This window comes from Methylobacterium sp. BE186 (genome assembly GCF_031457035.1).
GTDB classification, from domain to species: Bacteria; Pseudomonadota; Alphaproteobacteria; order Rhizobiales; family Beijerinckiaceae; genus Methylobacterium; species Methylobacterium segetis.
This window is the reverse complement of the sequence record NZ_JAVDVV010000024.1, coordinates 1-54257: the sequence shown is the minus strand read 5'-3', so window position 1 is coordinate 54257 and position 54257 is coordinate 1. Positions and strand designations below refer to the sequence as shown.

57 protein-coding genes and 2 pseudogenes (1 of these 59 running past the window's edge) are annotated in these 54257 nt (G+C 72.7%); 18 read left to right on the top strand and 41 right to left on the bottom strand.

Going from position 1 to position 54257, the window contains the following annotated elements; all coding sequences use genetic code 11:
* Nucleotides 1-909 carry the 5' end (the start) of a PAS domain S-box protein gene (locus J2X36_RS20700; RefSeq protein ID WP_310353290.1) on the bottom strand. The gene continues 1044 nt to the left of window position 1, outside the view, so only the first 909 of its 1953 coding nucleotides appear in the window; its start codon is at nt 907-909; its stop codon lies off the left edge, out of view.
* Between the two features lie 404 nt (nt 910-1313).
* Here J2X36_RS20700 and J2X36_RS20695 point away from each other — a divergent pair, with 404 nt between their 5' ends.
* The 3 genes from J2X36_RS20695 to J2X36_RS20685 are packed head-to-tail and all read left to right on the top strand — an operon-like array spanning nt 1314 to nt 3425.
* Nucleotides 1314-2372 (top strand): pilus assembly protein TadG-related protein, encoded by a 1059-nt coding sequence (locus tag J2X36_RS20695; RefSeq protein ID WP_310353287.1) that lies wholly within the window; start codon nt 1314-1316, stop codon nt 2370-2372.
* Nucleotides 2356-2874 carry a TadE/TadG family type IV pilus assembly protein gene (locus tag J2X36_RS20690; RefSeq protein WP_310353284.1) on the top strand — a complete coding sequence of 173 codons (519 nt, stop codon included), beginning with the start codon at nt 2356-2358 and terminating at the stop codon, nt 2872-2874. Before J2X36_RS20695 ends, J2X36_RS20690 begins: the two co-directional genes overlap by 17 nt.
* The gene (locus tag J2X36_RS20685; protein WP_132257144.1) at nt 2874-3425 is read left to right on the top strand and encodes a hypothetical protein; all 552 of its coding nucleotides are present in this window, start codon (nt 2874-2876) and stop codon (nt 3423-3425) included. The genes J2X36_RS20690 and J2X36_RS20685 overlap by 1 nt, the downstream gene beginning before the upstream one ends.
* A 13-nt stretch (nt 3426-3438) precedes the next feature.
* On the opposite strand, the gene J2X36_RS20680 is transcribed toward J2X36_RS20685, so the two are convergent.
* The 19 genes and pseudogenes from J2X36_RS20680 to J2X36_RS20590 all read right to left on the bottom strand — a co-directional run bounded on the left by J2X36_RS20680 (nt 3439) and on the right by J2X36_RS20590 (nt 18851).
* Nucleotides 3439-4116 carry a response regulator transcription factor gene (locus J2X36_RS20680; RefSeq protein WP_132257147.1) on the bottom strand — a complete coding sequence of 226 codons (678 nt, stop codon included), beginning with the start codon at nt 4114-4116 and terminating at the stop codon, nt 3439-3441.
* Nucleotides 4117-4134: 18 nt separating this feature from the next.
* A complete protein-coding gene (locus tag J2X36_RS20675; protein ID WP_132257149.1) occupies nt 4135-4512 on the bottom strand; it encodes a PepSY domain-containing protein in 378 nt (125 codons plus the stop codon).
* A gap of 199 nt (nt 4513-4711) precedes the next feature.
* The gene (locus J2X36_RS20670) at nt 4712-4936 is read right to left on the bottom strand and encodes a hypothetical protein (RefSeq protein WP_310353278.1); all 225 of its coding nucleotides are present in this window, start codon (nt 4934-4936) and stop codon (nt 4712-4714) included.
* A 25-nt stretch (nt 4937-4961) separates the two neighbouring features.
* Nucleotides 4962-5312 carry a hypothetical protein gene (locus J2X36_RS20665; RefSeq protein ID WP_310353275.1) on the bottom strand — a complete coding sequence of 117 codons (351 nt, stop codon included), beginning with the start codon at nt 5310-5312 and terminating at the stop codon, nt 4962-4964.
* Between the two features lie 34 nt (nt 5313-5346).
* Nucleotides 5347-5865, bottom strand: a complete 519-nt coding sequence (locus tag J2X36_RS20660) for a hypothetical protein (protein ID WP_310353270.1) — start codon at nt 5863-5865, stop codon at nt 5347-5349.
* 29 nt (nt 5866-5894) lie between these two features.
* The gene (locus J2X36_RS20655; protein ID WP_310353268.1) at nt 5895-6521 is read right to left on the bottom strand and encodes a lysozyme; all 627 of its coding nucleotides are present in this window, start codon (nt 6519-6521) and stop codon (nt 5895-5897) included.
* Between the two features lie 135 nt (nt 6522-6656).
* Entirely contained in the window at nt 6657-7877 is a 1221-nt protein-coding gene (locus J2X36_RS20650; protein WP_310353266.1) for a hypothetical protein, read from the bottom strand.
* Nucleotides 7878-7946: 69 nt separating this feature from the next.
* Nucleotides 7947-9530 carry a DUF2793 domain-containing protein gene (locus J2X36_RS20645; protein ID WP_310353262.1) on the bottom strand — a complete coding sequence of 528 codons (1584 nt, stop codon included), beginning with the start codon at nt 9528-9530 and terminating at the stop codon, nt 7947-7949.
* A 177-nt stretch (nt 9531-9707) separates the two neighbouring features.
* Nucleotides 9708-13651: pseudogene (locus tag J2X36_RS20640) on the bottom strand (glycoside hydrolase/phage tail family protein).
* Between the two features lie 33 nt (nt 13652-13684).
* On the bottom strand, nt 13685-14146 hold the full coding sequence (locus J2X36_RS20635) for an NlpC/P60 family protein (protein WP_132254818.1): 462 nt from the start codon (nt 14144-14146) through the stop codon (nt 13685-13687).
* A gap of 15 nt (nt 14147-14161) precedes the next feature.
* Nucleotides 14162-15073: a DUF2163 domain-containing protein gene (locus J2X36_RS20630; RefSeq protein WP_310353259.1), complete on the bottom strand. Its 912-nt coding sequence runs from the start codon at nt 15071-15073 to the stop codon at nt 14162-14164.
* 13 nt (nt 15074-15086) lie between these two features.
* Entirely contained in the window at nt 15087-15728 is a 642-nt protein-coding gene (locus tag J2X36_RS20625) for a DUF2460 domain-containing protein (protein WP_132254820.1), read from the bottom strand.
* 43 nt (nt 15729-15771) lie between these two features.
* On the bottom strand, nt 15772-16350 hold the full coding sequence (locus J2X36_RS20620) for a phage tail tape measure protein (RefSeq protein ID WP_132254821.1): 579 nt from the start codon (nt 16348-16350) through the stop codon (nt 15772-15774).
* Between the two features lie 124 nt (nt 16351-16474).
* Entirely contained in the window at nt 16475-16693 is a 219-nt protein-coding gene (locus J2X36_RS20615; RefSeq protein ID WP_310353255.1) for a phage tail assembly chaperone, read from the bottom strand.
* On the bottom strand, nt 16630-17031 hold the full coding sequence (locus J2X36_RS20610; RefSeq protein ID WP_132254823.1) for a gene transfer agent family protein: 402 nt from the start codon (nt 17029-17031) through the stop codon (nt 16630-16632). Before J2X36_RS20610 ends, J2X36_RS20615 begins: the two co-directional genes overlap by 64 nt.
* A gap of 14 nt (nt 17032-17045) precedes the next feature.
* On the bottom strand, nt 17046-17456 hold the full coding sequence (locus J2X36_RS20605; RefSeq protein WP_132254824.1) for a phage major tail protein, TP901-1 family: 411 nt from the start codon (nt 17454-17456) through the stop codon (nt 17046-17048).
* 22 nt (nt 17457-17478) lie between these two features.
* Entirely contained in the window at nt 17479-17886 is a 408-nt protein-coding gene (locus J2X36_RS20600; RefSeq protein WP_245516601.1) for a DUF3168 domain-containing protein, read from the bottom strand.
* The gene (locus J2X36_RS20595; protein WP_310353248.1) at nt 17883-18254 is read right to left on the bottom strand and encodes a head-tail adaptor protein; all 372 of its coding nucleotides are present in this window, start codon (nt 18252-18254) and stop codon (nt 17883-17885) included. Before J2X36_RS20595 ends, J2X36_RS20600 begins: the two co-directional genes overlap by 4 nt.
* Before the next feature lie 15 nt (nt 18255-18269).
* Complete coding sequence (locus J2X36_RS20590; RefSeq protein ID WP_310353245.1) at nt 18270-18851, bottom strand: hypothetical protein; 582 nt, start codon at nt 18849-18851, stop codon at nt 18270-18272.
* Between J2X36_RS20590 and J2X36_RS20585 the strand changes: the two genes are divergently transcribed.
* Both J2X36_RS20585 and J2X36_RS20580 read left to right on the top strand, forming a co-directional pair.
* Nucleotides 18850-19650, top strand: a complete 801-nt coding sequence (locus J2X36_RS20585; RefSeq protein ID WP_310353243.1) for a trypsin-like serine protease — start codon at nt 18850-18852, stop codon at nt 19648-19650. The genes J2X36_RS20590 and J2X36_RS20585 overlap by 2 nt on opposite strands.
* 169 nt (nt 19651-19819) lie before the next feature.
* Nucleotides 19820-20032, top strand: coding sequence for a DUF4287 domain-containing protein (locus tag J2X36_RS20580; RefSeq protein ID WP_310353240.1), 213 nt, complete (start codon nt 19820-19822; stop codon nt 20030-20032).
* Nucleotides 20033-20290: 258 nt separating this feature from the next.
* Here J2X36_RS20580 and J2X36_RS20575 read toward each other — a convergent pair whose 3' ends face one another.
* Nucleotides 20291-20530 carry a hypothetical protein gene (locus J2X36_RS20575; RefSeq protein ID WP_310353239.1) on the bottom strand — a complete coding sequence of 80 codons (240 nt, stop codon included), beginning with the start codon at nt 20528-20530 and terminating at the stop codon, nt 20291-20293.
* Nucleotide 20531: 1 nt separating this feature from the next.
* Entirely contained in the window at nt 20532-21239 is a 708-nt protein-coding gene (locus J2X36_RS20570; RefSeq protein ID WP_310353238.1) for a hypothetical protein, read from the bottom strand.
* 194 nt (nt 21240-21433) lie between these two features.
* On the opposite strand from J2X36_RS20570, the gene J2X36_RS20565 reads away from it, so the two are divergent.
* Nucleotides 21434-22306, top strand: coding sequence for a trypsin-like serine protease (locus J2X36_RS20565; RefSeq protein WP_132254829.1), 873 nt, complete (start codon nt 21434-21436; stop codon nt 22304-22306).
* A gap of 19 nt (nt 22307-22325) precedes the next feature.
* Here the strand turns inward: J2X36_RS20565 and J2X36_RS20560 are convergent, their stop codons facing one another.
* The 8 genes from J2X36_RS20560 to J2X36_RS20525 all read right to left on the bottom strand — a co-directional run bounded on the left by J2X36_RS20560 (nt 22326) and on the right by J2X36_RS20525 (nt 29641).
* Nucleotides 22326-22571 carry a hypothetical protein gene (locus J2X36_RS20560; RefSeq protein ID WP_310353234.1) on the bottom strand — a complete coding sequence of 82 codons (246 nt, stop codon included), beginning with the start codon at nt 22569-22571 and terminating at the stop codon, nt 22326-22328.
* Between the two features lie 11 nt (nt 22572-22582).
* Nucleotides 22583-23704: a hypothetical protein gene (locus J2X36_RS20555; RefSeq protein ID WP_310353232.1), complete on the bottom strand. Its 1122-nt coding sequence runs from the start codon at nt 23702-23704 to the stop codon at nt 22583-22585.
* 183 nt (nt 23705-23887) lie between these two features.
* Nucleotides 23888-25159 carry a phage major capsid protein gene (locus tag J2X36_RS20550; RefSeq protein WP_310353229.1) on the bottom strand — a complete coding sequence of 424 codons (1272 nt, stop codon included), beginning with the start codon at nt 25157-25159 and terminating at the stop codon, nt 23888-23890.
* Nucleotides 25160-25188: 29 nt separating this feature from the next.
* Nucleotides 25189-25725 (bottom strand): HK97 family phage prohead protease, encoded by a 537-nt coding sequence (locus J2X36_RS20545; protein WP_132254833.1) that lies wholly within the window; start codon nt 25723-25725, stop codon nt 25189-25191.
* Nucleotides 25726-25907: 182 nt separating this feature from the next.
* The gene (locus J2X36_RS20540; RefSeq protein ID WP_310353227.1) at nt 25908-27071 is read right to left on the bottom strand and encodes a phage portal protein; all 1164 of its coding nucleotides are present in this window, start codon (nt 27069-27071) and stop codon (nt 25908-25910) included.
* 169 nt (nt 27072-27240) lie between these two features.
* Nucleotides 27241-28554, bottom strand: a complete 1314-nt coding sequence (locus tag J2X36_RS20535; protein ID WP_132254835.1) for a DNA-packaging protein — start codon at nt 28552-28554, stop codon at nt 27241-27243.
* Complete coding sequence (locus J2X36_RS20530) at nt 28472-29251, bottom strand: hypothetical protein (protein ID WP_310353223.1); 780 nt, start codon at nt 29249-29251, stop codon at nt 28472-28474. The genes J2X36_RS20535 and J2X36_RS20530 overlap by 83 nt, the downstream gene beginning before the upstream one ends.
* A gap of 138 nt (nt 29252-29389) precedes the next feature.
* Nucleotides 29390-29641 carry a hypothetical protein gene (locus J2X36_RS20525; protein WP_310353220.1) on the bottom strand — a complete coding sequence of 84 codons (252 nt, stop codon included), beginning with the start codon at nt 29639-29641 and terminating at the stop codon, nt 29390-29392.
* A 169-nt stretch (nt 29642-29810) separates the two neighbouring features.
* Here J2X36_RS20525 and J2X36_RS20520 point away from each other — a divergent pair, with 169 nt between their 5' ends.
* Both J2X36_RS20520 and J2X36_RS20515 read left to right on the top strand, forming a co-directional pair.
* Nucleotides 29811-30854 carry a PAS domain S-box protein gene (locus tag J2X36_RS20520; protein ID WP_310353217.1) on the top strand — a complete coding sequence of 348 codons (1044 nt, stop codon included), beginning with the start codon at nt 29811-29813 and terminating at the stop codon, nt 30852-30854.
* A gap of 76 nt (nt 30855-30930) precedes the next feature.
* Nucleotides 30931-31353, top strand: a complete 423-nt coding sequence (locus J2X36_RS20515; RefSeq protein ID WP_310353214.1) for a SufE family protein — start codon at nt 30931-30933, stop codon at nt 31351-31353.
* Nucleotides 31354-31393: 40 nt separating this feature from the next.
* On the opposite strand, the gene J2X36_RS20510 is transcribed toward J2X36_RS20515, so the two are convergent.
* The 4 genes from J2X36_RS20510 to J2X36_RS20495 all read right to left on the bottom strand — a co-directional run bounded on the left by J2X36_RS20510 (nt 31394) and on the right by J2X36_RS20495 (nt 34956).
* Nucleotides 31394-31663: a hypothetical protein gene (locus J2X36_RS20510; RefSeq protein ID WP_405029829.1), complete on the bottom strand. Its 270-nt coding sequence runs from the start codon at nt 31661-31663 to the stop codon at nt 31394-31396.
* A gap of 50 nt (nt 31664-31713) precedes the next feature.
* Nucleotides 31714-33210, bottom strand: a complete 1497-nt coding sequence (locus tag J2X36_RS20505; RefSeq protein WP_310353213.1) for a carboxypeptidase M32 — start codon at nt 33208-33210, stop codon at nt 31714-31716.
* Nucleotides 33211-33443: 233 nt separating this feature from the next.
* Nucleotides 33444-33791, bottom strand: a complete 348-nt coding sequence (locus J2X36_RS20500) for a hypothetical protein (protein ID WP_132254841.1) — start codon at nt 33789-33791, stop codon at nt 33444-33446.
* 115 nt (nt 33792-33906) lie between these two features.
* Entirely contained in the window at nt 33907-34956 is a 1050-nt protein-coding gene (locus J2X36_RS20495; RefSeq protein ID WP_310353208.1) for a threonine aldolase family protein, read from the bottom strand.
* 189 nt (nt 34957-35145) lie between these two features.
* Here J2X36_RS20495 and J2X36_RS20490 point away from each other — a divergent pair, with 189 nt between their 5' ends.
* Together J2X36_RS20490 and J2X36_RS20485 are read left to right on the top strand one after the other, a co-directional pair.
* Nucleotides 35146-38094, top strand: a complete 2949-nt coding sequence (locus tag J2X36_RS20490; RefSeq protein WP_310353205.1) for an FAD-binding and (Fe-S)-binding domain-containing protein — start codon at nt 35146-35148, stop codon at nt 38092-38094.
* Between the two features lie 60 nt (nt 38095-38154).
* Nucleotides 38155-38832 carry a GntR family transcriptional regulator gene (locus tag J2X36_RS20485; protein WP_132254843.1) on the top strand — a complete coding sequence of 226 codons (678 nt, stop codon included), beginning with the start codon at nt 38155-38157 and terminating at the stop codon, nt 38830-38832.
* Between the two features lie 18 nt (nt 38833-38850).
* On the opposite strand, the gene J2X36_RS20480 is transcribed toward J2X36_RS20485, so the two are convergent.
* Nucleotides 38851-39507, bottom strand: a complete 657-nt coding sequence (locus J2X36_RS20480) for a GntR family transcriptional regulator (protein ID WP_132254844.1) — start codon at nt 39505-39507, stop codon at nt 38851-38853.
* Nucleotides 39508-39673: 166 nt separating this feature from the next.
* On the opposite strand from J2X36_RS20480, the gene dctP reads away from it, so the two are divergent.
* Genes dctP through J2X36_RS20465 form a run of 3 tightly spaced genes read left to right on the top strand, consistent with a single transcriptional unit; the run spans nt 39674 to nt 42731 of the window.
* Nucleotides 39674-40696 (top strand): TRAP transporter substrate-binding protein DctP, encoded by a 1023-nt coding sequence (dctP, locus tag J2X36_RS20475; RefSeq protein ID WP_310353200.1) that lies wholly within the window; start codon nt 39674-39676, stop codon nt 40694-40696.
* Nucleotides 40693-41382 (top strand): TRAP transporter small permease, encoded by a 690-nt coding sequence (locus tag J2X36_RS20470; RefSeq protein ID WP_310353197.1) that lies wholly within the window; start codon nt 40693-40695, stop codon nt 41380-41382. The genes dctP and J2X36_RS20470 overlap by 4 nt, the downstream gene beginning before the upstream one ends.
* On the top strand, nt 41379-42731 hold the full coding sequence (locus tag J2X36_RS20465) for a TRAP transporter large permease (protein ID WP_132254847.1): 1353 nt from the start codon (nt 41379-41381) through the stop codon (nt 42729-42731). Before J2X36_RS20470 ends, J2X36_RS20465 begins: the two co-directional genes overlap by 4 nt.
* A 69-nt stretch (nt 42732-42800) precedes the next feature.
* Here J2X36_RS20465 and J2X36_RS20460 read toward each other — a convergent pair whose 3' ends face one another.
* Both J2X36_RS20460 and J2X36_RS20455 read right to left on the bottom strand, forming a co-directional pair.
* Nucleotides 42801-43601 carry an enoyl-CoA hydratase/isomerase family protein gene (locus tag J2X36_RS20460; RefSeq protein WP_310353191.1) on the bottom strand — a complete coding sequence of 267 codons (801 nt, stop codon included), beginning with the start codon at nt 43599-43601 and terminating at the stop codon, nt 42801-42803.
* 76 nt (nt 43602-43677) lie between these two features.
* On the bottom strand, nt 43678-44907 hold the full coding sequence (locus J2X36_RS20455; RefSeq protein ID WP_310353188.1) for a CoA transferase: 1230 nt from the start codon (nt 44905-44907) through the stop codon (nt 43678-43680).
* 201 nt (nt 44908-45108) lie between these two features.
* Here J2X36_RS20455 and J2X36_RS20450 point away from each other — a divergent pair, with 201 nt between their 5' ends.
* Both J2X36_RS20450 and J2X36_RS20445 read left to right on the top strand, forming a co-directional pair.
* Nucleotides 45109-45291, top strand: coding sequence for a DUF1508 domain-containing protein (locus tag J2X36_RS20450; RefSeq protein WP_310353185.1), 183 nt, complete (start codon nt 45109-45111; stop codon nt 45289-45291).
* Nucleotides 45292-45382: 91 nt separating this feature from the next.
* Nucleotides 45383-47206, top strand: coding sequence for an enoyl-CoA hydratase-related protein (locus J2X36_RS20445; RefSeq protein ID WP_310353182.1), 1824 nt, complete (start codon nt 45383-45385; stop codon nt 47204-47206).
* A 4-nt stretch (nt 47207-47210) separates the two neighbouring features.
* Here J2X36_RS20445 and J2X36_RS20440 read toward each other — a convergent pair whose 3' ends face one another.
* Nucleotides 47211-48452 carry a TetR family transcriptional regulator gene (locus J2X36_RS20440; protein WP_310353179.1) on the bottom strand — a complete coding sequence of 414 codons (1242 nt, stop codon included), beginning with the start codon at nt 48450-48452 and terminating at the stop codon, nt 47211-47213.
* Nucleotides 48453-48586: 134 nt separating this feature from the next.
* Entirely contained in the window at nt 48587-49840 is a 1254-nt protein-coding gene (locus J2X36_RS20435; RefSeq protein ID WP_132256688.1) for an MFS transporter, read from the bottom strand.
* A 724-nt stretch (nt 49841-50564) separates the two neighbouring features.
* Between J2X36_RS20435 and J2X36_RS20430 the strand changes: the two genes are divergently transcribed.
* Together J2X36_RS20430 and J2X36_RS20425 are read left to right on the top strand one after the other, a co-directional pair.
* Nucleotides 50565-50867, top strand: a complete 303-nt coding sequence (locus J2X36_RS20430) for a hypothetical protein (RefSeq protein WP_310353173.1) — start codon at nt 50565-50567, stop codon at nt 50865-50867.
* Nucleotides 50864-52330 carry a methyl-accepting chemotaxis protein gene (locus J2X36_RS20425; RefSeq protein ID WP_310353170.1) on the top strand — a complete coding sequence of 489 codons (1467 nt, stop codon included), beginning with the start codon at nt 50864-50866 and terminating at the stop codon, nt 52328-52330. Before J2X36_RS20430 ends, J2X36_RS20425 begins: the two co-directional genes overlap by 4 nt.
* 267 nt (nt 52331-52597) lie before the next feature.
* On the opposite strand, the gene J2X36_RS20420 is transcribed toward J2X36_RS20425, so the two are convergent.
* On the bottom strand, nt 52598-52885 hold the full coding sequence (locus J2X36_RS20420) for a hypothetical protein (RefSeq protein WP_132256695.1): 288 nt from the start codon (nt 52883-52885) through the stop codon (nt 52598-52600).
* Between the two features lie 350 nt (nt 52886-53235).
* On the opposite strand from J2X36_RS20420, the gene J2X36_RS20415 reads away from it, so the two are divergent.
* Nucleotides 53236-54141: a L,D-transpeptidase gene (locus J2X36_RS20415; RefSeq protein WP_132256697.1), complete on the top strand. Its 906-nt coding sequence runs from the start codon at nt 53236-53238 to the stop codon at nt 54139-54141.
* Nucleotides 54142-54145: 4 nt separating this feature from the next.
* On the opposite strand, the pseudogene J2X36_RS26915 reads toward J2X36_RS20415, so the two are convergent.
* A pseudogene (locus J2X36_RS26915) lies at nt 54146-54257 on the bottom strand (GntR family transcriptional regulator); the annotation flags it as partial.

The following is a 54257-nucleotide window of genomic DNA, read 5'->3' as shown; positions in this document are numbered from 1 at the left end:
CATGCTGTGGTGCCTGCCCCGCACCTCCTCGGCCCGGTAGCCGACCGCGGCGAGGAAGTTCTCGTTCGCGTCGAGGATGCGCCCGCTCGGATCGAACTGGATCACCGCCTGCGAGCGGTTGACGGCGGCGAGCTGCCCGGCGGTGTCGGCGTTGGCCCGCTTCTCGGCCGTGATGTCGGTCGCGTACTTGACGACCTTGAACACCGTCCCGTCGAGGTCGCGGATCGGGTTGTAGCTCGCCTGCAGCCAGATCTCGCGGCCGTCGCGGCCGCGCCGCTTGTACTCGCCGGTCCCGTACTCGCCGCGCCGGAGGGCGGCCCAGAAGGCGGCGTAGTCCGGGCTCTCCGCGTAATCCGGCTCGACGAACATCCGGTGATGGCGCCCCACGACCTCGTCGGGGCGGTAGCCGACGGCCTCGAGGAAGTTCCGGTTCGCCGACAGGATGTTGCCGGCAAGGTCGAACTGGATCACCGCCTGCGAGAGGCCGATGGCGTCGGTCTCGCCGCGGAACTCGGCGTCGAAGCGCTTCTGCGCGGTGATGTCGGCGGCGAACTTGACCACGCTCACGGTCCGCCCGCGCCGGTCGAGGACCGGGTTGTAGGTCGCCTGCAGCCAGATCCGGCGCCCGTCCCGGCCGACGCGCTCGTACTCGCCCGACTGGTACCGGCCCGCGCGCAGATCGCGCCAGAAGGCCTCGTAGGCCTCGCTCCCGGCTTCGCCCTCCAGGACGAACATCCGGTGATGGCGCCCGCGGATCTCGTCGAGGCCGTAGCCGACGAGGGCGAGGAAGTTGTCGTTCGCGTTCAGGATGGTTCCGTCGAGGGCGAACTCGATCGTCCCGAGGGACCGGTCGATCGCCTCGACCCAGGTCCGGTTGATGGTGGAACGTCGGGAGAGATTGCCCAGCATGACTGAGAACGGCCTCGGTAGGTGCTCGGTTCGAGAAATGCCGGGGAATGGTCAAGAATGACTTAACACCGGCCTATGCTGGTGAAACGTGCAGAATTCCGGAGTTCATCCAGTGTCAGTTGCGGTAAGTCTGGCCTATTCACGTGCTTGAGCAATGGAGGCAATTCTCTCCTTCGGTCGGAATGGGGTCCCGTCCGGCACTCGACGGCCCGGGCGGTTGGATCGAACCCTGCGCACCATCGCGTCAGGAGAGCCGAAATGCTGCTCCGTTGCGTGGGCGAAAGGCCTGTTTCTGTTCAAGTCAGCGGATCGGATCGCGGGTGTTCTGATATTGAGGCCACAAAGGCTTTATAGGTGCTGCGATAGACTCGGTGCGATCAGATGAGACTCCGAGTTATTCCGAGATGTTCGCAGACGACAGGCGCGGCAGCATTGCCGTCATCCTCGCGCTCGCGCTGCCCGTGCTCCTCGTCGGTGCGGGCGGGTCCATCGAGGCCGCGCGCGCGGTCTCCTACCGGCACCGCCTCGCCAGCGCGGTCGAACTGACCTGCACGCAGGGCCAGGCGTTCCTGACGATGCGCAGAACCGCGGATTTCGAGGCCGGCGCGCTCACGCGCGACTACCAGCGCGAGGTCGACGACATCGCGGCGCGCAACTTCGCGGCCAAGGACCTCGGCGACGTCAAGCCCGTGACGAGACCGAGCTACACGAACCTGCATGTCGAGGCCCGCGCGAGCCTGCCGCTGGTGTTCGGCCGCGTCCTGAAGGCGGACAGCGTCACCGTCGCCGCGAGCCGGGACTGCCCCGTCGAACTGGTCGCGAGCAGCACCAAGCCGGTGGTGCTCATCTCGGAATCCTTCGAGCGGCCGAGTCACGGCGTGAACTACAATGATTGGAGCGTGCTCGGAACGGGGTTGAACGGGCGGGCCTGGAACGGCTGGACGACGCAGGGCAGCGGCATCGAGATCAACGGCCAGCGGGAATTGGCGAGCAACTCGATCCGCTTCGGCGACTTCTTCGCCGAGCTCGACAGCGACTGCGGATATTGGTGGGCGGCGGGCGGCGGCTCCGACTGCCACACGAACTCGACCATGTCCCGGACGATGAACCTGACGCAGGGCGATTACCAGATCCGCTACTGGTACATCGCCCGCCTGCGCGATCCGGCGCGGCCCGGGCAGCTGATCTGCGGCACGAAGGGCAGCGATGTGGATTGGTATCAGGTCGACGGGCAGACCAACCGCATCGAGGTCTTCGTCGAGAAATCCGGCCACTACACGTTCGAGGCCGGAAACATGGTCGATGTCTGCGTCCAGGCCGACACCTGGACCGAGCGGGTGATCAACTTCACCGTCAAGGACGCCTCGGAATACCGGATCAGCTGGCGGGCAGCGGGCCGCGAGGATGCCTATGGCGGCCTGATCGACTACCTCCGGATCTGCCGCAATGCCTGCCCGCTCTGAGGCCGCGGGGCCTGTCCGCTCCGAGGCCGCGGGGCCTACCCGCTCCGAGGCCGCGAGCCCGTTCCGGCGCTTCGGCGCCTGCAGGCGGGGCGCTTCGGCGGTCGAGTTCGCGCTCCTCGCCTGGCCGCTAATCGGCCTCGTCCTCGGCATCCTCCAGTACGTCGTCGTCGAGTATGCGGGGGTTCTCCTCAGCGACCGGCTCCATATCTCCGCCGGCAAGCCGGAGACCGAGCTCCTGCTCGGCGACCGGGCGGCCTACCGGGCGCTCGTGTGCGGGAAGATCGTGGTCGTGCCCTCGGCGACCTGCCGGGCGCGGCTCGTCCTCGAACTGGCGCCGCTCTCCGCCGGGCCCACGGCGCCGACGCCGGTCACCGGCGCCACCTTCTCGGCGGGCCTGCCGAAGGAGGTCATGCTGCTGCGCGCGGCCCTGCCGATCCCGATCGTCATCCCCTTCGTCCCGGCGGTCACGGTGCGATCCTCCGTGGTCTACCGGAGGACGTGATGGGCGCGCGGCGGACGGGTTGGCGCGCCGGCCTCGCGAGCCGGGAGGGGGGGCTCGCGGTCGAGTTCGCGCTGCTGGCCTCGATCATCCTCCTCGTGTTCGGCGGCCTGATCGACCTCGTCAGCCTCGTCGCGAAGACGCGGGAGATGGAGCGGTCCTCGACCCACGTCGCGGCGATCCTGACGAGCTGCCCGCGCCAGGGCAGCGACGGGTGCCTGAACCGGACGATGCAGGATTACCGCGACCGGAAGGCGAACGCGCTCCTCGGCCTGCCCGCCTCGGCCACGGTCGGCATCGCGCAGATCTCCCGGGTCCGGGGGGCGCTCAACGTCTGCTCCGGCCCCATGACCTATCTCGAGACCGAGGTGGCTGCGCGGGCGCTGTCCGTGCTCGCGGACGGGGACACCGCGATCGTCGTCGTGATCCAGTCGGATCACCGGACGCTCCTGCCCGGCATCGCGCGCCTGTTCATGAGCCGGACCGACAGGACGCTGCGCCGGTGGACGATCTCCGTCTACGACAGCCAGGCGGTGAGCTGCGGCGTGTCGTGACGCGACGGCGCGGTCACACCCGCGCGGCCGGCTGGCTCGGGTCGACGAGGTAGCCGAGGCCGCGCACGGTCTGGATCAGGTCGACGGCGAGCTTCTTGCGCAGGCGCCCGACGAAGACCTCGATCGTGTTGGAATCCCGGTCGAAATCCTGGTCGTAGAGGTGCTCGGTCAGCTCGGCGCGGGAGACCACGCGCCCGGTATGGTGCATCAGGTAGGAGAGCAGCCGGTACTCGTGGCTCGTGAGCTTGACCGGGTTGCCGTCGACGAAGACCCGGCCCGAGCGGGTGTCGAGGGTGACGGGGCCGCAGGTGATCTGGCTGGTGGCGTGGCCGGCGGTGCGGCGCAGGAGCGCGCGCACCCGCGCCATCAGCTCCTCCATGTGGAAGGGCTTCGTCACGTAATCGTCCGCGCCCGCGTCGAACCCGTCGACCTTGTCCGACCAGCGGTCTCGGGCGGTGAGGATGATGACGGGGGTCTTGATGCCGGCCCGGCGCCATTTCTGCAGCACGCTGACGCCGTCCGCCTTGGGCAGGCCCATGTCGAGGATGATCGCGTCGTAGGGCTCGTTCTCGCCGAGATAGCCGCCCTCCTCCCCGTCGAAGGCCTTGTCGGCGACGTAGCCGGCCTCCTCCAGGGCGTTGACCACCTGCCGGTTGATGTCCCGGTCATCCTCCACGACGAGCAGACGCACCTTGGCTCACTCCGTTGTCTAGTACTGCCCGGCGACCTGCCCGGTCTTGGCGTCGACCATGACGTGCACGAAGTGCCCGTCCCGGCGCAAGGCGGTCAGCATGTAGACGAGGCCGTCCTCGTGACGGCACAGGCTCGCGCGCTGGATTTCCGCCCGCGGGATCACGGTGCGGGCGGCGCGGATCGCCGCCACGGGCTCGATCACCCGGCGCTCGGCCACCGCCTCGCGCAGGTCCGCCGGGGCGAGGCAGTTCTCGCTGCGGGGCGGGGGCGCGCTCTGCACCGCGTTGAGGCGGGCGGCGGGCTGGTTCGTCTCCTCGGCGAGCGTGCCGAGATCGCCCGCGGCGACGGCCGCGAGCGTCAGGCAGGCTGCGAGGAGGGCGAGGGCGTAGCGCATGGGCAGGGAATCTCGGCCCCGGGCACTGAATAGCCCCTGAATACCCGCGCGCCCAGCCTGCCACGATTGCGCGCGCGGCTCGGGTCGCGGGGACGGGGCGGAGGCGGGCTCGGGACGCGACGATCTCATGGGCTGCTACGGGGTTCCGGCAGGTCTTACGGCCGAGGCGGCGTCCGGTTCCCGACGGGCCTGTGGGATGTCAGGGATCGGCCGGGCAGGTCTGCGCGCGGCGTTCGAGGCTCGCCCGCAGCACCGTGCGGATGAGGCCGTGGCGCTCGACCTCATCGAGGGCCGCGCTCCGCAGCGCCGCGGCGGACAGCTCGAACCCGCGCCGCGCCGCGCGCAGGCGCCGGGCGGCCCGGTCGGCGCGCCGGGCGGCCCGGCCGCGCGGCGGGCGCGTCGTCAGGGGCGGGGCTTCCGTCATCGCGGCCTCGGCGTCGGCTTGGCGCTCAGCGGGGCGGCTGGCGCAGGGCGGCGACGAGGCGCAGGATCTCGTCGAACTTCTCGCGGGCGCGCTCGTCGCTGCGGTCGGCGCCGCGGGCGATCTCCGCGACGAGGCGCGAGAGATCCTCCAGCACGCGGGTGCGGCTCTCCAGCGCGGCGGCGACGGCGGCGTTGGTCTGGGAGGCCCGCTCCAGCGCCGTCGCGGTGGCGCCCGTGTCGCTGACGCGGGCCTCCAGGCTCCGGAGGTTCTCCCGGTAGAGGTGCAGGCAGGCGAGGCCGAGCAGCGCCGCGACGGCCCAGCCCGCCCCGCTCTCCGAGAAGAGCAGCCGGGCGGCCTCGATCGCGATTCTCTCCACGAGGCCGCCCTCCCGCCCTCCGGGCCCTCCTCCCTCAGGAGGCGGGGCCGCTTCCCCGCCGGGCCGCCTGCAGGGCGGGGCGGAGGGTGTTGCCCACATCCGCCTCCGCCTCGAGGGACAGGCTCCGGAACACCTTCTCGGCGAGGCCCTCGAGGCCGCCGGCCTCCCTCAGGAGCCAGGCGGGCGCCTGGTCCGCCGCGCGCTGCACCGCCGCCGCGATCACGGCGGAGCCGAGGGGCACGGTGAGGGTCCGGCCCTTCACCGCGCCCGCGACCGCGTTCAGCGCGTAATCCCCGACGTTGCGCACGAGGCGCTCGACGAGGGTGCTCGACACGAGGAGCCGCAAGGGGCCGGCGGCCCGGGCGAGCGCCGCCGTCGCGGCCGCCGCCGCGAGCGGCACCATCGCCGCGCCGGCGCCCTGAGCCGCGGCGGCGAGCGCGTCGCCCCAGGGCAGGATGGCGGAGGCCGGCCCGGCCGCGGCCAGGGCGGTCCCGGGCAGGAGGAGGGCGAGGGTTGCGGCAAGCGCGCCGCGGGTCGTGACGGGTCGGGTCATGGCATCGTCTCCGCTGGTCGAGGGGGGCGTCAGCGCCGGCCGAGGCGCGCCCGCAGGCGGCGCCACAGGCGGGCGAGGGGGGAGGCGGGTGTCGGGGAGGGAGCGTCGGGCCCGGCCGCGTCGGCGGGGGCGGCGGCGATGCGCGGCACCGTCCGGCGCGGCGGCGGGGCGGCCGGACGCGGGACGGGGGCCGGGTCGCCCCGCCGGGCGCGGGGCTGCGCGAGGGCGTAGGGCGTGCGGAACTGGTCGGCCTCGGCCTGCCGCCGCGGGATCAGCTCCGGCGGCCGGTTCCACAGGAGGATCGCCTCGGCCGCCCCCTCGCGGTCCCCGGCGCGCAGGCGCCGCACCACGGTCGAGCGGCGGAAGGCGTCGGTCCCGATGTTGAAGCAGAGGGAGACGAGGGCGTCGAAGGCGTGGTCGGGCAGGCCCGGCGGCACGGCCTCCCGCACGGCGGCCTCGAAGCGGGCGACGTCGCGGGCGAACAGCGCGTCGCAGGCCTCCTCCGTCAGCGTCAGCCCCGGCGTCACCCGGGGCGGCCCCGCCGCGGAGGTGTGCCCGACCCCGATCGTCCAGATGCCGGCCGAGTCGCGGTAGGCGGACAGGCATCGTCCCTCCCGCGCGATCAGAACCGCGCGGCCCGTGGGGGTGAGATGCATGGGATGTCTCCGGGTTCGGGCCGTTGCCAGGGGGCTCGCATGCGGACCGAGGCCCTGTTCGCCGATGCCGAACGTGTCATCGAGGCGCGGCGGCCTGAGGCTCGCCCCGCGGAGGCGGCCGGGGACAGCGGGGGTTCAGGCCCCTCGCGTCCGCTCCAGCCAGCCCCGCAGGTGGTTCGTGTAGTGCCGGATGAAGGCGTGCTCGGACCTCGCCGGATCCGAGCAGTTCCAGGCGAGCGGCAGTTCCGCGAGCGCGTCGGCGTAGGGCCGACGCTTCAGCATCCAGATGACGTGGCCGTTCTCGCCCTCGGACGTGACGAAATCCTCGGGCGGAACGGGTTCCTGCCGGTGGGCGAGGCACGCCTCGAGGAACCGGAGGGCGAGCCCTCCCGCACGCAGGAGCATGACACCCGAATTCGGCCTCCCGGAGATCCCCTTCACGCAGAAGATGTCGCGGTCAGGATGGCTTGCGAGGAGGTCCATGAAGGGAGGGCAGGTCTCCGATATCTCGGCATCCGCATCGATGAGGAGGACATCGCGGCCCTGCCGCAACAGGCCGACAGCGGCCTCGAGCTTCGCCCATTTCGGGTGGAGGGGCGAGCGCGACGGATCGATGACGCGGTGCTCGTAGGCGTGGCGTCGGCAGTAGGCGGATTGAGCGTCGATGCAGAAGCGCCAGGTCCGGGCGTAGTCGGGCGTCGCGACCGTCAGAGCCACCGGTCTGGGCTCGGGCGTCGCGCCGGTGGGATCGCCCATCGACCAGAACAGCTTCCGGTAAGGCGCCGCTTCGCTGGCCGGGACGACGCAGGACGCCGTATCGCGACGGTCCCTGAGGAGCGCGTTCGCGAAACGCTCCTCCAGCGGCCGCTCGTAATCGTCGACGAAGACATGCGTCCCCCGGTCGGCGAGGCGCGACGCCCAGTGGATCGCGACGGCGCGTCCCGGATCCAGCGGCCGATCGCCGGGCGGAGCGTCGACCAGGATGACGTCCCAGGTGAGGGCAGCGAGCGAAGTGAAGGCAGCGAGCTCTTGGGGGCCGGGAAAGGCGTCCAGCGCCTCCAGAGGCAGGTCGGTGCTCGTCGCGACGCTCAGCCCGAACGTCGGCATCGCCTCGATGCGGGCACCCGGCAGCCGCGGGCGCATCGCCTCGATCCGATCCGGCGAGGACTCGCAGAAGACGGTCTCCCCATCGCCGTTGAGGGCGAGCCAGAGCTCGGAATCGTCGCTGATCCCGAAGACGAGCAGCCGGCACCGGGGCGCTCGCGAGCGGATCGCCGCCCCGATCGCCTGCGACGGATACGGAGAGAGCTGCATCGCCGGCCGGAGATGGGCGCGGTACTGATCGAGGAATCGCAAGCCTGCACTCCGGGCTCGGTGCACCGTGCATGTCTAGAATGTCGTCCGGGTGAGCGGGAAGGACCCGCCTCACGGCAATTGCCGCCCGCTGAACAGCGAGTCCGCCGCCGCCACGGAGCCGTCGGCGCCGGTCAGGCGGGCCTGGACCTCGACCGTGTCGCCGGCCGCGAGCTTCAGCACCGTGGCGAGGCCGAGGCAGGAGACGCCGTCGACGAGGGGGCCGGTCAGCGCCGCCCGGCCCCGCCCGGCCGGCGCGCCGTTGCGGTAGAACTGGGCCTCGAAGGCGCTCGGCGCGCTCGTCCCGTTGCGCTTGTAGGCGAGGTTCGCCGTGAAGGCGTGCAGCCCCGCCTCGGCGGCCGTGAAGCGGTTCGTCGCCGCCGCGAAGGCGCCGTGATCGTTGGCCTCGGCCGTGTTGAACTGGACCCGCGTCCAGGTGCCGGCCGCGAGGACGTTGTCGAAGTTCGTCGTCGCTAAGAAGCGCGGCAGGTTGGTGAGCCGCCACCAGCGGGTGCCGTCATGGCCCCTGAAGGCGCCCGCACTCGAATCGAACACGATCTGCCCGGCCGCAGTGCCGAGGGCGGGCGCGCCCGCCTGGGGCTGCAATTCCAGGGCGCCGTTGGCGCGGAATTTCACCACCGAGCGCCGGCTCGTGGCGCCCACCGCCGTCGTCAGGAAGTCGAGGCCGGTGCCGTTGCCGGAGGCCGTGAAATCCTCCTCCGCGAAGCCGGTGAAGGCGACGACGTTGCTCGAATACGTGCCGTCCGGGCGCCAGCCCGACCCGAAGAAGCCGAAGAAGCGGTCGAGGGCCCTGATCGGCGCCGGGGCTCCGGGCACGCCCCGGGCGACCTGCGCGACGAAGGTGGCGACCGGGGGGACGGTGGCGCCCGCGTCGCCGCCGAAGCTGTTGAACTGCACGTCCTGCGTGACCACGCCCGGACCCGAACCCGAGCGGAGCGTCGTGAGGTGCAGGCCCGCCACCGGCGTCGCGGTCTGGCCGAGGCCGAAGCAGCCGCTCGTCGGGTGCACGCTGAACCCCTGCGCGTAGGCCGTCCCGTCGGCGCTGACCTTCAGGCCGACGAGGTCGTTGCCGAGGAGGCCGAACAGGGCGCGGGTCTGGTAGCCGCTCTGGAGGACGAGGGCCGCCTCCTCGGTGCTGGAGCGTCGGTTGAGGCTCACGCGCATGTGGCCCGAGCCCGGCGTGACGTCGTCCCAGGAGAACAGGGCGGCGTCGGCCTTCACGGCGAGCCGGTTCGCCCCGTCGGCCCCCGTGTTGATGCCGAGCCGGCCGAGATTCTGCAGGCTCTGGATCGTCGTCCGCAGGGGCGCCCAGCCCGCGGCCCCGTAGAGGTAGAGCTCGCCCTCGTCGGCGAGGTAGGCGAGCCAGCCCGGCCTCGGCTGCAGCCCGATCCAGACGCCGTCCTCGAAGCGGGCGATCTGGCCGGAGAGCCCTGCCCAGGCCCCGGTCGGGTTCGGGGCGGCGAGGAGGTAGCGGTCGCCCTCGGCCGGGTTCGGCGGGGGGGCCGTGCGGTCCTTGTCGAGGCAGGCGAGCTGCACCAGCGCGTCGAGGAGGGTCAGCGCCTCGTTGTGCGTCACGTGCTTCTGCGCCTGCGCCGCCGCCAGCAGCGGCAGGGCGAGATGGCGGGTCGTCGTCATCGGGATCTCCGGGATCTCGGGGCGGCCGGCGGCGGCACTGTCGCAGCGCGGGGTCACGCGCGTTCCGGGGGGACCCGGGGAGGGGGCGATCTCTCCGCAGAGGTCGCATCCCTCACCCGGTCCGCTCGCGCGGGCTCGGACCTCTCCCGGACGGGAGAGGCGGGTGTCCGGACGGGGTCAGCCCGCCCGCACGGCCACGCGGGCGCGGAGGGGGGCGCCGCGGCCGGCGACCGCGCCGACCTGCGCGACCGCGACCTCGATCTCGCGCTGCGGCCCGCCGAAATCGGTGGCCTCGTCGGCGCTCGGATAGAGGAGGCTCGGCTGCGAGGCGGCGAGGCGGCGAGGCTGCGCAGGAGGCGCCCGTCTGCGGCGTAGAGGTCGAGGCGGTAGCTCTCCGCCGCCTCGTCGAGGGGGATCTCGACGGGCTCCCAGGCATCGGCCGCGCGCCGCGCCCGGCGGATCCACTGGAGCCGCACGCCCCCCGCCTCGCGGCGCGCCCGCAGGCCGACCGGGCTCAGGGGGCGCAGGGTGGAGAGGCCCGCGCTCGCGTCAATCTCGGTGAAGGCCGCGTCGCCGGGGTCCCGCGCGGCCGGGCCGATCCGGTAGCGGAAGGCGCGGCCCGCCTCGTCCAGCCGCTCGACGAGGGGCACCGGGGCGCCGTCGTCGAGGCGGACGATCCAGCTCCCCGCCGGCGTCACCCGCGCGGCCGCCGCCTCGCTGCCGGAGAGCCCGCGCAGGAAGCGCGACAGCCGCCAGGTATCGCGGCCGATCAGCTCGGCGCCCGCGGCGGAGAGGATCTCGACCGTGCCGTCCGGAGCGACCAGGGCGAACAGGTTCCGGCCGGAGAGCGCCGCGCGGTCGTCGACGGCGCTCAGGGCCGCGCCGGGGCGGAAGGCGGCCTCGAGGCGCGCGCCCCGGTCGAAGCGCCAGAGCGGCCCCGGCGGCAGCGCGGTCAGCGTCCGCCCGAGGCAGGCCGGATACTCCACGATCCCGTGCAGGGCGAGCGGCGCCCCGGCCCCTTCCGCCCGCCAGATGGCGACCTCGCCCGGCCAGGGCGTCGCCGCCACCGCGAGATATTGCAGGACGGTCGGCTCGCCGCGATCCACCGGCAGGTCGAGGAGGACGGCGAGCGGCGGCCCGGGCAGGGCGGGGGGCGGCGGCTGAGCCCGCGCCGTCTCGCGCCGGGGCGGGGCGCCCGTGCGGTGCAGGGGCACGGCCCGGGTCTCGATGCGCCGGCCCGCCGGCCCGTCGTCGATGCGCAGGATCCGGTGCGGGGCGCCCGTTCCCGGCAGCGCCACGAGGTCGCCCGGCTCCAGGGCGAGCCGCCGCGGGCTCAGCCGGAAGGCGGCCGTGTCGCGGGCGGCGAGCCCGGCATCGAGCAGCCCCTCGGCCAGGGCCTCGGCCTGCTCCCGCCGCGTGACGATCGCGGCCTCCAGGCGGATCTCGCGGCCGCGCCCGGCGCCACCGCGCGCGGCGGCGGGCGCGGCGGCGGGCGCGGCGGCGGGCGCGGCGGCGGCCGCGGCGCGGCGGTATTCGGGGCTCTCCGCGTCGGTGAAGCCGATCTCGATGCGGGCGGGCAGCGCGCCGTCCTCGGCCCGCACCCGCCGCAAGGGCGCTTCGTCGTCGGTGCGCACGAGGTCGTCGGCGGACATCGTCTCGGCGGCCTCGCGGCGGGGGCCGCGCACGCGCAAGGTCCCCGCGACCGCCGAGACGTCGAGGCCGTAGAGCTGCGCCAGCGGCTCCAGGGCCGCGCGGGCGGAGATCGCCCGGTCGATCACGTAGCCGTCGAGATGGGCCGAGGCCGCGATGTCGAGGGGCGCGGCGATGCCGAGATCGGCGAGGATCGCGGGGATCAGCCGGTCGAGGTCGAGCCCTTCGACGCGCCCCGTGATCCAGTGGCCGAGGGCCCAGTTCGGCGCGTCGGCCCAGAGGGTCGCGCAGTCCGGGAAGGCCGGGAAGGGCCGCGCGTCCCAGGCCCAGACGAAGATCGCCCCCGGCGGCACCATCGGCCCGCCATAGACCGGCGAGACCGGGTTGTGGGCGGGATCGAAGCCCGGCACGGCCGCGTCGAACCGGCCGAGGATCGCCTCGAGGCCGCGGGCCTGGATCAGGTCGTCGCGGGCGCCGCTCGAATGGGGCGGGGCCGCGTTCTCGGCCGATTTCGGGTCGGGGAAGACGTTCGGCCCGTTCGTGCCCTTGTCGACCGCCGGCACCCCGACCTCGGTGAGCCAGATCGGCTTGCTCCGCGGCCGCCACGCGGTCGTGCGGGTCTCGACCCCGCCGTCGCGCTCCACATGCGGGTTCGACCACCACGCGACGAGGTCCTTCGCCCGGTAGATCCAGGGCTTTCCGGCGGCGCCGTCGGTGATCGGGGTGCGCGCCTGCGCCTGCCGCGCCGCCTCGTCCGCGTAGTACCAGTCGAAGGCCTCGCCCGCGCCGAGGCGGCGGCGCAGATAGGCGCGGTCGTAGATGTCGGGCGCCTCGGCGAGGTCGGCGTGGCCCGGCCCGTCGCGCCAGTCGGACAGGGGCGGGTAGAAGTCGATGCCGACGGCGTCGAGGCTCGGGTCGGAGAAGAGCGCATCGAGGGGGAAGCGGACGCTGGCGCCCCCCTCGCGGACATGGGCGCCGTACTCGGTCCAGTCCGCCGCGTAGACGAGGGCGGCGCCCGGCAGGCGCGGGCGCACGGTCCGGGCGAGGTCGCGCAGGGCCTCGACGGCGGGGTAGCGCCCGCCCTCGCCCCGCACGCGGGTGAGGCCGACGAATTCGCTGCCGAGGATGAAGCCCGAGATCGGCACGCCGCCCGCCGCCCAGAAGGCGGCGAGGTCCGCGTAGTGCAGCACCATGCGGCGGTAGCCGGACGGCCCGTCGAAGAAGGCGGCGACCTGCGCGGCCGCCGCCGCCGTCCCGTCCGGGCTGCCCGCGACGCCCGGCGCCGGGTCGCAGGTGATGCGCCCGCGCCAGGGATAGGCCGGCTGGTGCGAGCCGCCCGGATCGCGCGGGTCCGGCAGGGCGTTGCCGGCCGGCACGTCCATCATCAGGAACGGGTAGAGCACGACCTTCAGCCCGCGGCGGACGAGCTCCGCGACGAGGCGCCCGAGCCCGGCATCGGACGGGGTGCCGCCATAGGCCGGGCCGCCGTCCGGCCCCCGCGAGACGATGCGGGCGGTGCCCCGGCGGGAGCCCGCCACGCTCCAATCCGCGCCGATCGTGCGCCTCGTCCCGTCCTCGACCCGCGGCGCCACGGTGCAATGCCCGGCCCGGAGATCGTCCCCGAACCAGGAGACCACCACCGAGACCCGTTCGAGGCGCGGGCAGAGCGCCTGCAGGGCGTCGAGGGAGGCCAGCACGTCGGTCGCCCCCTGGAGCTGGACGCGGTTGGCGGCCCGGCTCGCGCCGAGGCCGAGATCCTCCGTGACGGGCAGCGGGTCGAGCCCGGATTCGGTGGCGCCGGGGATCAGGTTGACGGCCCGGATCAGGCGGCCCAGCCCCGCCACCGGCCGCACCACCTCGAAGGCGAGCTGCGGGATGCGGTTGCCGTAGGCGGCGAGCGGCATCGCCTCGAACACGACGTAGGCGAGGCCGCGATAGGCGGGGGCGTTCTCCGCACCCTCCTTCGCGACGATCAGCGGGTCCGGCGCCTGGTCGGCGCGGCCGGTATGGACGCGGTGGGTGAGGGTCGTGAGGTCGACCTCCTGCCCGTTCGCCCAGACCCGGCGCACCAGCGCGATCTCGCCCTCGCAGAGGCCGACCGCGAGATTGGCCGAGTAGGCGTAGGTGGTGCGCAGGGTCTTGCCGCCGCCGCCGCCCTTGGCGCCGGAGCCGCCGCGCTCCACGCTCTTCGTCGCGACCTCGAGGGGCCGCGTCGCCCAGATCAGCGTGCCGCCGATGCGGGCGCGGCCGTAGACCCTGGGCACGGGGTCGCCCTCCGTCGAGGACAGGCCCGCGAGATCGGCGAGCCGCGGCCCCTCGACCTGACGCGGGCCGGAGCCCGGCCCGAGCAGCGCCCCGTCGATCGCCCCGCCGGCCGCGGCCCCGACCACCCGCCCGATCAGCCCGCCCACGGGGCCGCCGAGCGCGGTGCCGAGCGCGGCGCCCGCCGTGGACAGGATCAGCGTCGCCATGGCGGGCTCCGGAAGGACGATTCGTCTCAGGTGTCAGGGATCGCCGGTTCGGCTCTCGGGCGCCTCCGGGAACCGGAAGGCGTGCGCGAGGTGGCGCCGCCACCAGCGGGTGAGCGCCACCTCCGCCACGGCCGCCCCGTCATGGGCGTGGATCATGGAGCCCCGCCCCGTGGCGATGGCGCAGTGGCGGGCGGGCAGGTGCGCCCGGAAGGCGAAGAGCAGGAGGTCGCCGGGGGCGGGCTCGTAGCCGGGGCCGATCGGCACCGGGAGGAGGTGGCGGGCGGCCGCCTCCGCCAGCGGGTCGGTGCCGGGGGCGGCCGATTCCGCCCAGGAGGCCGCGTAGGGCGGGGCGGCCTCCGGCTCGGGGCCGAGGCATTCCCGCCAGACGCCCCGCACGAGGCCGAGGCAGTCGCAGGCGACCCCTCTGAGCGAGGCCTGATGCCGGTAGGGCGTGCCGATCCAGCCGCGCGCCGCGGCGACCACCGCGTCCCTCATGATCATTCCTCCCCCTCAGCCGGCGCGGAACAGGCTGCCGCCGTCGAGCGGGGGGCCGGCGGCTTGGCCGGTCCCCTGGCCCCCGGCCTGGCGCAGCACGAAGTCGTTGCCCGGCAGGTGCGGGAAGCCGCGGAAGTTCGGGGCGTTCCGGTAGCGCCCGGCGCAGGTGGCGAGGCGCTTGTCGCAGCCCGGGATCAGCGTGAAGGCATCACCCGCCGCGACCGCGCGGGCCGGCACCTCCCGCAGGTCGAGCCGCGTGCCGGCGCGCCCCGCGACCTGGGCCCGGATATCGGCGGAGAGCCCGGCATTGGCGCCCCCCGTCCAGGCGAGGCGCCCGCCCGGGAAAGCGGCGTCCGGGAGGGGGCCGGAGAGGCTCACGAGGAGGCTGCCCCGCTCCGGCTCGCCGATCACCCGGCCCGCGATCCGCAAGGGGCCGAGATCGACGCCGCAGCGGGCGTCGCCGAGGTCCGCGTCGCAGGTGGCGCGGAAGCTGCGGCCGCGCTCGGCGTCGAGGCGCTCCATCAGGCCGCGGAGTTCCGCCACGAAGGCGTCGCCCGCCCGGCGGATCTCGCCGAGGCTGGCGACGTCGAGGAGGAGGCGCGCCTCGGGCTCCGCCCAGTCGACGAGCCAGGTCTCGACGGCGGCCCCGTCGTAGAGCCCGGCGGCGATGTCGGCCTCGGTGAGGCCGAGCGCGGTGAGCGCCCCGGAGACGTCCCCGCCGGAGACCGCGAAGCCGAGCTCGGCGCTGGCCTCCGCCGCCGCGAGGCCGGTGCGGGCGGCGTGCACGAGCCCGCCGAGGGTGAGGTCGCGGTCGTGGTCGGTGAAGCCGAGGCGCAGGCCGTCGCGGCGCGTCAGCGACCAGCAATGGCAGAGGGTCGTCGCGCCGGAGGCGAGGCGCGCGGCGAGGGCGGGGGGGAGGTCGCGCATCGGCCGTCTCCGCTCAGGGCACGATCTCGACGAGGGGGACCTTCGGGATCTCGCCCGCCGTGAAGGCTTCGAGGTCGACCGTGAGGTCGTCGGTGTCGAAGCGGACGGGCACGTCGAACTCGAAGCCCGCGGTGACGGGAGCGCCCGCGGGCGGGGCGGCCCCGCTCGCGAAGGTGAGGAGGCCCGTCGTCGCGTCGCAGGCGAAGCGTCCCCGCGCCACCTCGAGGCCGGCCACCGCCACCCGCACCGTCTCGGCCACGGGCTTGGCGATGGCGCGCCGGTAGGGCAGCGGCCCGCCGCCGTAGGTCTTGGCCAGGGCGAAGGTGCGGGTCGCCCCGTCGCCGGTGCCGAGGGGCTGGTCGGTCGGCCCAATCGCCCGGCCCGGCGGTCCCGAGCGGAAATCGACCCGGTCGCGGTAGCGGAAGCCGTAGAGGCGCCCGCGCCGCTCCTCGAAGAAGCTCACGACCGCGTGCAGCGCGTCGAGGCTGCGGATGCCGAAGCCGGCATCGTAGCGGCGCCGGGAATCCGCCCAGCGGCTGTTGCGGTGCTCGCGGCCCGAGGCCAGCGTCACGATCTCGGTGAGCCGGCTCGGGCCGCCGCTGCCGCGCAGGGAGACGTCGAGGGGAAAGCGCACCTCGTGGAAATCGGCGGGCATGGGGACGCTCCGTGTCGCGGGACGGGTCCGGGCGGATGCGGGCTCACAGGGCGCGCCGCCCGCGGGCGACGGCGCGGGCGAGCTGGGCGGCGACCTGCGCCTCGGAGCGCTGGAAGCCCGCGACGTCGGGCGTCGCGATGTTGACGGTGATCGCGACGGGCCGCTGGCCCGCGCCGGCCGCGACGCCGAGGCGCCCGTCGCTGCCGCGCCTCAGCGGCAGGATCGCCTCTGGCCCCGCCTCGCCCATCAGCCCGGTGCCGTCGCGCATCGGGAAGTACGTGGGCGCGGCGACCACGCCGCCGCCCGCGAAGGGCCGGACCCGGCCCGCGGAGAGGACGCCGCCGCGGGCGAAGGCCGCCTCGCCCCCGAGGGAGGGCGTGCCGAGGAGCCCGTTCACGAGGCCGGTGATGCCCTGCTTCACCGGGTTCAGCGCCGCCTTGACGGCGAGGCCGGCGAGCTTCGCGGACAGCGAGCCGAGCAGGCTGTCGAGCTGGCGCCCCGTCCCGAGATTGCGGGCGAGCGCGTTCGAGAGGCTCTGCCCGAATTTCTGGGCGAGCCGGTCGAGGGCGTCGAGCTGCTTGACGCGGGCCGCGTTGGCGCGGTCGAGGTCGGTCTCGGTCATGGGGCGGCTCCGGGCGCGGTCTGCGGGCTTCGAGGGTCGAGCGCGGGTCCCCTCGCCCGTCCGGGAGAGGGGGCGCCTCGCGTCTCGGGCCGCGGCGCCTCGGCGGGGTGATGCGGGGCGCGCCTCAGGCCCCGTCCGGAAACGCCGCGAGGAGGCGCGCGAGGTCGGCGCGGCGGGCCGCCTCGGGGGGGCGCGCGGCGCCGGCGGCGAGCGCCAGCTCCCGCGGCGTGGCGGACCAGAGGTCCTGCGGGCGCCAGCGCAGGGCGTGGAGCCCGAGCGTCAGCGCGGAATCCCACGGGAAGGCGGGGATGTCTCCCCTCTCTCGGCCTCCCGTGGCGGGCAAGGGTCCGAGGTCGGATCCGACGATGAATCCGGCTCCCCGAAGGCGGCGGCGAGGGCCTCGCCGAGCGCCTCCGTCACCGCCGCGATGCCGCCCGCGAGCGGCAGCCGGGCGACGCCCGCATCGTCGATGTCGTGGCCGCCGCCGCGGAGCGCGGCGCCGAGGAGCGCGATGAGGTCGCGCGCGGCAAGCCGCCCGCCCGCGAAGCGCTCCGCGAGGCCGGCGAGGTCGGGGGCGCCGAGCGCCGTCTCCAGTTCGGCGAGCGCCCCGAGGGTGAGGCAGAGGGTGAGGCGCTCGCCCCCGAGGTCGAGCGGCACCTCGCCGCGGCGGCGGTTCGCCATGCGCGGGCTCATGCTCAGATCGCCGTGAAGCCGATGGCGCCGGCCGATTCCAGCGCCATGTCGAAGGTGACCTCGCCCGCATGGTCGCCGCGGTATTCCAGCGCCGTGACCTGGAAGGGTCCCTCCAGGATGCCGAAGGAGGGCACCACGATCTGGAAGGTCTCGATCAGCCCGTCGAAGAAGAGTTGGCGCAGGCGCAGGTCCGACGCCTCGTCGCGGAACACGCCCGCCCCCGAGATCGCGGCGCGGCGCATGCCGGCGCCCGCGAGCAACTCGCGCCAGCGCCCGGCCGAATCCGCGTTCGTGACGTCGACGGCCTCCGCGTTGAAGGCGATCTGCCGGGCGCGCAGCCCCGCCACGGCGACGAAGCCGCCGCTGCCGTTGCCGGCCTTGATGAGGAGGTCCTTGCCTTTCTGGGCGGTCATCGGGGGCTCCGGTCGCGAGGGTTCAGGCCGCCTCGGTGACGGCGTCGAGGATCAGGACGCAGCGCGCTTCGCCGCTCGCCTCGTCGCGGGTGGCCTTGAGCGCCTGCACCCGGCAGGTCACGAGGGCGTGGCCGGCGGGGGCGAGACCGCCCTCGCTCAGGAGCGCGGCGATGCGCTCGGCCGCGTCGAGGCCGGTGCGGGCGGAGCCGGGCTTGGCGAAGACGACGAGGGCGTGGCTGTGGGCGTGGCGGGCCGCGCCGTCGACGGAGGCGTCGCGGATCTCGGCATCGCCGAACATCGCGTAGACGGGCGCGGCACCCCGCGGCGGCTCGTCGTGGAGGCGCAGGCGCCCGCCCATCAGGCCGATCAGCGTCGCGTCGGCGGCAAGCCGCGCGAGGATCGCCGCGCGCAGGGCGAGGAGCGGGCTCACGGCGTCTCCTCCGGCACTTCCTCGACGCGGCAGACGAGGTCGCCGCCCGGCGGCCCGGCGGGCGCGAGGCTGCGGATGACGAAGCGGCGCGGGCCGGCGCAGAGGCGCATCGCGGGCGCGAGGCCGCTGCGCGCGCGCAGGGTGATGCGGTGGGTGGCGACCGGATCGCCGCGGCCGCCGCGCAGGCGCGTGCGCTCCGCCTCGCCCACGGGCTCGATCGCCCCCCACAGGACCGGGCCGGAGACGTAGCGGCGGAGTACCCCGCCGAACCCGTCCGGGTCCTCGACCGGGCGTTCGAGCACGAAGCGGCGGCGGCGCGCCCCGAGGGCGGGCCGCGCGGAGGGACGCGTCATGAAGGGGCGGGCCATGGCGGCGACTCGCGGTCAGAGGGTCAGGCGGCGATAGGGCGCGACGAGGGCGGCGGCGTCGGGCGGCAGGCCGCCGGCCGGCTCGTCGCCGCGATGCTCGAACCAGAGCGCCGCGAGGCGGCGGATCGCGAGCAGGATCGGCGGCGGCACCGGCGGCCCGGCCCCGCCATGCCCGGCCCCGAGCTCGAGCGCGAGGCTGCGGCCGAGGAGCGGCGGCGCGCTGCCCTCGACGAGGAGGACCGGCGCCTCGACGCGGTCCGGCCCGAGGCGCAGCAGCCCGGCCGGGAGCGCGGTCGCGGTGCCGTCCCGGGCCAGCAGGTTCGCCGCCTCGATCGCGACGACGGGGGCGAGGGGCAGTGTGAGCCCGCCCTCCGACGGCCAGGCGGGGAGGACGAGGCGGAAGCGGCCGGGCACGAGGATGCGGCGCGTCTCCGCCTCGATCCGCGCGCGGGCGGCCGCGAGGAGGGCGGCAACGAGCCCGTCCTCCGCGGTGTCGTCCGGGTCGAGGCGCAGGTCGAGCCGCATCTCGGCGAGGCTCACCGGCTCGACGGCGGGTCCGTCGAGCCGTATCGGAGGCGTCGGGAGGGCAGGGCTCATGGATCCAATCTCCGGCCGGGCGCGGCCGATCGGGCGGCGTGCGCCGGGCTTGCGTGTCGGTGCGCGCGGGCTCGGGGCGCGTCTGGGCTCTGCCGCGCTCGCCCTCGGGGCGCTCGCCGGACCGGCCGGCGCGGTGGTGGGGGGCCGCGAGGCGCCGGAGGGCGCCTCCGGCAGCGTCATGGTCCTGTCCTCGGACGGGGGCGTCTGCAGCGCCGTGGTGCTCGCCCCCGACACGGTGCTGACGGCGGCCCATTGCGCGGCGGGCCGGGCCGAGCACCGGGTGCATTACCGGGAGGGGGCCGAGCCGGTGCTCGTCGAGGTCGCGGGCCGCGCGGTGCATCCGGGCTACGATGCCGGCGCCATCGCCGGGCGGCGCCGCTCGATCGACCTCGCGCTCCTGCGCACCGCGACCCCGCTGCCCGCGCGCTTCGCGCCCGCGCGCCTCGCCGCGGACGGGCCGCGGGCGGGGGAGAGCCTCGTCCTGTCGGGCTACGGCGTCGCGCGGGCCGGCGAGGCGCGCACGACCGGCACCTTCCGCAGCGCGAGCCTGCCCGTGGTGGAACCCTACGGCCCGAGCCGCATCCTGGTCTGGCTGAAGCCCGCCGCCGGCCCGGCCGGCGCCTGCCAGGGCGATTCCGGCGGCCCGATCGCCCGCGGCGACGGCGCCATCGTCGCCGTCACGGCCTGGGTCGGAGGCGGCCCCTGCGGCGCGATCTCACAGGGCGTCCTTCTCGGCCCGCAACGGGACTGGCTCGACCGCACCCTGCAGGGCTGGGGGCGGCGGGCCGTGTGGGAGTGAGGGGCCTAGGGACCGGAATCCGACGCCTGGGACTCACGCGCGCGGGGCTGCTTTCGACCCTGGGCGGGCGTTGGCGCGAAGTCCGCATCACCCTGCAAGGTCCCGTTGCGGTGAGAGGTTCGTGTGTTCAAACTGCCGTCAGCCAAAATCATCCGGAGCCCGTCGCGCAGTGTCTGCCGAATCGACCAAGGGGCCAGCCTCGTATTTTCCATCGATCGAGAAAAAATACGGTCGGCCCATTCGTGAGTGGCAGCAACTTGTCCGTGAAAGGCTTCCGGCCAAGCACATGGAATTGGTCGCGATGTTGAAGGGCGATCACGGGATGGGTCATGGACACGCCAACGCGATCGTGGCGCACGTCCTGGCAGCAGAGAAGACGTGACGGTTCTTCGCTGCCCCATCGCTCGGGCCGCTCATCACCTTGAGCGGACCCTCCGTTGAACGAAGCCGGCAACCTCAAGCGCGACGGTCAAACCGGAGGCCAGAATCCTGGCCCACGGCCCCGGTTCGGGACCCTGTGTGTGGACAGATGTCGACCGCTTGGAAGTAGAGACGATCCACCCGCTCGATTTGTTCGCTGGGCCTGAAACGAAAAGCCCCGCCGAAGCGGGGCTGAATCCACGATGCCGTCTGCGGCGCCTCAGGCGGCCAAGTCGCAATCGGCGTCGTCCGGCAGATCGACCCCATCCGGGTCGAACACGAGGGCGAGTTCGTCAGAGCCGTCCCACGCCTCCCACGCCTCTTGCGAAAGCTGGTCGACGAGCGTGTTCCGGCCGGATGCGTAGAAGGCGGCCGCGTGAGCGGCGCCAGCCTCGAGGGCGGCCGTCATCTCGTCACGGACTTCGACGGCCTTGGAGGCGCCCGTCGCTATCGTAGCCATCTCACAGTTCCTTGCACAGGTAGGTCGCGCGAACGCGACGCAACGCGTACGGGGAATAGCCGTACCTTTCGTATTTGGCAGGGTCAACGGGGTTCTTGATCAGAACCCGTTGGCAACCTAGGAGCTTGGCGTACTCCTCGGCGCAGGCCAGAATTGGCAGCAGGACCCCTCCACGCAGGTAGTCTGGCGCGAACGATCTTTCAACCCAGTTAAGCGTGAGGTGCGTCTTCCCGTCCGACGGCTTGCCCAATGCCATTCCCTGGAGAACGAGTTGACCTTCGATTCGTTGCCAGATCGCGAGGTCGAAGAAGGATGGGATCGGTAGAAACTTCCTGTGCAGCGTCTCCCAGCTCTCAGAAAATCCGCGATGTGTCTGATCTGAGTAGTGCTTCGGCCATTCGAGGCGGGCACAATCCGTCGCGCCCTTGTCGATGGAACCGAAGACGACGCCGTTCCAGGACGAGGCGTGCTGGGAGCGCCTGATCTTGACCAGAAAACTCTCGGCGACAGCTTCCCGCGAGGCCGTGCGGAGGGCGTAATATTTCGCGTGCTTCGGGGTTATGACCATGGGGACGAGCAGGACGGGCCGGGTCGAGTCAGTCTGGTCGGGCGGATACGCGGGAAGCAAACGGAAAATAATAACCTCAGGTTGATTTTTTTGCAGTCTCGGAGGCTTGGGCTCCGTGCCTTGCCTCGCCTCCGCCTTCACGCCCTCCGCAGCGCCCGCTTGGTGCATTCGCGAGCCGACCCGCGCGAGACTCCGCACTCCACCCCGTGGAGGATCCGCCTCCACGCCTGACGGCTCCGTGAGGAGGCTGGCGGGAACCGGAGCTTGGCCGGCCCATTGCCTTACGCTACGCTCCATTCGACTGCCGCCTGCACCCGGCCTGCGAGAGAGACCCGATGTTCGCGATCCCCTTCCGCAAGGCCGTCCTCGGCGCCGCGCTGGCGCTGAGCCCCCTCGGGGCATTGCCGGCGCAGGCCGTGATCCAGGGCGAGGTCTCGCGGGACCCGAACGGGCTTCGCGCCTCGGTGGTGCGGATCGAGAGCACGCAGGGCGAGATCTGCTCCGGCACGCTGATCGCGCCCGACCTCGTGCTCACCGCCGCCCATTGCGTGATGCACCGGGCGGGCTACAGCGTCGTGGCGGTCGACCGCGCGTTCCGCCAGCGCCGCATCTCGGCCGTGGCGGCCTCGATGCACCCGGATTTCGTGCCCGGCACGACGCCGGAGGACCAGCCGGGCGTCGACCTCGCCATGATCAAGCTCGCCGAGCCGCTCGGGCCGGACTTCCAGCCCCTCGACCCGCGCGGCGCCGGCTCGATCTCTAAGGGCGATCCGGTCGACATCGCGGGCTTCGGTGTCGTGGCGGAGAACCGCCGCAACACGGCGCGCACGCTGCGCCAGGCGCATCTCGTCTCGATCGGCTCGCTGCAGGTCGCCAACCGCGTCACGGTGGTGACGGACCGGCGCCGCTTCGCCGAGACGGTGGGCGCGGGCGCCTGCCTCGGCGATTCCGGCGGCCCGATCCTGCGAGGCGGCCCCGGCGGCTACCAGATCGTCGGCGTGGTGAGCTGGTCGAGCGGGGCCATGCAGCAGAACACCCGCCAGCGCACCGCCTGCGGCGGCTTCACGGCCGTGACGCCGCTCGGCGAGCACACGGGCTGGATCAGCGCCCGCGCGGCCGAGCTCTCGCAGCTCCAGGCCGGCGAGGCGGCAGCGCGCGCCCCCGGCCGCACGGACTGGATGGCGCGGCCCGGCCGGCGGCGGCAATAGCCGGCCTCCGCGGGGCCGGTCAGTAAGCCCTGGCCGGCCCGGTCACCTGGACCTCGACGTCGAACGCGCCGAAATGGTCGGGCAGCTCGGCGGCGGCGTCCGGCGTGTGGACGAAGACCACGAACGCCCATGCCTCGCCGCTCTTGCTGACGCCGAGGCCGGCGGCCCGGTCGGCGTGACCCTCGATATACTGGGCCATGAAGGCGGCCTTGGCCTTCATGGCGGCGGATTTCGAGGCCAGAAGTTTCTCGCGCCGCTGATCCATGGCCGGGTCCCTCACTGGCCAGTATAGATATCGAGGTTTAACAAGTCCAAAACAGTCTGGATCGGGTTCGCATAAGTGATGCCACCGCCCTGCGGGCCGCCGGATTCTGTGCCGGCAAAGAGCAGGGCCGCGGGGTGACCCTCCTGCGTGAAGATGAGCGAGCCGCTGTCGCCGCCGCTCGAGAACGCGCCGGCCGATCCGGCGATGGCGAATTGCTGGTCGAAGCGCGCGATCTTCCGCGTCCGGCCCGGCATCCGCACGACGACGTTGTCGACGCCGATCGCCAGGACGGAGCCCTCCGTGTAGCCGGTCGTCCGCCCGACTTTCCGGACCGGCGCTCCGGCCAGAATCAGATCGTCCACGGTCGCAACGCTCCAGTCCGCCCGCAGGCACAGGGGATCGCTGACACGATCGGTCGTGCGGCCCACGCCGTTCGTGAGCGGGGCGAACGCACAATCCACCAAGTTCGCGGCATCCGGGGCGAAGTCAATCGGTACGAAGTCGCGAAGTTCGGCCACGTGCGTGGTCGGCAGGGACCCGCAGCCGCCATCCGCCCGTCCGGGCTGCAGGATGACGTCGCCGCGGGCGCCGGCATTGGTCGCGGCCAGGACATGGTTGTTCGACAGGATGCCGACATCGCCGCTCGTCCGGCACCGGACGAAGCATCCGAGCGTGCCGGCCGTGACGGCAGCGTGCCCGACCGATCCGCCGATCCGCAGAGGACGGCATGTCCCGGCATTCACCGGCGTCTGGCACCGGACGGGCCCGGTGACGATCACCTCGGCCTCGCGCTCGCCGACGATCCCGAGGGCCATCTCGACGATCGCGGAATGGCGCAGGCGCTCGTCCTGGACGAAGATGCCGATCTTGAGGTCGGCCTGCACGCGCGGGCGCCGGAGCAGGCCGAGGGCGATCTGTTCGCTCGCATCGAGGGACCGCCGCCTGCGCGCCGTCAGGATCCGGTCGAAGATCTCGGTTCCGCGGGGCGCGGCGAAGAGCGGGCCGTCGCTCTCCTCCAGCGACGCCGAGGCCACCTCGCGGAAATCGAAGGCCTTCCGGAAAATCTCGGCCTTGGCGTTGATCGCCCCGTCCCGGTTCATGTCGCGCCGTCCCCCCTCGCAAGCCCGGGACATCTAGGGCCGCGTGACGGGCGAGGAGAAGCCGCTGTTCCGGAGAAAACATCGCTCAGGTTATCAAATATCGCGAATGTGACGGAAAGACAGCGAATTCTGCAACCTGAAGGATGATTATCGCGGCCGCCCATCACGGCGCGGAAGCCGGATCCGGGCCCCCGCGGGAGCCGGGATCCGCCCGCCTCAGGCGAAGCGCAGGAGCTTGATCGCCTCGTGGTCCTGCACGCCGCCGCCGACGCGCTTCGTGGTGTAGAACAGCACGTAGGGCTTGGCGGAATAGGGGTCGCGCAGGACCCGCAGCCCGGCGCGGTCGACCACGAGGTAGCCGCGGCGGAAATCGCCGAAGGCGAGCGCGTGGCTGCCCGCCGCGATGTCGGGCATCGCCTCCGCCTCCGCCACGGGGAAGCCCAGCAGCGTCGCGGCGGCGCCCGCGGCCAGCGGCGGCTGCCAGAGGTAGTTGCCGTCCGCGTCCCGGAACTTGCGGATCGTGCCCTGCACCCGCCGGTTCATCACGAAGGTGCCGTTCTGGCGGTAGGCGGCGCGCAGGCCGTAGACGAGGTCGAACAGCACGTCGGAGGGGTTGGCGGCCGGGAAGCCCGCCGAGACGCCGGTCGCGACGAAGCCGATCTTGCCCGGCACCCAGGCGGAATTCGCCACCGTGTCGGCGGCGAGGAAGCCCTTCGGGCGGCTGACGCCGTTGCCGCTGACGAAGGCGGTGCCCTCCTGCTCGGCGAAGGCGGTCTCGACCTCGTCGGCGAGCCAGGCGTCGATGTCGACCACCGCGTCGTCGAGGAGCGTCTGGGTCGCGGCGGGCATCGCGTAGAGCTCCATCGCCGGGAAGCTCAGCTCGGACAGGGTCGGCCCGTCGGTCTGCGGGCGCGCCGCCGCCTCGGCGACCCAGCCGGCGGCGGCCGCGCTCTGCGACATCGCCCGCTTGTACTGCCCGGCCGAGATGGTGCGCACGGTGGCGAGCGCCCGGATCGGCGAGAGGGCGGCGAGGCGGCGCAGCACCTCGCGCTCGATCGTGGGCGGCACGAGGTAGCCGCCATCGGGCCCCGAGCCCGCCGAGAGCGCCTTCTCCTCCAGCCGCTTCAGCCCGGCGCTCTCGCCGGCCCGCACGTAGAGGTCGAAGGCCGCCTTGTGCTCGGCCCCGAGCCCGTCGCGCGGGCCGCCGGTCTCGGCCCCGGCCAGGGGCGGCCTCGCGCGCTCCAGGCTGATCCGGTCGAGGCGCGTCCGGGCGGCGTCGAGCGCCGCGTCGATGCGGGCGAGCTTCTCCTCGGTCACGACGTCGGCCGAGAGGCGCCGGTCGATCTCGGCCAGCCGCGTGTCGTTCGTCGCCTTGAAGGATTCGAAGGCGGTGGCGAGGTCGGCGAGCGCCGCCTTGGTCTCGCCGGCGCCGGCCTTGTTCTCCAGGGCGGGGGCGGTCTTCGTCTCGGTCGTGTCGGGGAGGGTCATGCGGCGTCTCGCTGTTGGGAGCGGAGGGGTCAGGCCCGCAGGCCCGGCCGCAGCCGGATCGCGGGGGTGGGGTGGGAGCGGGTCTGCAGGCCCGGGCCGCGCCGCGGCGGCGCCAGCCGCCGGGCGAGCGAGCGGATCTCGGCGACGAGCGGCCCGGCATCGCTGCCGGCGATGCGGGCGCCGGGCTGCAGCGGGAAGGTGACGAGGGAGATCTCCCAGAGGTCGATCGACCGCAGATGGCGGTAGCCCGCCCGGTCGGGGGCGGCCCGGAGCGTGCGGAAGCCGATCGAGAGCCCGTCGACCGCGCCCTCCCGCATCAGGGCGTCGATCTCGCGGGCCCGCTGCACGGCGAGGTTGAGCCGGCCCTCGACGCGCAGGCCGCGCGCATCCTCGGCGAGGGCGATCCAGCGCCCGATCGGCTCGGCCGGATCGTGCTGCCAGAGCATGCGCACCCCCGCGGGGCCGCGGGCGCGCAGCGTCTCCGCGAAGGCGCCCGCCGCCACCACGTCGCGCCCGAGATCGGGCACACCGAACAGGCTGGCATAGCCGGCAAAATGGCCGTCCATCGGGGGACCTCGCGGGGAAGGGGTGTGGTCGCCTCTCCCGTTCGGGGAGGGCGCGTGCGCGTCAGCGCACCGGGTGAGGGGTTCGCGTCATCCGGACACGGCGCATCCCTCACCCCAACCCTCTCCCGGACGGGAGAGGGGGCGCGGGGCGCCGCCCGCGGCCGGCCGCCGCAGGCCCGTCGTCAGCCGCCCGGCCCGTAGCCCACGGCCTCGCGCTTCTCGTCGGGGGTGAGGAAATCCGCCCCCTGCACGCGGCGCCAGAGGGATTCGCGCTCGGGCGCCAGGGCCTCGATCGCGTCGAGGTCGGGTTCCAGGCTCGCCGGGCCGAAGGCGGGTTCCAGCCAGTGGGCGAGGCTCTCGGCGGTGCGCCGCACCAGCGGGATCACGGTCTGGCGGTAGAAGGCGCGGTTGGCCTCGGCGTAGTTGGCGTGGGTGTTGTCGCCGGGCAGGCCGAGGAGGAGCGGCGGCACGCCGAAGGCGAGCGCGATCTCGCGGGCCGCGCCCGCCTTCGCCTCCACGAAATCCATGTCCTTCGGCGACAGGGCGAGGGGCTTCCAGTCGAGGCCTCCTTCGAGGAGGAGCGGGCGCCCGGCATTGCCCGCGCCCTGGTAGTTCGCCTCGAGCTCCCCCTTGAGCCGGCTGAACTGCGCCTCGCTCAAGCTGCCGCCGGCGCCGCCGAAGACGAGGGCGCCGGAGGGCCGCGCCGCGTTGTCGAGGAGCGCCTTGTTCCAGGCGCCGGCCGCGTTGTGGATGTCGAGGGCCACCGCCGCCGCCTCCATCGGCGAGAGCCCGTAATGGTCGTCGAGGGGGTGGAACAGGGTCAGGTGCAGGATCGGCGGCAGCCCCGCGCCGGTCTGGTCGAAATGCAGGCGGCGCCCGCCGACGTCGTAGGCGTAGGCGGCGGGCCAGCCGTCGGGTCCCGGCACCACCCGCATCCGGTCGGGCCGCAGCACGTGGATCTCGCGGGGGCGCCCGTCGAGGCTCACCGCCTCAAGGTAGGCGTTCCCCGAGACCATGAGGTGCCCGTAGAGCGCCTCGAGGAGCCGCGCGCCGCCCTGGCGCGGGTTCGGCCGGGCGAGCAGCGCGGTCAGCGGGCGCGCGGCCTCGGCGCTCGGCCCCGTGAGGATCAGCGGCAGCGCGGCCGCGGCCTCGGCGACGAGCCGCACGGCCCGGTGCACCACCGCGTTGCGCTGGAAGCCCTCCCGGGCGAGCGCGCCGCCCTCCCGCGCCGTCCAGACGGCGCGCCCGTCCCCGTAGAGGGCGAAGCTCGGCCCCGCGAGGGGCGCGGCCTTCGCGGCCGGCACGTATCCCGCGGCCCGCGCGAGCCGGGCGATGAGGTTGGGCATCGAGGATCCTTGTCGAGGGACGCCGCGGGCTCCCTCTCCCGTCCGGGGGAGGGCGGGGGAGAGGGCGGGGGTAAGGGATGCGGCCTGTCCGGGGAGGTCGCATCCCTCACCCGGTCCGCGTGGCCGCGGACTCAGACTTCCCGGACGGGAGAGGTGGCGCGCGCCTCCCCTACAGGCGCCGGATGCGCGGCTCCGGTGCCGCCCGCAGCAGGAGATGCGTCAGGGCCCAGACGAGGGCGTCGAGGCGGTCCGGCGAGGCGCCGGTGGAGAGGCCGTCCGGGCCGAAATCGCACATCTCGTCCTCGAGCGCCGGCAGCGCGCCCACATGGCGCACGCGCCCTTTCGCGTAGAGCACCGAGACGGGCTCGGCCCGCAGGTACTTGCCCCGGCTCGCCCGCACCGCCGTCACCGGCACGCTCGGGTCGACCTCGCGGAGGACCGCCTCGGCCATCTCGCCGCCCTGGTTCACCTCGACGACGAGGGCGTCGGCCTGGAGCCGGTGGTAGAGGGCGAGCGCCGCCGAGGCCCAGGCCTGGGGCGTCGCCCGCGCCAGGGTCGCGTCGGCCAGCACGTAGGCATTCGCGCCGAGGGCGCCCGCCGCCACGATCCCGCAGGCATCCGCCCCGGCCCGCGAGGAGGCCGGCGGGTCGACCGCCACCACGATCCGCGCCAGCGCCTCGGGGGCGCAGGCGATGCGGGCCGCCTCCAGCCCGGGCCGGGTCCAGAGGGCGTCCGGCCGGTCCTCGATCAGCTCGCCGTCGAGTTCCTGGCGCCCGAGCCGGGTGCCCGCGTAGCGACCCACCACCTCCGCCAGGAAGGCGGGGGCGAGGTTGTCCGCGTTGTCGGCGGTGCGGGCGCGGGTCAGGACCGTGCGCGGATCGGCGATGAGCCGCCGGATCAGCGGGATCGGCCGCGGCGTGGTCGTCACGAGCCCGCGCGGGCGCCGCCCGAGGCGCAGGCCGAATTGCAGCATGTCGTAGGCGGCCTCGCCGTGCCGCCACTTGGCGATCTCGTCCGACCACGCGGCCCCGAATTGCGGCCCGCGCAGCGAATCCGGCTCCTCGGCCGAGAAGGCCAGGGCCACCGCCCCGTTCGGCCATTCGAGCCGCCGCCGCGAGGGGGACCAGCACGGCCGGGAGCCCCGGTCGGGCAGCGCGAGGAGGCCGGAGGGCCCCTCGATCATCACGTCGCGCACATCCGCGACGGTCTCGCCGACGAGCGCGATGCGCCCGACCGGCTCCGACGTGAAGGCGGGATCGCCCATCGCCAGCGCGCTCACCCACTCGGCGCCCGCCCGGGTCTTGCCGCAGCCGCGGCCGCCGATCAGCGCCCAGGTCGTCCAAGCTGCGCGGTCCGGCCCGCAGGGCGGCAGCTGGTCGGCGCGGGCGAGGTGCAGCCAGTCACGGGCCAGGGCCGCGAGGAGGCGGGGCGGCAGGCTCTCCAGGAAGGCCGGCAGAAGCCCGCTCGCCTGCGAAAGCCGCATAGCGGCGCGCGATCTCCGCGCGCAGGGCGGGCAGGTCGAGGGGCGCTCCCTCCCGGCCGGCGGGGACATCCTGCGCGTCGGAGCCCGGTCGGCGCGTGGCATGGCCGTCTCCGTCACGCTGCGGCGGCGCCGCGTCGAGGTCGTCGAGGAGGCGCTTCAGGCCGCCGAGGTCGCGCAGCACCCGCGCGGAATCGGGCAGGCCCGGCTCCTCGCGCAAAGCCGCGTCGAAGCGCACGATCTGGCGGGCGACCTGGGCGTGCAACGCCGCCCGCAGGGCCGGGCCGGCGAAGCCGTCCGCCTCCCGCCGCATCGTCCGGCCCGCGGCGGCGCGGCGGCGCACCGTCAGGCCGTGGGAGCGGAGGAAGCCGCGGGCGGCCCAGCGGCTCGGGGAGAGGGCCGCCTCGAGGTCGCGCGGGTCGATCGTCGGGTTGTGGTAGAGGCGGCCGAGGCTCGCGACCCGCTCCGGCGTCCAGGCCGGTCCGGGCATGTGTCCGCGCGCCTTCGATCCGCTCCCCTTGGATCCCTGCGCATGGGATGCGTGCGTCGCGCGCCAGCCGAAGCGGCGGTTCCAGCGCCGCAGGGTGAGGGGCGCGACACCGATCTCGCCCGCCAGCGCCATGAGGCTGCGCTCGGTGCCGCGCACCAGCGCCTCGGCGGCCGCGACACGCTCGGGCGGGTATCGGCCGATCCGCGCCATCGTCCCCGCCGTCTCGTCACACTTCTGGAGTGTTCCCGTTTTGTACCCGAGGAGCGCACCGCTGTCAACCTGAAAAAGCCTAAGACCGGCTTTTATTCCGGATGGCGCGGAGGGTGCGTACGCGGTCGTACCTGCCGCTCAGGCCGAAGGCTCGGAGAGCCGCGCCCGGTGGCGCGCCACCACGTCCCGGATGGCAGGGATGAGGCCGCTGCTTGCGGGCCAGGATTCGAGGGCCTCGGCCAGGGCGTCGACCGCCCGGATCTGGGCGCTCAATCCGTCGATGCCCGACAGGTATTCCCAGATGGCGCGGTCCGCGTGCTCGACGCCGGCGGGGTCGTCGGTCGCCGCGAGGCCGTCGAGGGTCTTCAGGAGGGGGTCCAGGGCTGTCATCCCGCTCCATATGGGGCGGCTCATCGCCCTCGGCGACGGGCGGAGCCGCCGCTCCGGCAATCGTCCCGGTTCCGTGCCGGGGGCCTGCCGGAACGGGGCATGGCTCGGCACGTTGACCGGCGCCTGCATTGCGCACATCAGCGAGGGCAAAGGGCGAATCGGGAGAATCATGGCAGCGGAAACACCAGTGTCCGGGGTGGGCCACGGCCGCTTCGAGGTGGGGGACGCGTTCCGGCGCTTCGCCGATTTCGTCCCGCTGATGATGTGGCGCGCCGATCCTCAGGGTCAGGCGGTCCACCACAACGAATGCTGGCTCGAATTCACCGGGCGCAGCGCCGAGGAGGAGATCGGCGACGGCTGGCGGCGGGGCCTGCATCCGGACGATTTCGCCCGCCACGCCGCCCTCGTCGCGGAGGCCTATTCCGAGCGCCGCCCCTTCACCGTCGAGTTCCGCCTGCGCCGCCACGACGGCTCCTATCGCTGGCTCCTCGAGACCGGCCGCCCGCTGGAGGACGATGCCGGCTTCCACGGCTATCTCGGCTCCTGCTTCGACATCACCGACCGCAAGCACGCCGAGGAGCATATCGAGCAGGCCCTCTCCGAGAAGGAGGCGCTGCTCGCCGAGGTCTACCACCGGGTCCGCAACAACCTGCAGGTGATGGTCAGCCTGATCGGCCTGTACGGCCGGGCCGCACCGGACCCCTGCCGGGGCAGCTTCGAGGCGCTGGGCCAGCGGGTCCGCGCGATCGCGCTGGTGCAGCAGCACCTGCACGAGGCGCCCCACATCGCCTCGATCGACCTGCGCGACTACCTGCACCGGCTCGCCTCCGGGCTCGGCCAGTTGCGCCGCGCCGGCCGCATCGGCGTCACGGTCGGCGGCAGCGGCACCGGCTTCGTCGAGCCCCGCACCGCCAACGCCCTCGGCATGATCGTCGCCGAGGTGGTGGCCGAGTGCCTCGACGCCACCGCCGAGACGGTGGCCTGTACCATCGCCATCACCATCGACGCGGCGGCCGGCGGCCCGGTGCGGCTCACCGTCGCCTCGGGCGCCGGGGAGGCGGCGGAGGCCGGGCGGCCGGACGTGCCGAAGCTCGGGCCGCGCCTCATCGCCGCCTACGCGGCCCAGGCCGAGATCGCCGTGCGCGGCTCCGCCTCGATGGACGATCCGCTGGAGCTGCAACTGCCAGAGCCGCGGGTCGACGACGCGCCCTGAACGCCGCCCGCGATTCGCATCCGCCGGGCGGCGCGCCTATATCCCGCCCGACGCTGAACCCCTCGACCGGCCGCCGATGCTTCCGCCCCTACCGACCATCATCGAGAATTTCGAGTTCCTGGAGGAGTGGGACGACCGCTACGCCTACGTGATCGAGCTCGGCCGCGCGATGCCGCGCCTGAGCCCGGAGCATTGCACGGAGGAGAACCGGGTCCACGGCTGCGAGAGCCAGGTCTGGCTCGAATCGCACCTCGACGAATCCGGCCCCAAGCCGATCCTCGCCCTGGCCGGCGAGAGCGATTCGAGCATCACCCGCGGCCTCGTCGCCCTGATGATCGCGATCTACGCCAACAAGTCTCCGGAGGAGATCGCGGTCACCGACGGGCTCGACGTCTTCCGCCAGCTCGATTTCGGGAACCACATCACCTCGAAGCGGGCCGGGGGCCTGCGCGCCATGAACGAGCGCATCCAGCGCGAGGCCCGCAAGCTCAGCGCCTGACCGGCCCGTCTCTCCCCTCACCGGACCCCTGGGGCCGCCCTCATTTGGGGGCGCAGCCGATGCAGATCCCCTTCTGGATCCGGTCGTCCTCCTTCTGCTGCGGCGTCCGCTCCGTCCGGTCAGTCGCCGTCGTCCCGCCCGCGGCGGCACCCGGCGGCTTGGTCCGGCCGACCGAGGAGGTGTTGGGCGCCGTCACCGTCGAGGCCGGCCCCCCGCCGGTCCCGGTCTCGGCGGGAGCCTGGGCGGCGGCGGGCAGGATCGTCAGGGCGGCCAGCGTCAGGCCGGCGGCGAGGGGGCGCATCGGGGACATCGGGGTTCTCCTTCCCGGCCCCAACGCCGCAGGGCGGCTCAGGTTCGCCCTCAGGCCGTACCGAGGTAGCGCTGCTCCAGATGCCGCCGGAAGGCCGCCGTCCCGAGCGGCGCCCCGGTCGCCTCCTCCAGGATGCCGTCGGTGTCGAGGAGGCTCCCCCTCTCGTGCACCCGCGCCCGCAGCCAAGTCCGCAGGGGCGTGAAGTCGCCCCGTCCGAGAGCCGGGACAAGGTCGGGCTGCGCGGCCTGCGCCGCCTGGAAGAGCTGGGCCGCCGCCATCGCGCCGAGGGTGTAGGTGGGGAAGTAGCCCCAGCTTCCGCCCGGCCAGTGGATGTCCTGCAGGCAGCCGAGCCTGTCGTTCGGAACCTGCAGGCCGAGGAGGTCGCGCATCCCGTCGTTGAAGGCGCCGGGCAGGTCCGCCACCGTAAGGTCGCCCGCGATCATCGCGGTCTCCAGGCCGTAGCGCAGCAGGATGTGGGCCGGGTAGGTCATCTCGTCGGCGTCGACCCGGATGAAGCCGGGCTCGACCCGGACATGCAGCCGGTAGAGGTTCTCCGCGCTCCAGGCCGGCCCCTCCCGGCCGAAGGCGTCGCGCAGAAGCGGGGCGAGGTAGCCCGCGAAGGCGCGCGACCGGCAGGCCTGCATCTCGACGATGAGGGACTGGCTCTCGTGCAGGCTCATGCCGCGCGCCTCGCCTACGGGCTGTCCGCGCCACGCCGCCGGGCGGCCCTGCTCGTAGAGGGCGTGGCCCGTCTCGTGCAGCACGCCGAGGAGCGCCCGGGTCACGTCGGCCTCGTCGTAGCGGGTGGTGATGCGCACGTCGTCGGTGGCGCCCCCGCAGAACGGGTGCAGGCTGACGTCGAGGCGCCCGCGGGTGAAATCGAACCCCATGGCCCCCATCAGCGCGAGCCCCACCTGCCGCTGGCGTTCGACCGGGAAGGGGCCGTCGAGGGGAATGGGCGCCGGCTCCGCCGCCTGCCGGGCCCGCGCCTCGGCGACGAGGCCGGGCAGAAAGTCCCGCAACTGCGCGAAGAGCGGGTCGATCCGCCCCTGCCGCAGGCCCGGGTCGTACCCGTCGAGGAGGGCGTCGTACGGCGAGAGGCCGAGGCGCTCGCCCTTCGCACGCCCGATCTCCCGCTGCAGGCGCAGCACCTCGGCCAGCGCGGGGGCCAGCGACGCGAAATCCGAATCCTGTCGGGCCTGCCGCCACGTCATCTCCGAGCGCGAGACGGCCCGCGAATTCGCCTCGACGAGGTCGCGCGGTACGGAGACGGCGTGCAGGTAGGCGCGCCGCATCTCGCGGAGATTTGCTCGCCGCCAGGGGTCGAGGCCCGTCCCCGCATCCTCGGCCGCGGCGAGGAGGTCGGCGGTCTCGGGCGCCGTCAGGATATCGTGGGCGAGGCCCTTCAGGACGGCGAGCTGGTCGGCCCGGCCCGCGGCCGCGCCGTCCGGCATAAGGGTCTGCGCGTCCCAGCCGAGGATGCCGGAGGCGTCGCCGAGGGCGTGGAGACGCGCGAAGCGCTGCTCGAGGTCGAGGTAGGCCTGCATGCTGTCTCCTGTGCTCCTGGCTCCGGCCCGGGCGGCTCGGTGCCCCGAACCTGCCGGCGAGGGCCGCGGGAGACGCCGCCCGAGCCCTGCGGGCCCGCCCTTCCGGGCCGGCGCCTCGCGCGGGAAACGGCCGTCCTCGTCGAGCGGCGGGATCGGACGCATGCGAAGGGCGGAGGCGGGCGTCTAGCCCGCTCCCGCCCCGATTTTCGCGGAAGACGCTTGCGGCGCGCCCGTCAGCAGCGCAGGCGGCGGCCTTCGCGCTGCCCGTGCACCTGCCAGTGCAGCAGGCCGGACTCCATCTTGCCGCGCTCGACGGCGCGCCGGACGTCGGGATTGCAGCGGAGATATTCGCGCTCGTTGAAGGCGGAGTCGCCACGGGAGCGCGGTCCGCGATCGCGGTAGCCCTCGTCGCGGTCCCGGTACCCGTAGTCACGGTCCCGGCCGCCGTAATCCCGGTCCCTGGAGCCGTAGTCGCGGTCGCGGTATCCGTAATCCGAGCCGCCGTAGGGTTGAGCCCAGCCCGTGCCCACCGACCCCATCAGGGTCAGGCCCACCGCTGCCATTGCCCAGATTGCCTTCATTCTGCGTGTCCTCCTTGACGGCCGCTCAACGCTCCGAGCGGGATTTGGTTCGATCCTCGCAGGCTAACGGTCGGCGGCCGCGTCTGCCAAGCCGCTGCGGATAGCGGAGCGCGGCTCAGCCAAGCGCGTCGGCGAAGCGCAACGCTGCGGCCCGGATCACCTCCGCCGCCCGCGTCACGCCGGCCCGGTCGACGTCGAGATGGGTCGTCACGCGGATCTGGTGGGTGCCGATCGCCCGCACCCGGACATCCTCGGCGAGGCAGGCCTGCGCGAAGGCGGCGGCCGGGATGCCGAGGCCCTCGACCGAGAAGACCAGGATGTTCGACTGCCCGGCCGTCGGGTCGAAGGCGAGGCCCGGCAGGTCCCGGACCGCCTCGTGGATCAGGCGCAGGTTCGCGTTGTCGGCGGCGAGCTGCTCGATGTGGTGGTCCAGCGCGTAGAGGCCGGCCGCGGCGAGCACGCCCGACTGGCGCATGGCACCGCCGAGCCGGTATTTCCAGCGCCACGCCTCCACCACGAAATCCTTCGTGCCGCAGAGCACCGCGCCGACCGGGCAGCCGAGGCCCTTGCTGAGGTCGAGCCAGACGCTGTCGAAGCCGGCCGCGTACTCGGCCGCCGGGATGCCGGTGGCCACCACCGCGTTCAGCAGGCGCGCCCCGTCGATATGGGCCTTCAGCCCCCGCGCGTGGGCGATGTCGCGGATGCGCCGCATGTCGGCGAGCTCCCAGACCGAACCGCCGCTGAAGCTCGTCGTCTGCTCCACCGAGACGAGGCGCGAGCGCGGGGCCGTGCGGGCGGGCGTCCGGATCGCGGCCTCGAACTGCTCCGGGCTGTAGATGCCGGCCGGCGTCCGCAGCGGCGCCACCGAGACGCCGCCGATCGCCGCCGAGCCGGCGGCCTCCGTGTTGTAGATGTGGGACTGGTCGTCGACGATGATCTCGTCGCCGGCCTGCGTCTGCACCAGGATCGAGACCAGGTTGCACATCGTGCCCGAGGGCATGAACACGCCGTCCTCCTGGCCGAGCAGCGCCGCCACGCGCTCGCAGAGGGCCCGCGTCGTCGGATCGGAATCCGACTGCTCGTCGCCGACCACGGCCCGGGCCATCGCCTCGCGCATGCCCGGCGTCGGACGCGTCTGGGTGTCGCTGTAGAGATCGATCGTCACGGCGATAAACTCGTTGAATTGTCGATGCGCCCGCCCGAGGGCCGAGCCGTCCTAGCCCGGGGCGGGCCCGCTGCCCAGGCTCGGAACCCGGGCTTCATTCGAATTGAATTTTGTATTACAAATTCAGTAAGAGACAAGACGGTCGCCGGTCGGTGGGTTCGGAACCCGGCGCGCCCATGGGAGGACGGGATGGGAGCGACGCCTCAGCCGGCGACGAGCCAGAGGGCCGCCGCACGCAACGATGCGGGGCTGACGCGGCGTCTCGCCGAAGCCCTGCAGGGCGAGGTACGCTTCGACGCCTTCACGCGCGGGCGCTACGCGACCGACGCCTCGATCTACCAGATCGTGCCGGCCGGCGTCGTCTTTCCCCGGAACGCCGCCGACATCGCCGCGACCCTCGGGATCGCGGCCGAGCACGACGTGCCGGTCATCCTGCGCGGCGGCGGCACCTCGCAGAACGGCCAGCCGATCGGGCGCGGCCTCGTCGTCGATTGCTCGCGCCACTTCAACGGGGTGCTGGCCTACGACGCGGAGGGCGGCACCATCACCGTCGAGCCCGGCATGGTGCTGGAGCGCCTGAACACGCGGGTGAAGGCGGACGGCTGGTTCTTCCCCGTCGAGCCCTCCACGGCCACTCGCTGCACGATCGGCGGCATGGCGGGCAACAATTCCTGCGGCGCCCGCTCGCTCCGCTTCGGCAAGATGAGCGACAACGTGCTCGGGATGGAGGCGCTGTTCCACGACGGCGAGCCCTTCGGCTTCGGCCTGACCGGCAACGATGCGAGCGGCGCTCACGGGGGTCCCCGGGCCGAGGATCTCGCCCGGCGGATGCTGGCGCTGGCCGAGTCCGAGCGCGCCGAGATCCTGCGGATGTACCCGCAGGTGCAGCGCCGCGTCGGCGGCTACAACCTCGATGCCTTGATCGAGGCGCGGCCGAACCTCGCCCACCTCCTCGTCGGCTCGGAAGGGACGCTCGCGGCCACGACCTCCGTCACGCTGAAGCTCTCGCGGCTGCCGACGCACCGGGTGATGGGTGTCTGCCACTTCCCCTCCTTCCGGGCGGCGATGGAGACCACCCAGGCGATCGTCGACCTCAACCCCGTCGCGGTCGAGCTCGTCGACAACAACGTTCTGGTCCTCGGCGCCGACATCCCGCTCTTCCGCACGACGCTCGCCGACATCACCCGGGGCAAGCCGAACTGCCTGCTGCTCGCCGAATTCGCCGGGGACGACCGCGACGCGCTGATGCGCGACCTGAAGCGCCTCGATGCCTGCATGAGCGACCACGGCTTCGCCGACGCGGTGGTCGAGGTGCCCGAGCCCGCCCGGCAGAGGTCGGTCTGGGAGGTGCGCGAGGCCTGCCTCAACATCATGATGTCGATGAAGGGCGACGCGAAGCCCGTCTCCTTCATCGAGGATTGCGCGGTGCCGCTGGAGCACCTCGCGGACTACACGGACGCCGTCACCGAGGTCTTCACGAAGCACGGCACCCGCGGCACGTGGTACGCGCACGCCTCCGTCGGCTGCCTGCACGTGCGGCCGATCCTCAACATGAAGGAGGGGGAGGACGTCGCGACGATGCGCGCCATCGCCGAGGAGACCTCGGATCTGGTGCGCCGCTACAAGGGCTCCTACTCGGGCGAGCACGGCGACGGCATCTCGCGCTCGGAATATGTCGAGCCGCTGTTCGGCTCGCGGCTCGCCCGCGCCTTCGAGACGGTCAAGGATTCCTTCGATCCGGAGAACCGGCTCAACCCCGGCAAAATCGTGCGGCCGCTGAGGATGGACGACCGCTCCCTGATGCGCTTCGCGCCGGGCTATTCCGTGAGCCAGCCCATGAAGACCGCCCTCGACTGGTCGGAATGGGGCGGGTTCGGCGGCGCGGTCGAGATGTGCAACAACAACGGCACCTGCCGGAAGCTCGCGGGCGGCGCCATGTGCCCCTCCTACCGGGCGACGCGGGACGAGCAGCACCTCACCCGTGGCCGGGCGAACTCCCTGCGGCTCGCGATCTCGGGTCAGCTCGGCGCGGACGCCTTCACCAGCCCCGAGATGAAGCGGACGCTCGATCTCTGCGTCTCCTGCAAGGCCTGCCGCCGGGAATGCCCGACCGGCGTCGACATGGCCAAGATGAAGGTCGAGTTCCTGCACCATTACCACGCCCGGCACGGCCTGCCGCTGAAGGAGCGGCTCGTCGCCGGCCTGCCGCTCTATGCCGGCATCGCCGCGAAGCTCGCCCCGCTCCTGAACCTGCGCGACCGCTATCGCCCCCTCGCCCGGCTCTCGGAGCGGGTCGCCGGCCTCTCGGCCCGGCGCACCCTGCCGCGCTGGCGCCGGCCCTGGGCCGAGACCGGCGAGGCCGCCCACCCGCAGGACGTCACGGGCGATTTCCGCGACGTCATCCTGTTCGGCGACACCTTCAACCGGGCCTTCGAGCGGGAGAACCTGGAGGCGGCCGAGCGGGTGCTCGCCGCCGCGGGCTACCATCTGCACCGGGTCTTCCCCGCGCGGGGGCGCCGGCCGCTCTGCTGCGGGCGCACCTACCTCGCCTCCGGCCAGACCGACCGGGCCCGCGCCGAGGCGCGGCGGACGCTCGAGACGCTGCTGCCCTACATCCGGGCCGGCGCGCGCGTCGTCGGGCTCGAGCCCTCCTGCCTCCTCACCTTCCGCGACGAGTTCGCCGCCCTCCTGCCGGGCGAGGATGCCGGCCTGCTCGCCCGGAGCAGCGTCCTGTTCGAGGAGCTTCTCGCCGCAGACCTCGCCGCCGGACGCATCGAGCTGCCCCTCGCCGACCAGGGCGGCCGGGTCGCGCATCTGCACGGCCATTGCCACCAGAAATCGTTCGGCGTGATGGGCTCCGTCGAGACCGTCCTGCGCCGCGTGCCCGGCCTCGACCTGCGGGTCATCGAGTCGAGCTGCTGCGGCATGGCGGGCGCCTTCGGCTACGGTGCCGACACGATCGACGTGTCCCTCGCCATGGCCGAGCTCTCGCTGTTCCCGGCGCTCCGCAGGGCCGGCCCGGACGACCTCGTCGTCGCCGACGGCACGAGCTGCCGCCACCAGATCCACGACGGTCTCGGAATTCAAGCAGAACATGTGGCCCGCGTTCTGGATCGCGCTCTGATCCCTCGACACTGATTTCAGCCGAGCCTAAACGTAGCGTGGGATTCCGTCCGTGTTCTCCGATCCAGTTGGCCGATGAATAAAATCGATACGGGTCTCGGCATCAGCCGGCGCTACCTCCACGACGAGGTCGCCGACCGGATGCGAGAGCTCATCCAGTCCGGCGAGATGGAGCCGCGCGCCCGGATCAACGAGGGCGAGCTGACCGAGCGCTTCGGCATCTCGCGCACCCCCTTGCGGGAAGCCATCAAGATCCTGGCGACGGAGGGGCTGCTGGAGCTCCTGCCGAACCGGGGCGCGCGCGTCGCCAGCATCTCGCAGGGCGAGATCGAGGAGATGGTCGAGGTCATCGCGGGCCTGGAGGCGACGGCCGCGGAACTCGCCTGCCGCCGCATCACCGACGAGGAGATCGCCGCCATCGAGGTCGAGCATGCGGCGATGGTCACGGCCTGGAAGGCGGGGGACGAGGCGGAATATTTCCGCATCAACCGCAGCATCCACGAATCGATCATGACGGCGAGCCGCAACGTCACGTTGTCGGGCATCTACATGAGCCTGTCCGGCCGGATCCAGCGCTCGCGCTACAAGGCGCACCAGACCGCCGACCAGTGGGAGCGGGCGGTCCAGGAGCACGAGCAGATGGTCAGGCTGCTCCACGCCCGCGACGGCGCGACCCTCTCGCCGCTCATGCGCGAGCACATCCGCGGCAAGAAGCAGGTCATCGCCGCCAATTACGGTGAGGCCGACGGCTGAGGCCGGGCTCGCCCCGGCTCACGCCGCCGCGTTGATCGCGCGCATGTTCGCCACGAGGTCGGCGAAGCGGTCTCCCTGAACCACGACATGGGCGCGCAGCACCTCCGCGGCCCGCGCCTCATCGCCCGAGACGATCGCCTCTACGATCGCCGTGTGCTCGGCGAGCGACTGCGTGAGCCGCTGGCGCGCGCGAAGCTGCAGGCGCCGGAACGGGGCGAGACGCCGATGGAGCGTCCGGGCCTGCTCGCACAGGAACTCGTTGCGGCAGGCGCGGTAGACCACCGTGTGGAAGACGTAGTTCTCCTGATAGTACGCCTCCGTGTCCCCGGCCTCCGCGGCGCGGGCGCAGGCGGCCAGCGCCTCCTTCAGGGCGGCCTCGTCCTCGGGCACGAGGCGGCGGGCCGCGAGGCGGCCGCAGGAGGCCTCGATCTCCGCCATCGTCTCGAACATCGCGAGCAGGTGCTGCGGCTCCGGCGCGCTCACGATCGTACCCTTGCGCGGCTTCGTCTCGACGAGGCCGGTCATCGCCAGCTGGATCAGGGCCTCGCGAATCGGCGTGCGCGACACGCCGAATCGCTCGGCGAGCTGCACCTCGTCGAGGCGGGCACCGAGCGGCAGGCGGCCGTCGACGATCTCGTCCTCGATCGTCTGTTTGAGGCGCTGGGCCTGGCTCATTGCGGTATCCTCCCGGCCGGCAGCATTTTCCGGACGCCACTATTATGCAAGGGAGTTGACAAAATATACAAGACGGTCTCATCTGAATACCAGAAGGCGCATTCAGTATAAATATTGCGCTGCACAAGATCGGCGCCGCCAGCGTGCGCCGCGGGAGAAAGACGCCATGCCCCTGACTCGACGCCACATCCTCGCCTCGGGCCTCGCAGCGCCCGCCCTCCTCAAGTTCGGGCTCAACGCCGCGCAGGCGGCCACCACCCTCAAGCTGTCGCACCAGTTCCCGGGCGGCACGATCGACGAGGGCGATTTCCGCGACCGCATGTGCCGCAAGTTCGCCGCCGCGATCGCCGAGCGCGGGAAGGGCGCGCTGGAGGTCCAGGTCTATCCCGGCTCCTCCCTGATGAAGACGAACGCCCAGTTCGGCGCGATGCGCAAAGGGGCGCTCGACATGTCGCTCTACCCCTCGCCCTATGCGGGCGGCGAGGTGCCGGAGTTGAACATCGGCCTGATGCCGGCCCTCGTGACCTCCTACGCGCAGGGCGTGGCCTGGAAGAAGGCGCCGGTCGGACGGAAGCTCATCGAGATCCTCGATTCCAAGGGCATCATCCTCGTCTCCTGGGTCTGGCAGGCGGGCGGCGTCGCGAGCCGCGAGCGGCCGCTCTACGCACCGGCCGACGCCAAGGGCCTCAAGGTCCGCGGCGGCTCCCGCGAGATGGACCTGATGATGAAGCAGGCGGGCGCGGCCACGCTCTCGATCCCCTCGAACGAGTCCTACGCCGCCATGCAGACGGGCGCGTGCGACGCGGTCATCACCTCTTCCACCAGCCTGATCTCGTTCCGCCTGGAGGAACTGGCGAAGGCCCTCACCTCCGGCCGCGAGCGCTCCTACTGGTTCATGCTCGAGCCGATCATGATGTCCAAGATCGTGTTCTCGGGCCTCCCGAAGGACCAGCAGGACCTGATCATGTCGGTCGGGGAGGAACTGGAGGCCTTCGGTCAGGCGGGCGCCAAGGCCGACGACACGCGGGTCGAGGAGGTCTTCGCCAAGGCCGGCGCCAAGGTCCAGAACCTCGACGAGGCGACCATGGGCAAGTGGCGCGAGATCGCCCGCGAGACGGCCTGGAAGGATTACGCCGGCAAGAACGCCAACTGCGCCGAACTCCTCAAGCTGGCGGAGCAGGTGTCATGAGCCACGCCTTCGATGCGGCCTCGGCCGCCGCCGAGACCCACGCCGCTCCGGAGCCCCGCATCCCGGGGCTCCTCGGCACGCTCGATCGGGGCGTGAAATCCGTCAACCACGTGATCATGCTGCTCGGCGGCGTCGCGCTCGTCTGCGCCTGCCTCGTGCTGAGCTACAGCGTGGTCATCCGCTACGTCCTGCACGAGCCGACCGACTGGCAGGACGAGATGGCGGTGTTCCTGATCGTGGGCGCCACCTTCTTCTCGGCCGCCGCCGTCCAGGCCAAGCGCGGCCACGTGGCGATCGAGGCCCTGACCGGCCTCCTCTCGCCGCGGGTGAACCGGGCCCGCCTGCTGATGGCCGACATCGTCAGCTTCGTCTTCGTGGTGTTCTTCGCCTGGAAGAGCTGGTCGCTCCTGCACGAGGCCTGGGTCGACGGGCAGGTCTCGCAATCGACCTGGGGCCCGCCGCTCTGGATCCCGTACTCGCTGATGGCGGTGGGCATGAGCCTGCTCTCCGTGCAGTTCGTCCTGCAGATTGCGGAGGCGATCCTCTACGGCCCCGACAAGGCCGGCTGGGCCAAGCCCAAGATCGGTCTCGGGGCCGATCTCAACCGGGACCTGAAGGACCGTCCCGACCTGACGCCGAGCGGCCCCGACGTGATGGGCACGCGGACCACGGGGAGGCACCAATGAGCGTCGCGGCAATCGGCTTCCTCTACGCGGGAGCGACGCTGAGCGTGATGCTCGCGGGCATCCCCATCGCCTTCGCCCTCGGCTTCGTGGCGCTCGCCTTCATGGTCGCGTTCATGCCCGGCTCCTCCCTCGATACCGTGGCGCAGAACGTCTACGAGGAAATGGCCTCGATCACCCTCCTGTCGATCCCGCTCTTCATCCTGAAGGGGGCGGCGATCGGCCGGTCCAAGGCCGGCCAGGATCTCTACTCGGCGATGCATGCCTGGATGCACCGCATCCCCGGGGGGCTCGGCATCGCCAACGTCTTCGCCTGCGCGCTGTTCGCCGCCATGGCGGGATCGAGCCCGGCCACCTGCTCGGCCATCGGCTCGGCGGGCATCCCGGAGATGCGCAAGCGCGGCTACTCGCCGGGCTTCGCGGCCGGGATCATCGCGGCGGGCGGCACGCTCGGCATCCTGCTGCCACCCTCGATCACCATGATCCTCTACGCGGTGGCGGCCGAGCAGTCGCTGGGCCGGCTCTTCCTCGCCGGGATCGGGCCGGGCCTGCTCCTCGTCGGCCTGTTCGCGGCCTGGGCCGTCTACCGCTTCCGCTCGGAATTCGCGGCGGCGAAGGTCGCCTATGAGCGCAACGGCACCACCTCGCCGATCCTGGCGGAGGACAAGTACAGCATGCGGGAGCGCTTCTCGACGCTGCCGCGGGTGCTGCCCTTCGTCATCCTGCTCACCGGCGTGATGGTGGCGCTCTACGGCGGCTACGCCACGCCCTCCGAGACGGCCGGCCTCGGCGGCCTGCTCGCGCTCGCCCTGATCGCGGTGATCTACGGCGTCTGGCGCCCGAAGGATGTCAGCCCGATCCTCACGGCGACGCTCCGGGAATCGACGATGCTGATGCTGATCATCGGCATGTCGCTCCTCTACGCCTACGTGATGAGCTACCTTCACATCAGCCAGGCGGCGGCGGCGGCGATCGTCGCCATGCAGCTCTCGCCCTGGCTCCTCCTCGTCACGATCCTGCTCCTCGTGATCGGCCTCGGATTCTTCCTGCCGCCGGTCTCGATCATCCTGATGACGGCGCCGATCATCCTGCCGCCCCTCAAGGCCGCCGGGTTCGACCTCGTCTGGTTCGGCGTCGTGATGACGATCACCATGGAGATGGGGCTGATCCACCCGCCGGTGGGCCTCAACATCTTCGTGATCAAGAACATCGCCCCCGACATCCCGCTCTCGGACATCATCTGGGGCACGCTGCCCTTCGTGATCCTGATGGCGGTGGCGATCCTGATCCTGTGCCTCGTCCCCGGCATCGCCATGTGGCTGCCCAATACCCTGCTGCCGACGACGCGGTAGCGGGCGCAGGCAGAACGCTTCGCGCGAACGGCCCGGACCGGATGGTCCGGGCCGTTTGCGTTCGCGGCCCTACCGCCCGCTCCAGTGCGGCGGGCGCTTGGCGAGGAAGGCTTCCATCCCCTCGCGGAAATCCTGGCTCATGTAGCATTGCAGGATCAGGTCCTCGCCCGTGCCCGTATCGCCCTCCTGCAGGCGGCGCAGGCCCTCCTTGGTGGCCTGGAGCGTCAGCGGAGCATGGCCGGCGAGCAGCGTCGCGAGTTCCGCCGCGCGGGCCTGCAGCGCCTCGGCATCGGCCACCACCTCGCTGACGAGGCCGACCGCGAGCGCCTCGTCCGCTCCGACGAGGCGGGCGGTGAACAGGATGTCCTTCACCCGCGCCGGGCCGATCAGGGCCGAGAGGCGCTTGAGGTTGCCCTGCGACAGGCAATTGCCGAGGGTCCGCGCGATCGGGAAGCCGAAGCGGGCGTCCTGGGTCGCGATCCGCAGGTCGCAGGCCGCGGCGATGGCGGCGCCGCCGCCCGTGCACGCACCCGCGACGGCGGCGATCGTCGGCACGCGCAGGCGCTCCAGGGTGCCGAGCACCCGGTCCATGAAGCGCTCGTAGCCGAGCGCGTCCTCGGGCGTCTTGAAGCCCCGGAACTGCGCGATGTCGGTGCCCGCGGCGAAAGCCTTCTCGCCCGCACCCGCCACGATCACCGCCTTGACCGAGGAATCCTCCGCGATCTGCCCGCACAGGGTGATCAGCCCCTCGTACATGCCGAAGGTGAGCGCGTTGCGCGCCTGCGGCCGGTTGAGGACGATGCGGGCGATGCCGGCCTCGTCCTTCGTGAACAGGAGTTCCTCGGTGGGGGACGTCGGGTCGGTCGTCATCGTGCGATCCCTGGTTGGCGCCCGCGCGCCCGTACGGCGCGCGCGGTGTCCGTCGCTGCTTGTCCCGCCCCGCCTATCACGCCTGCGTCTCGCGCACGACGCCGCGCGCGATCAGGCCGTCGATCGCCGCCGCGTCGTAGCCCGCCTCGGCCAGGATCGCGCGGCTGTGCTCGCCGAGGAGCGGCGCCGGCCCGTGCACGCGCCCGGGCGTGCCGGAAAACTTCACCGGCAGGCCGAGCGTCTGCATCCGCCCGGCGCGGGCGTGGTCGACCTCGACCACCATCTCGCGGGCGAGCGTCTGCGGATCGCGATGCATCGCCGCGACGTCGAGGACGGGGCCGGCCGGCACGCCGCCGGCCTCGAGCCGGGCGAGCCAATCCGCCGAGGGCGCGGTGCGGAAATGGGGGCCGAGGGCCGCGGCCAGCGCCTCGCGGTTGGCCATCCGGTCGCGGTTCTGCGCGAAGCGCGGGTCGTCGGCGAGGTCCTCGGCCCCGAGAACGGCCAGAAGCCTCAGCCAGTTCGTCTGGTTCGCCGCGCCGATCGTGATCCAGCCATCCGCCGTCTCGAACGCCTCGTAGGGGGCATTGAGCGGGTGGGCCGAGCCCATCGGCCCCGGCGCCGAGCCCGTCGCCATGCTGATCGCCGATTGCCAGTAGGTCAGCGTGATACCGGCCTCGAACAGCGAGGTGTCGACGACCTGCCCCTCGCCGGTCTTCAGCTTGTGCGCGTAGGCCGCGAGCACGCCCATGCCGGCGAGGATGCCGGCGGTGATGTCGGTGACCGGCGGCCCGCATTTCATGGGCGGCCGGCCCGGCCCCTCGCCGGTGATGCTCATGAGCCCGCTCATGCCCTGCGCCACGAGGTCGAAGCCCGCCCGCTCGGCATACGGCCCGGAGCGACCGAAGCCGGACAGCGAGCAGTAGATCAGCCCCGGGAACTCCGCCTTCAGCGTCTCGTAGCCGAGGCCGAGCCGCTCCATCGTGCCGGCCCGGTAATTCTCGATGAGCACGTCCGCCTCCGCGAGGAGCCGGCGCAGGATCGTCTTGCCGTCCTCGCTCTTCAGGTCGAGGGCGATGCCGCGCTTGCCGCGGTTCATCATCATGTAGGCGGCGCTCTCGCCCTCGATCGCGGGCGGCACCGAGCGGCGGGTGTCGTCGCCGCCCTCGATCTTCTCGACCTTGATCACCTCGGCACCCATGTCGCCGAGCATCAGCCCGCAGACGGGCCCCGCCATGATGTGGGCGAGCTCCACCACCCGCACGCCCGCGAGGGGCCCGGATCGCTGCGGCTTCGTCGTCGCTGTCATCGCGTCTCCGTACGGCCTGCCCCCGCGCCGGTCCGGCCGGGGGCGCATCGATCTGGCATGCCATAGCGAGCCGGCAGCAGAGGGCGCAACCGCGGACGGGGCGAGGCCGCAAGAGCGGCGAGACTCGAGTGGCTGGACAGCAAGCGCGCGTATCTCTAGAGTTGAGATATTAACCTAGGGTAATAATCGGAGACGAACCGCATGAGCACCTGCCGCGGCAGCAACGGCGACACCTGGGAGATTTACCAGTCCGGCGGCCAGTGGCGCTGGCGCCGGACGGCCCGCAACGGCGAGCCCGTAGGCGCTTCCACTGAGGCGTATGTCAACAAGAGCGACTGCATCGCCAACGCACGGCGCAACGGCATGGATTGCGACCCACAATAGGACCCATCTCCCTCCGGGCCCGCAGCCCCGGCGCCTCCGCCTCCGGCCCGTCCCATGCTAGGGGCAGGCCGGAGAACCGGATGGAGCCGCCATGGGAAGCCCAAACAGCCCAGGAAGCCGGAAGAGCGTCACCGACCTGCGGCGCACCGGGGCGATCGCGATCCTCACCCTGGCCTCGCCGCCGGTGAACGCCCTCTCGGAGGCCCTGCGCCTCGGTATCCGCGACGCGATCACGGCCGCCGGAGAAGACCTGGAGGTCGGCGCGATCGTGGTGATCGGCGCGGGCCGGATGTTCTGCGGGGGTGCCGACATCACCGAGTTCGGGCGGCCCTGGCAGGGGATCGGCCTCGGCGCGCTCCTCGACCGCGTGGAGGACACGCAGAAGCCGGTCGTCGCCGCGATCCACGGGATGGCGCTGGGCGGCGGCCTCGAACTCGCGCTCGCCTGCCATTACCGGATCGCGACGCCCTCCGCCCGCCTCGGCCAGCCGGAGGTGAAGCTCGGCCTCGTGCCCGGCGCCGGCGGGACGCAGCGCCTGCCCCGCCTGATCGGCACCGAGAAGGCCCTCGACATGATCGTCTCCGGCGATCCGATCGACGGGCGGACGGCCCTCGATCTCGGCCTCGTCGACGCGCTCGCCGCGGAAGACCGGCTGGAGGCGGAGGCGATCGCCTTCGCGGAGCGGGTCATCGCGGAGGAACGGGGGCCGCGCCGCATCCGCGACAGCGACGCGCGGCTGGAGCCCGGCCGCGTCGGCCTGTTCGCCGCGGCCCGGGAGGCGGCCGCGCGGCGCTACCGCGGCTTCGAGGCGCCCCAGGCCTGCATCGCCTGCGTGGAGGCGGCGGGCACGCTGCCCTTCGCGGAGGGGCTCGCCTTCGAGGAGCGGACCTTCTTCGCCCTGATGATGGGCGAGCCGTCGATCGCCCAGCGCCACGCCTTCTTCGCCGAGCGCGAGGCGGGCAAGATCCCGGATCTGCCGGCGGCCACGCCGAAGCGTCCGGTCCGGCGCGTCGCCCTCCTGGCCGGTGCCGCGGACCTGGCGGAGGTTTTCTCCAGCGCGGGTCTGCCGGTCGTCCTGGGCGAGACGGCGACCCCCGAGACCGTCGGCGCCTGCGATCTCGTCGTCGCCCCCGCGGATGGGCCGATGGCCCGGCTCGACGCCCTCGCGGGACCGGATGCGATCGTTGCCCTGACCGGCGCCGAACCCGACCTCGACGCGCTCGCCGCGGGAAGCGCGCACCCGGAGCGGGTCGTCGGGCTCCGGGCCGGCGCGTCCGCCTCCGGTGACCGCCTTCTCGAAATCATGCGCGGCCGCGCCACCGCGCCGGACGTGCTCGCGACGGCGATGGCTCTCGGGCGCAGCCTCGGCCGGGTCGCCGTGGCGACGCGCCCGGGCGGCTTCATCGGGCCGAGGATGCTCGCGCGCCTGCGGCGCGAGGCCGACCGCCTCATCCTCGACGGGGCGAGCCCCGCGCAACTCGCCCGCGTGCTCGACGGATTCGGGCTGGCGACGGCTGGGCTCGGCCTCGCCGACCGCGCCGTCGCGTCGCCCGAGCGCGACGAGGCGGTACGCCTCGCCGCCGATCACGCCGGGATCCATCGCCGGGCGGTCTCCGACGACGAGATCCTGGAGCGCTGCCTCGATTCCCTGGTGAACGAGGGCGCGCGGCTCCTCGACGAGGGCGTGGCCCTGCGCGCCTCCGACATCGACGTCGTCTGGGTCACCGGCTACGGCTGGCCGGCCTATCGCGGCGGGCCGATGCACTGGGCGGACGGGCTGGGCCTGCCCCTCCTGCGGGACAGGCTCCGCTCCCGCGCGGAAAACCTCGGCCCGGATTTCGCGCCGTCGCCGCTCCTCGAACGCCTCGCCGCCGAGGGGCGCCGCTTCGGCGATCCCGGCCGGGCGCAGGGGTAGAGGCTCAGGCCGGTGCCCGGGCGTAGAGGCCGGCGAGCAGCGGGTAGACGTAGTGGCGCTCGGCGGCCTCGGCGTCGATGCCCTGCGCCCAATCATCGAGTTCCGAGGCGGCATCGATCATGCTGTTGACGACCTGCGCCGCGATCGAGGGGTCGCAGGCGCGGATCGAGCCGTCCGCGACCCCGTCGACGATCGGGAAGGCGACACGGTCCCAGAGGCGGTGCATCGTGCCGGTGACGCCGCCGCGCAGGCTGTCCGGCAGGGCGCCGACCGCGATCCAGCGGAGCAGGGGGCCGGATTCCGAGAGCTGGTGGCGGACCAGCGCGCGGCTCAGCGCGGTGAGGCGCTCCCAGCCCGTTCCGCCCGCCTCCTCCGCCGCGTCCTGGGTCCGCCGGATCCGGTCGAAGGTGCGGGCGAAGCAATTGGCGACGAGGTCGTCCTTGTTGTCGTTGTGGTGGTAGAAGGAGCCTTTGGTGACGCGCAGCTGCGCCGAGATCTTCTCCACCGAGGCGCCGCGGTAGCCCTGCTCGTTGATGAGGCTCGTGGCCGCGCGCAGGAACGCATCGGTCGGGCCGCCCTCGGCTGCCGGAACCTCGACGACGCGCCCCGCGGCGGGCGGCCAGGGGCTGAGAGGCCCCGCAAGGCCGCGCAGGAGGATGTCCGCCACGCGGCTCGCGACCCGGGCGTAGTCGTCCGGCTCGTAGCGCTCGATCCAGACGCGCAGGGTCTGGACGATCGAGACCAGAAGATGGGTGCGGGCGTTGCGCTCCATCCGGCCGAGATCCGGCAGGGCCTCCGGCCCGAGCACCAGGGCGCGCATCCGGCGGAAGAAGGCGTTGTAGGCGGAGAACACGGTCTCCGCCTGCGGGTCGGGCAGGGCGCGCACGTCGTGGAAGCGGATCAGCGCCGGCTGCTCCCCCGTCGCCATCGCGGCGAGACCGCGCGCGTAGCGGTCGAGGAAGGCGCGCAGGCGCGCCTCGGGCGTCGGCTCCGCCTCGGCCTCCGCGATCAGGGCGTCGAGCCACGCGATCTTGGCGAGGAAGCAGGCCGCCGCAAGATCCTCCTTGCGGCGGTAATAGTAGGTGATCGAGTTCGTCATCAGGCCGACGCTGCCCGAGACGTCGGCCAGCGAGGTGCCGCGGATGCCCCGCTCGTTGAAGCGCTTGGCGGCCGCGTCGAGGATCGCCTGACGCTTCTCGGCGAAGCGCTTGGTCTGCCGCGGGACGGGGCTCGTGGTGTCCGACATACCCAGGGTTGAGCACGGGCGCGCCGGGCTGACAAGCGCCCTCGGGCCGCGCCCGGCCGCCCCGCATACCCCGAACACGAAAACGGGGGCCGGAGGGCCCCCGCTCGCTGCGTCCGCGAGGCGTATCCGCCCGGTCAGACCGGGGCTGGCTCGAGCCCGGCCGGCACTGGCGCGGCTTGCGCCGGCTCCAGCACCTTGCCACGCGGCCCGATCCACTGGCCGACCCAGCGGCGCTGCCAGAGGTAGAGGCAGCCGAGCACCAGCGCCGCGAAGGCGGCGTAGCCCACGAAGCCGATGGCGAAGGAGCCCGTGTACTGCTTGGACAGACCCATCACGTTCGGCAGGATCGCGCCGCCGAGCGCCCCGACCTCGCCGATCATCGAGCCCGCCACCGCCGTGTTCGTCGGCCAGCGGAGCGGGACGAGCTGGAACAGCGCGCCGTTGCCGGCCCCGAGCGCCGCGAAGCAGAGCATGAACAGGATCGTGGTCAGGGCGAGCGAGGGCGCCGAGGTGAGGAGCAGGAAGGAGGCGATGGCCGCGAGCAGCACCACCGTCAGCACCAGCACGCCGCCGACCCGGTCGGCGAAGTAGCCGCCGACGATGCGGATCCCCGAGCCCATGATGGCGGCGAGCATGGTAAGGCGGCCGGCCTCGATCTTGGTGACCGCGAATTGCTCGTAGAAGAAGGTCGGCAGGAAGTTCGACAGGCCGATGAAGCCGCCGAAGGTGATGATGTAGACGAGGCTGAAGGCCCAGCCGTCCTTCTCGAACAGGCAGGCGACGTGCTGGCGGAACGACTGGTGCTCGCGGTCCGGCGGCTCCTTGGCGAAGACGATCATCACGACGAGCGGGATCAGCATCACGATCCCGGCGAAGCCGTAGACGGCCTGCCAGCCATAGGCCTGGGCGAGCGGGGGCGCGAACAGCACGGCGAGCACCGTTCCCGAGTTGCCGGCGCCCGCGATGCCCATAGCCAGACCCTTGTGCTGGGGCGGGAACCAGCCGGAGCCGAGCGACAGGGCGACGCCGAAGGAGGCGCCCGCGATACCGAGCAGCACGCCCATGGCGAGCACGTCGTTGAAGGTGTGGACGAGGAAGAAGCCGAAGGCCATCGCCGCGATGATGAGGCTCATCTCGGTGATCGCCGCATTCTTGCGGCCGATATACTGGGCGAGCACGCCGAGGGGGAAGCGCATGATCGCGCCCGCCATGATCGGCAGCGAGATCATGAACCCGGTCTGGGCGGGGCTGAGCTTGTAGGTCTCGGTGATGAACGGGCCCATGGCGCCGTTCAGGACCCAGATCGCGAAGCAGAAATCGAAGTAGAGGAACGCGGCGAACAGGGTCGGGGGATGCCCCGACTTCATCACGGTCTTGAAGCTGGCCATCAGGGGGTGCTCGTCTGCTGGTGCGGCGCGTTCGCGCTGCCGCTCTGCCGGAGGAACCGGACTCACACCGTCCGCCTTGCGGGGCGCCGTTGCCCCGCGCGCCGCGCCGAGGCGCGACCTCGATGGTCAAGCAGCAAGCGTGCCAGAGACGGCCGCGGCCGGGCCGGGTGGGGCGTCCCCATGCGGCCCCGTCGTGGGGCGCCGGGCAGATTGCTGCACTGCAAGGCAGCCTGCCCAGGAAACGGGCGGCTCGCCGGCGGCGGACGGGACGGTTGGGGTCGACAGCGCGCGCTGGGTGCCCACGCCGATGGTCCGCTACGGGCGGAAACCGGATGCCGATCGGTCCCCAGCGGTCTTCGGCTGTCACACGCCGAGATGAGGGCGCGGCTGACCGGTGAGGTCCCGGGATACACGGCCGCGCATGCCGGCTCGGGACCGATCCGACTCGCTCCGCATTCATCGAGCCGGACTTGTGCAACTATTGTTTGATTTTGTTCTGAGTGACTTCAATCATTATTTGTAATATCTAGTCACATCTGAGTTTTAACAGATCATTAATCATCATCATTCTATATCACCCTGCCCTTAACGGTCATGACTTGCCCGCCTGCAGGGGATTCCGTTTTTCATGGCCCCTCCTCCACGAGCCGACGCATACGGGACACAACCATCGCACCGTCTGCGGGAGTGTCATGCCGCGTGCGGGTTCGGCATTCTCGGGGGCATGAGCGCGCTCTTCGTGCCGTTCGCGCTCTTGGCCATGCCAAGCGCGACGATGGTGGCCGTCGTCGTGGCGCCGGGACGCGACACGGCCGATCTCGCTCGGATCATCGCGGAGGCCGATGGCGCGATCGTCAACGCCGGCGGTTCGGACAACGTCATCCTTGCCCACTCGGACAGCCACGGCTTCGTCTCCCGCCTCTACGCCGCGGGTGCCCACCTCGTTCTCAATGCCGACCTAGCCAAAGGCTGCGGCCCCGCCGCCGTGCGCGCCGCAGCCATCCGAACCGAGGCTCTGCCACGATGAGACAACTTGACGATCTGCGTTTCACCTTCGCTCGGTTCCTGATCCTGCTGCTGTGGGGGCACGTCCTGATCGTTGCAGGAGGCGACGCCATCCTGACCCGAGGATGGCCCGACTACGCTCCGGTCGTCGCCACCGTCTGCCTCGCCGGCATCGGGACCCTTTTCTGGCTGCGCGACCCGGTCGGCACGGCGACACGACTCGTGAGTGCGCTCGCGCTGGTCGGCATGGCGGCCGTGATCCTCATCGCTTTCGCCGGCCATCCCTGGCAGATCGACCTGCACATGTATTTCTTCGCCTGCCTTGCCGTCCTCGTCGGATGGTGTGACTGGCGCGTGATCTTGGCGGCGACGATAGCCACCGCCCTGCATCACCTCACCCTCGATATCGTGATGCCAGGCCTGGTGTTCCCGGGTGCCGACCTCGACCTTGCTCGGGTGGCGCTCCACGCGGTGATCGTGCTGATGGAGGCGGGCGTCCTGATCTGGGTCTGCCGGACCATCGCGCAGTCCTTCGTCTCGCTCGCAGAATCCGAGCGCGAGGCTCAGACGCAACTCCACCGCGCCTGTTCGGCCGAGCAGGAAGCCGAGCGGGCACGCGCGGCGATCGAGGTCACGCGTCGGGCGGAGACCGAGCATGTCGTCCGAACCTTCGAGGCGACAGTTCTCGACATCATCGGGCTGGTCTCATCCTCGGCCTCCGAGCTTCAAGTCACGGCAGAGACCATGACCGCCACCGCGGCCGCGGCGGCCAGCCAGTCGACCACCGTGGCAGCGGCCGCCGAGGAAGCTGCGAGCAACGTCGGCACGGTGGCCGCGGCCGCGGAGGAGCTTGGCGCCTCGGTCGAGGAGATCGGCCGGCAGGTCGGCGGCTCGGCTGACCTCGCCCGGATCGCGGTGGCCGAGGCGGATCACACCAGTGCGCTAGTCCTGGAGCTGAACGCTGCCGTCGCCCGTATCGGTGACGTCGCCGGCATGATCTCCGGGATCGCCAGCCAGACGAACCTGCTGGCCTTGAACGCCACGATCGAGGCAGCCCGCGCAGGCGAGGCGGGTCGCGGTTTCGCCGTGGTGGCGGCCGAGGTGAAGGATCTCGCCGGTCAGACCGCCCACGCTACCGAGGAGATCGCCGGCCAGATCGCTCGGATCCAGGCCTCGACGGATCAGGCGGTCACGGCCATTGGCGGCATCACGGGTCGCATCCAGCAGATCAGCGCCGTCGCGACCTCGATCGCGGCCGCCGTGGAGCAGCAGGGCGCGGCCACCCAGGAGATCGTGCGCAACATCTCGCAGGCCGCGATGGGCACGGAAGAGGTGACGAGCAACATCACCAGGGTGGCCGGGGCGGCCGAAGAGACCGGAGAGGCGGCAAGCCGAGTGCTCGGGGCCTCCTTCGATGTGTCGCGCCGCTCCGAGACTCTCGCGGCCGAAGTGCAACGCTTCATCCAGACCGTGCGCGCCGCCTGAGCGAAGGGCAGCCTGACGCGTACCGTTCCGGTGTCGGAGGCGGCTGAACCGCACCTGGGGGCGCCATGCTGCCGGAACAGGGGGGCGGGACGAGCGTCCGCTTCCGGGGGCGAAAACGACGCGTTGCCACGGCGAGTTTGGGTCGCCGGCGGCGATATCCTGCCGTGGATCAGGGGTGCGCGCCGCTCAAGGTCGGGGGGCCGCCCCTCGCGACGGGTCCGAACGCGTCCGATTCCGAACGATCGCGCGGCGGCCGGCGCATCGGCCTCAGCGGCAGGCGGTGATCGTGCGGACGATCCAGCCCTCGCCCTCCTGCCAGAGCTTGCGCCGGCTGCGCGTGCAGTTCGCGGCCGGGGCCTCGCCCGCCGTCCAGGCGACGGCCGGCTCGCCCCCGGGCCCTTTGACGGGCGCCTTCACGCTCGCCCGGGCCGGAGGCTCGGCGGCCCCCGGCTTCTCCCCTCGGCGCGCCTCGGCAGGCGCGGCGATCAGGCACGATGCGGCCAGGGCGAGCACGAGCGAGCTCGTGCGGACGGGCCGAGACAGGAGAACCGGCACGGGACGAATCCAGGATGGGGAGGTGGCGAATCGCGGCTGGATATGCGCTCGCACCGGTCGCCCCGCAATCGCGGCGGCCCGTCTTTCCCCATCCTCTCATCCGAAATGGTGAAGAGGTGCCTCATCCGAAGGTTGTATGTCCGGCCGGGCCTGTGCCGGATCGGTAACGGTTCCCGCGCGACGCGGCCCGGCCCTGCATCGCGGGACGTGACGGGCGAGGCCCACTTTTGCTAAGGCAGATCAAGACCGAGCTTGGCTGCCGCATACGGGCGGCGCGAACTCGGCTCCAAGGCCCCCCGCCCGCCATGGTCGGACGACGGCACGGGCCCCGAAGGGACGTCTCGCATTCCATGTCCAGACTGACGCGCCGCACGCTGCTCACAGGCTCGATGACGAGCCTCGCGCTCCTCCGCTCCACGCTCCCCGGCCTCGCCCAGGGCGGCCCCCCGCCGGAGGACGCGATCGACGGTTTCGGCGGCTACGACGACGACCGGCTCTACCGGGACGAGGCCGGCCAGCTCTACCGCCGCCGCGGCGGCCAGTACGTGCCCTATTCGGGCCGGGAGACCTACGGCCGGCCCGTGCCCGGCACCGAGCGCGAGCCCCCGCCGCGCCGCACCGTCGACGAGGCGCCGCCGCCCAAGGGCGCGCCCGTCCCGAAGCTCGGCGAGAACCGCGCGGTCGATGACGGGCCGATCGATTACGCCCGCGCCTACGCGGCGATCACGGACGACGCCTTCCCGGTCCAGCCCTTCAACTGGAAGAAGGCGAACCCGGTCTTCCTGCGCCAGGAGGTCGCCTTCAACGGCCGCTACGAGCCCGGGACCATCGTGGTCGATCCGCGCGCCCACCACCTCTTCCTCGTGCAGCCGGGCGGCCGGGCGCGCCGCTACGGCGTCGGCGTCGGCAAGCAGGGCTTCTCGTGGTCGGGCAACGCGACGATCAACTCGAAGCAGGCCTGGCCCGACTGGTACCCGCCCAAGGAGATGATCGCCCGCACGCCGAAGCTCGCCCGCGAGGTCAGCCAGCTCCAGAGCGGCCTCGGCGTGCCCGGCGGCACCCGCAACCCGCTCGGCGCCCGCGCCCTCTACCTGTGGCAGGGGAACAAGGACACCCTCTTCCGCATCCACGGCACGCTGGAGCCGACCTCGATCGGCCACAGCGTGTCCTCGGGCTGCATCCGCATGATCAACCAGGACGTGATCGACCTCTACGGCCGCGTCGGCGTCGGCACCAAGGTGGTGGTGATCACCTGAGGGGTCAGTCGGTCGTGTGCTCGGCGACGTAGCGCCCGAGCGCGCTCGCGGCGTTGAGCATGTGGGCGCGCATCCGGCGGGCCGCGGCCTCGCCGTCGCCCTCCGCGATCGCCGCC

Coding starts and splice junctions, on each gene's coding strand:
- J2X36_RS20620 (WP_132254821.1), bottom strand. CDS start 16,350: ATGACCGAGACCGACCTCGACCGCGCCAACGCGGCCCGCGTCAAGCAG.
- J2X36_RS20450 (WP_310353185.1), top strand. CDS start 45,109: ATGAGCACCTGCCGCGGCAGCAACGGCGACACCTGGGAGATTTACCAG.
- J2X36_RS20455 (WP_310353188.1), bottom strand. CDS start 44,907: ATGACAGCGACGACGAAGCCGCAGCGATCCGGGCCCCTCGCGGGCGTG.
- J2X36_RS20555 (WP_310353232.1), bottom strand. CDS start 23,704: ATGTCCCGGGCTTGCGAGGGGGGACGGCGCGACATGAACCGGGACGGG.
- J2X36_RS20460 (WP_310353191.1), bottom strand. CDS start 43,601: ATGACGACCGACCCGACGTCCCCCACCGAGGAACTCCTGTTCACGAAG.
- J2X36_RS20560 (WP_310353234.1), bottom strand. CDS start 22,571: ATGGATCAGCGGCGCGAGAAACTTCTGGCCTCGAAATCCGCCGCCATG.
- J2X36_RS20695 (WP_310353287.1), top strand. CDS start 1,314: ATGTTCGCAGACGACAGGCGCGGCAGCATTGCCGTCATCCTCGCGCTC.
- J2X36_RS20545 (WP_132254833.1), bottom strand. CDS start 25,725: ATGGACGGCCATTTTGCCGGCTATGCCAGCCTGTTCGGTGTGCCCGAT.
- J2X36_RS20525 (WP_310353220.1), bottom strand. CDS start 29,641: ATGACAGCCCTGGACCCCCTCCTGAAGACCCTCGACGGCCTCGCGGCG.
- J2X36_RS20630 (WP_310353259.1), bottom strand. CDS start 15,073: ATGCGCGACCTCCCCCCCGCCCTCGCCGCGCGCCTCGCCTCCGGCGCG.
- J2X36_RS20625 (WP_132254820.1), bottom strand. CDS start 15,728: ATGCCCGCCGATTTCCACGAGGTGCGCTTTCCCCTCGACGTCTCCCTG.
- J2X36_RS20520 (WP_310353217.1), top strand. CDS start 29,811: ATGGCAGCGGAAACACCAGTGTCCGGGGTGGGCCACGGCCGCTTCGAG.
- J2X36_RS20425 (WP_310353170.1), top strand. CDS start 50,864: ATGAGACAACTTGACGATCTGCGTTTCACCTTCGCTCGGTTCCTGATC.
- J2X36_RS20510 (WP_405029829.1), bottom strand. CDS start 31,663: ATGTCCCCGATGCGCCCCCTCGCCGCCGGCCTGACGCTGGCCGCCCTG.
- J2X36_RS20470 (WP_310353197.1), top strand. CDS start 40,693: ATGAGCCACGCCTTCGATGCGGCCTCGGCCGCCGCCGAGACCCACGCC.
- J2X36_RS20605 (WP_132254824.1), bottom strand. CDS start 17,456: ATGACCGCCCAGAAAGGCAAGGACCTCCTCATCAAGGCCGGCAACGGC.
- J2X36_RS20465 (WP_132254847.1), top strand. CDS start 41,379: ATGAGCGTCGCGGCAATCGGCTTCCTCTACGCGGGAGCGACGCTGAGC.
- J2X36_RS20645 (WP_310353262.1), bottom strand. CDS start 9,530: ATGACGACGACCCGCCATCTCGCCCTGCCGCTGCTGGCGGCGGCGCAG.
- J2X36_RS20585 (WP_310353243.1), top strand. CDS start 18,850: ATGGATCCAATCTCCGGCCGGGCGCGGCCGATCGGGCGGCGTGCGCCG.
- J2X36_RS20480 (WP_132254844.1), bottom strand. CDS start 39,507: ATGAGCCAGGCCCAGCGCCTCAAACAGACGATCGAGGACGAGATCGTC.
- J2X36_RS20445 (WP_310353182.1), top strand. CDS start 45,383: ATGGGAAGCCCAAACAGCCCAGGAAGCCGGAAGAGCGTCACCGACCTG.
- J2X36_RS20690 (WP_310353284.1), top strand. CDS start 2,356: ATGCCTGCCCGCTCTGAGGCCGCGGGGCCTGTCCGCTCCGAGGCCGCG.
- J2X36_RS20530 (WP_310353223.1), bottom strand. CDS start 29,251: ATGGCGCGGATCGGCCGATACCCGCCCGAGCGTGTCGCGGCCGCCGAG.
- J2X36_RS20610 (WP_132254823.1), bottom strand. CDS start 17,031: ATGGCGAACCGCCGCCGCGGCGAGGTGCCGCTCGACCTCGGGGGCGAG.
- J2X36_RS20435 (WP_132256688.1), bottom strand. CDS start 49,840: ATGGCCAGCTTCAAGACCGTGATGAAGTCGGGGCATCCCCCGACCCTG.
- J2X36_RS20590 (WP_310353245.1), bottom strand. CDS start 18,851: ATGAGCCCTGCCCTCCCGACGCCTCCGATACGGCTCGACGGACCCGCC.
- J2X36_RS20675 (WP_132257149.1), bottom strand. CDS start 4,512: ATGCGCTACGCCCTCGCCCTCCTCGCAGCCTGCCTGACGCTCGCGGCC.
- J2X36_RS20685 (WP_132257144.1), top strand. CDS start 2,874: ATGGGCGCGCGGCGGACGGGTTGGCGCGCCGGCCTCGCGAGCCGGGAG.
- J2X36_RS20430 (WP_310353173.1), top strand. CDS start 50,565: ATGAGCGCGCTCTTCGTGCCGTTCGCGCTCTTGGCCATGCCAAGCGCG.
- J2X36_RS20440 (WP_310353179.1), bottom strand. CDS start 48,452: ATGTCGGACACCACGAGCCCCGTCCCGCGGCAGACCAAGCGCTTCGCC.
- J2X36_RS20505 (WP_310353213.1), bottom strand. CDS start 33,210: ATGCAGGCCTACCTCGACCTCGAGCAGCGCTTCGCGCGTCTCCACGCC.
- J2X36_RS20660 (WP_310353270.1), bottom strand. CDS start 5,865: ATGACCCGACCCGTCACGACCCGCGGCGCGCTTGCCGCAACCCTCGCC.
- J2X36_RS20670 (WP_310353278.1), bottom strand. CDS start 4,936: ATGACGGAAGCCCCGCCCCTGACGACGCGCCCGCCGCGCGGCCGGGCC.
- J2X36_RS20550 (WP_310353229.1), bottom strand. CDS start 25,159: ATGACCCTCCCCGACACGACCGAGACGAAGACCGCCCCCGCCCTGGAG.
- J2X36_RS20485 (WP_132254843.1), top strand. CDS start 38,155: ATGAATAAAATCGATACGGGTCTCGGCATCAGCCGGCGCTACCTCCAC.
- J2X36_RS20515 (WP_310353214.1), top strand. CDS start 30,931: ATGCTTCCGCCCCTACCGACCATCATCGAGAATTTCGAGTTCCTGGAG.
- J2X36_RS20575 (WP_310353239.1), bottom strand. CDS start 20,530: ATGGCTACGATAGCGACGGGCGCCTCCAAGGCCGTCGAAGTCCGTGAC.
- J2X36_RS20490 (WP_310353205.1), top strand. CDS start 35,146: ATGGGAGCGACGCCTCAGCCGGCGACGAGCCAGAGGGCCGCCGCACGC.
- J2X36_RS20540 (WP_310353227.1), bottom strand. CDS start 27,071: ATGCCCAACCTCATCGCCCGGCTCGCGCGGGCCGCGGGATACGTGCCG.
- J2X36_RS20415 (WP_132256697.1), top strand. CDS start 53,236: ATGTCCAGACTGACGCGCCGCACGCTGCTCACAGGCTCGATGACGAGC.
- J2X36_RS20535 (WP_132254835.1), bottom strand. CDS start 28,554: ATGCGGCTTTCGCAGGCGAGCGGGCTTCTGCCGGCCTTCCTGGAGAGC.
- J2X36_RS20655 (WP_310353268.1), bottom strand. CDS start 6,521: ATGCATCTCACCCCCACGGGCCGCGCGGTTCTGATCGCGCGGGAGGGA.
- dctP (WP_310353200.1), top strand. CDS start 39,674: ATGCCCCTGACTCGACGCCACATCCTCGCCTCGGGCCTCGCAGCGCCC.
- J2X36_RS20565 (WP_132254829.1), top strand. CDS start 21,434: ATGTTCGCGATCCCCTTCCGCAAGGCCGTCCTCGGCGCCGCGCTGGCG.
- J2X36_RS20500 (WP_132254841.1), bottom strand. CDS start 33,791: ATGAAGGCAATCTGGGCAATGGCAGCGGTGGGCCTGACCCTGATGGGG.
- J2X36_RS20635 (WP_132254818.1), bottom strand. CDS start 14,146: ATGAGGGACGCGGTGGTCGCCGCGGCGCGCGGCTGGATCGGCACGCCC.
- J2X36_RS20595 (WP_310353248.1), bottom strand. CDS start 18,254: ATGGCCCGCCCCTTCATGACGCGTCCCTCCGCGCGGCCCGCCCTCGGG.